41 protein-coding genes (1 of these 41 running past the window's edge) are annotated in these 57,671 nt (G+C 33.9%); 32 read left to right on the top strand and 9 right to left on the bottom strand.

Annotated elements, in window-relative coordinates:
* On the top strand, positions 1-188 hold the end of the coding sequence (glmM, locus tag ACVC43_RS01055; RefSeq protein ID WP_452222722.1) for a phosphoglucosamine mutase. Its footprint begins 1,201 nt before the window's first position; only the last 188 of its 1,389 coding nucleotides appear in the window; its start codon lies off the left edge, out of view; its stop codon occupies positions 186-188.
* Positions 189-215: 27 nt separating this feature from the next.
* Positions 216-1,715, top strand: a complete 1,500-nt coding sequence (locus ACVC43_RS01050; RefSeq protein ID WP_452222721.1) for an aminotransferase class V-fold PLP-dependent enzyme — start codon at positions 216-218, stop codon at positions 1,713-1,715.
* A gap of 8 nt (positions 1,716-1,723) precedes the next feature.
* On the opposite strand, the gene ACVC43_RS01045 is transcribed toward ACVC43_RS01050, so the two are convergent.
* The gene (locus tag ACVC43_RS01045; protein WP_452222720.1) at positions 1,724-2,614 is read right to left on the bottom strand and encodes a lysophospholipid acyltransferase family protein; all 891 of its coding nucleotides are present in this window, start codon (positions 2,612-2,614) and stop codon (positions 1,724-1,726) included.
* Between the two features lie 62 nt (positions 2,615-2,676).
* On the opposite strand from ACVC43_RS01045, the gene ACVC43_RS01040 reads away from it, so the two are divergent.
* The 26 genes from ACVC43_RS01040 to ACVC43_RS00915 all read left to right on the top strand — a co-directional run bounded on the left by ACVC43_RS01040 (position 2,677) and on the right by ACVC43_RS00915 (position 44,484).
* Positions 2,677-3,324, top strand: a complete 648-nt coding sequence (locus tag ACVC43_RS01040) for a rhomboid family intramembrane serine protease (protein WP_452222719.1) — start codon at positions 2,677-2,679, stop codon at positions 3,322-3,324.
* Positions 3,325-3,330: 6 nt separating this feature from the next.
* Positions 3,331-4,725, top strand: coding sequence for a tRNA uridine-5-carboxymethylaminomethyl(34) synthesis GTPase MnmE (mnmE, locus tag ACVC43_RS01035; protein WP_452222718.1), 1,395 nt, complete (start codon positions 3,331-3,333; stop codon positions 4,723-4,725).
* A 185-nt stretch (positions 4,726-4,910) separates the two neighbouring features.
* On the top strand, positions 4,911-6,005 hold the full coding sequence (locus ACVC43_RS01030) for a phage integrase SAM-like domain-containing protein (RefSeq protein ID WP_452222717.1): 1,095 nt from the start codon (positions 4,911-4,913) through the stop codon (positions 6,003-6,005).
* Entirely contained in the window at positions 6,002-7,018 is a 1,017-nt protein-coding gene (locus ACVC43_RS01025; RefSeq protein ID WP_452222716.1) for a DUF6617 family protein, read from the top strand. The genes ACVC43_RS01030 and ACVC43_RS01025 overlap by 4 nt, the downstream gene beginning before the upstream one ends.
* Before the next feature lie 183 nt (positions 7,019-7,201).
* Positions 7,202-7,549 carry a helix-turn-helix domain-containing protein gene (locus tag ACVC43_RS01020; protein ID WP_245935391.1) on the top strand — a complete coding sequence of 116 codons (348 nt, stop codon included), beginning with the start codon at positions 7,202-7,204 and terminating at the stop codon, positions 7,547-7,549.
* Complete coding sequence (locus ACVC43_RS01015; RefSeq protein ID WP_452222715.1) at positions 7,546-7,842, top strand: helix-turn-helix domain-containing protein; 297 nt, start codon at positions 7,546-7,548, stop codon at positions 7,840-7,842. The genes ACVC43_RS01020 and ACVC43_RS01015 overlap by 4 nt, the downstream gene beginning before the upstream one ends.
* Positions 7,843-7,987: 145 nt before the next feature.
* Entirely contained in the window at positions 7,988-8,749 is a 762-nt protein-coding gene (locus ACVC43_RS01010) for a BT4734/BF3469 family protein (RefSeq protein WP_452222714.1), read from the top strand.
* Positions 8,750-10,567 (top strand): DUF3987 domain-containing protein, encoded by a 1,818-nt coding sequence (locus ACVC43_RS01005; RefSeq protein WP_452222713.1) that lies wholly within the window; start codon positions 8,750-8,752, stop codon positions 10,565-10,567.
* Between the two features lie 166 nt (positions 10,568-10,733).
* Positions 10,734-11,039 carry a helix-turn-helix domain-containing protein gene (locus tag ACVC43_RS01000; protein WP_452222712.1) on the top strand — a complete coding sequence of 102 codons (306 nt, stop codon included), beginning with the start codon at positions 10,734-10,736 and terminating at the stop codon, positions 11,037-11,039.
* On the top strand, positions 11,036-13,876 hold the full coding sequence (locus ACVC43_RS00995) for an N-6 DNA methylase (protein WP_452222711.1): 2,841 nt from the start codon (positions 11,036-11,038) through the stop codon (positions 13,874-13,876). The genes ACVC43_RS01000 and ACVC43_RS00995 overlap by 4 nt, the downstream gene beginning before the upstream one ends.
* Entirely contained in the window at positions 13,876-15,135 is a 1,260-nt protein-coding gene (locus tag ACVC43_RS00990; RefSeq protein WP_452222710.1) for a restriction endonuclease subunit S, read from the top strand. The genes ACVC43_RS00995 and ACVC43_RS00990 overlap by 1 nt, the downstream gene beginning before the upstream one ends.
* A complete protein-coding gene (locus ACVC43_RS00985) occupies positions 15,132-18,317 on the top strand; it encodes a type I restriction endonuclease subunit R (protein WP_452222709.1) in 3,186 nt (1,061 codons plus the stop codon). The genes ACVC43_RS00990 and ACVC43_RS00985 overlap by 4 nt, the downstream gene beginning before the upstream one ends.
* Positions 18,317-18,991, top strand: coding sequence for a M48 family metallopeptidase (locus tag ACVC43_RS00980; protein WP_452222708.1), 675 nt, complete (start codon positions 18,317-18,319; stop codon positions 18,989-18,991). Before ACVC43_RS00985 ends, ACVC43_RS00980 begins: the two co-directional genes overlap by 1 nt.
* Before the next feature lie 41 nt (positions 18,992-19,032).
* Positions 19,033-21,132, top strand: coding sequence for a Piwi domain-containing protein (locus ACVC43_RS00975; protein WP_452222707.1), 2,100 nt, complete (start codon positions 19,033-19,035; stop codon positions 21,130-21,132).
* A 20-nt stretch (positions 21,133-21,152) separates the two neighbouring features.
* Complete coding sequence (locus ACVC43_RS00970; RefSeq protein WP_452222706.1) at positions 21,153-23,237, top strand: GmrSD restriction endonuclease domain-containing protein; 2,085 nt, start codon at positions 21,153-21,155, stop codon at positions 23,235-23,237.
* A 99-nt stretch (positions 23,238-23,336) separates the two neighbouring features.
* Positions 23,337-25,292 (top strand): AbiJ-related protein, encoded by a 1,956-nt coding sequence (locus ACVC43_RS00965; RefSeq protein WP_452222705.1) that lies wholly within the window; start codon positions 23,337-23,339, stop codon positions 25,290-25,292.
* Positions 25,279-26,127: an HNH endonuclease gene (locus ACVC43_RS00960; RefSeq protein ID WP_452222704.1), complete on the top strand. Its 849-nt coding sequence runs from the start codon at positions 25,279-25,281 to the stop codon at positions 26,125-26,127. The genes ACVC43_RS00965 and ACVC43_RS00960 overlap by 14 nt, the downstream gene beginning before the upstream one ends.
* Positions 26,128-27,670: 1,543 nt before the next feature.
* A complete protein-coding gene (locus ACVC43_RS00955; protein WP_452222703.1) occupies positions 27,671-28,105 on the top strand; it encodes a DUF6943 family protein in 435 nt (144 codons plus the stop codon).
* Positions 28,106-28,282: 177 nt separating this feature from the next.
* Positions 28,283-28,924 carry a DUF6266 family protein gene (locus ACVC43_RS00950; protein WP_452222702.1) on the top strand — a complete coding sequence of 214 codons (642 nt, stop codon included), beginning with the start codon at positions 28,283-28,285 and terminating at the stop codon, positions 28,922-28,924.
* Between the two features lie 273 nt (positions 28,925-29,197).
* The gene (locus tag ACVC43_RS00945) at positions 29,198-32,020 is read left to right on the top strand and encodes a triple tyrosine motif-containing protein (RefSeq protein WP_452222701.1); all 2,823 of its coding nucleotides are present in this window, start codon (positions 29,198-29,200) and stop codon (positions 32,018-32,020) included.
* Between the two features lie 239 nt (positions 32,021-32,259).
* A complete protein-coding gene (locus tag ACVC43_RS00940; protein ID WP_452222700.1) occupies positions 32,260-35,310 on the top strand; it encodes a SusC/RagA family TonB-linked outer membrane protein in 3,051 nt (1,016 codons plus the stop codon).
* Between the two features lie 3 nt (positions 35,311-35,313).
* The gene (locus ACVC43_RS00935; RefSeq protein WP_452222699.1) at positions 35,314-36,783 is read left to right on the top strand and encodes a RagB/SusD family nutrient uptake outer membrane protein; all 1,470 of its coding nucleotides are present in this window, start codon (positions 35,314-35,316) and stop codon (positions 36,781-36,783) included.
* 33 nt (positions 36,784-36,816) lie between these two features.
* Positions 36,817-38,805 (top strand): hypothetical protein, encoded by a 1,989-nt coding sequence (locus ACVC43_RS00930; protein ID WP_452222698.1) that lies wholly within the window; start codon positions 36,817-36,819, stop codon positions 38,803-38,805.
* 42 nt (positions 38,806-38,847) lie between these two features.
* Positions 38,848-40,482 carry a glycoside hydrolase family 16 protein gene (locus ACVC43_RS00925; RefSeq protein WP_452222697.1) on the top strand — a complete coding sequence of 545 codons (1,635 nt, stop codon included), beginning with the start codon at positions 38,848-38,850 and terminating at the stop codon, positions 40,480-40,482.
* A 1-nt stretch (position 40,483) separates the two neighbouring features.
* A complete protein-coding gene (bglX, locus tag ACVC43_RS00920; RefSeq protein WP_452222696.1) occupies positions 40,484-42,787 on the top strand; it encodes a beta-glucosidase BglX in 2,304 nt (767 codons plus the stop codon).
* A 281-nt stretch (positions 42,788-43,068) separates the two neighbouring features.
* The gene (locus tag ACVC43_RS00915; protein WP_452222695.1) at positions 43,069-44,484 is read left to right on the top strand and encodes a T9SS type A sorting domain-containing protein; all 1,416 of its coding nucleotides are present in this window, start codon (positions 43,069-43,071) and stop codon (positions 44,482-44,484) included.
* Positions 44,485-44,554: 70 nt separating this feature from the next.
* Here ACVC43_RS00915 and ACVC43_RS00910 read toward each other — a convergent pair whose 3' ends face one another.
* The gene (locus tag ACVC43_RS00910; protein ID WP_452222694.1) at positions 44,555-45,346 is read right to left on the bottom strand and encodes a hypothetical protein; all 792 of its coding nucleotides are present in this window, start codon (positions 45,344-45,346) and stop codon (positions 44,555-44,557) included.
* Between the two features lie 245 nt (positions 45,347-45,591).
* On the opposite strand from ACVC43_RS00910, the gene ACVC43_RS00905 reads away from it, so the two are divergent.
* The 4 genes from ACVC43_RS00905 (at position 45,592) to ACVC43_RS00890 (ending at position 50,716) form a co-directional block, all read left to right on the top strand.
* Positions 45,592-48,057: an ATP-dependent Clp protease ATP-binding subunit gene (locus ACVC43_RS00905; RefSeq protein WP_452222693.1), complete on the top strand. Its 2,466-nt coding sequence runs from the start codon at positions 45,592-45,594 to the stop codon at positions 48,055-48,057.
* 63 nt (positions 48,058-48,120) lie between these two features.
* Positions 48,121-48,570 (top strand): hypothetical protein, encoded by a 450-nt coding sequence (locus ACVC43_RS00900; RefSeq protein ID WP_452222692.1) that lies wholly within the window; start codon positions 48,121-48,123, stop codon positions 48,568-48,570.
* 2 nt (positions 48,571-48,572) lie between these two features.
* Entirely contained in the window at positions 48,573-49,931 is a 1,359-nt protein-coding gene (locus ACVC43_RS00895) for a DUF5458 family protein (protein ID WP_452222691.1), read from the top strand.
* Between the two features lie 131 nt (positions 49,932-50,062).
* On the top strand, positions 50,063-50,716 hold the full coding sequence (locus ACVC43_RS00890; protein ID WP_452222690.1) for an outer membrane beta-barrel protein: 654 nt from the start codon (positions 50,063-50,065) through the stop codon (positions 50,714-50,716).
* 64 nt (positions 50,717-50,780) lie between these two features.
* Here ACVC43_RS00890 and ACVC43_RS00885 read toward each other — a convergent pair whose 3' ends face one another.
* The 7 genes from ACVC43_RS00885 to ACVC43_RS00855 form a co-directional block, all read right to left on the bottom strand.
* Positions 50,781-51,320 carry a hypothetical protein gene (locus ACVC43_RS00885; protein WP_452222689.1) on the bottom strand — a complete coding sequence of 180 codons (540 nt, stop codon included), beginning with the start codon at positions 51,318-51,320 and terminating at the stop codon, positions 50,781-50,783.
* Positions 51,301-52,083 (bottom strand): hypothetical protein, encoded by a 783-nt coding sequence (locus ACVC43_RS00880; RefSeq protein ID WP_452222688.1) that lies wholly within the window; start codon positions 52,081-52,083, stop codon positions 51,301-51,303. Before ACVC43_RS00880 ends, ACVC43_RS00885 begins: the two co-directional genes overlap by 20 nt.
* 26 nt (positions 52,084-52,109) lie before the next feature.
* Entirely contained in the window at positions 52,110-52,799 is a 690-nt protein-coding gene (locus ACVC43_RS00875) for a hypothetical protein (protein ID WP_452222687.1), read from the bottom strand.
* 5 nt (positions 52,800-52,804) lie between these two features.
* Positions 52,805-55,534, bottom strand: a complete 2,730-nt coding sequence (locus ACVC43_RS00870; RefSeq protein WP_452222686.1) for an OmpA family protein — start codon at positions 55,532-55,534, stop codon at positions 52,805-52,807.
* Between the two features lie 9 nt (positions 55,535-55,543).
* Entirely contained in the window at positions 55,544-56,032 is a 489-nt protein-coding gene (locus ACVC43_RS00865) for a DUF4280 domain-containing protein (RefSeq protein WP_452222685.1), read from the bottom strand.
* A 9-nt stretch (positions 56,033-56,041) separates the two neighbouring features.
* Complete coding sequence (locus ACVC43_RS00860; protein ID WP_452222684.1) at positions 56,042-57,007, bottom strand: hypothetical protein; 966 nt, start codon at positions 57,005-57,007, stop codon at positions 56,042-56,044.
* Between the two features lie 18 nt (positions 57,008-57,025).
* Positions 57,026-57,671: phage baseplate assembly protein V (locus ACVC43_RS00855; RefSeq protein WP_452222683.1), on the bottom strand; the 646-nt coding region annotated here is incomplete at its 5' end.

Raw genomic sequence — 57,671 nt, 5'->3', positions numbered from 1 at the left:
AGTATGAAAACGAAAACATTAATACGGTAGATGGTGTTAAAATAGACTTTGCAGATAATTGGGTACACTTAAGAAAAAGTAATACAGAACCAATTATTAGAATATATACCGAAGCTAAATCCCAACAAATTGCAGACGATTTAGCCGATAAAATCATCTCAGAAATTAAACAAATAGCTAATATTTAGTACTTTAGCAGTATAATATAAATATTCATGATTACAACAAAAGCACCAAGAGCAAGACATTCTGAACTTGAAAAATACTTTTCACAGTTTAGAAAACATATTGTGGGAATAGATCAAGAATTCGAATCGCCTTATGGTACTCAAAAGATGGTGTATACAGATTGGACAGCTTCTGGAAGGTTATACAGACCAATTGAGGAAAAACTTCTTAATCAATTTGGCCCTTTTGTAGCTAATACACATACCGAAACTACGGTTTCTGGTACAGCAATGACCAATGCATACCATAAAGCGAGAAACATAATAAAAGGCCATGTTAACTCGAATGCCGATGATGTTTTAATTGTTGCAGGAAATGGTATGACAAGTGTTGTAAATAAGTTTCAGCGAATTTTAGGCTTAAAAGTGCCAGAGAATTTGCGTAAATACACCAAAATTCCAAACGAAATACGTCCTGTTGTTTTTGTTACTCACATGGAACACCATTCTAACCATACTTCCTGGTTAGAAACTATGGCAAAAGTAGAAGTTATTCCAGCAGGTGATGATGGCTTATTTAGTATAGAAAACTTAGAAATTCTTTTAGAACAGTATAAAGACTGTACGCTAAAAATAGCTTCGGTTATAGGTGGTAGCAATGTTACTGGCATACAAACACCGCATCATGAAATAGCAAAAGTCATGCACAAACATGGAGGTGTTTGCTTTGTAGATTTTGCGTGTTCAGCTCCTTATGTAGAGATTAATATGCACCCAGAAAATGAAGAAGAGGCATTAGATGCCATCTTTTTCTCACCACATAAATTTTTGGGAGGACCAGGCACTTCGGGTGTTTTAGTTTTTAATAAAAAACTATATAAAAATATGATTCCAGACTGTCCAGGTGGAGGTACTGTGTCTTGGACAAACCCTTGGGGAGAACATAAATACATTGACAATATTGAAGACAGAGAAGATGGTGGCACACCTGGATTTTTACAAACAATAAAAACGGCTTTATCTATTAAGTTAAAAGACCAAATGGGAGTAAAGAACATATTAGATCGTGAGCATGAGTTGTTACATCAAGTGTTTTCTAATTTGGATGGTGTTGATAATATTAAAATTTTGGCTGGTGACCAGAAAGAGCGATTAGGTGTGGTCTCTTTTTATATAGAAGATTTACATTTTAATTTAGGAGTAAAAATATTAAACGATCGTTTTGGTATTCAAACGCGAGGTGGTTGTAGTTGTGCAGGTACTTATGGGCATTATTTGCTACATGTAGATCAAGAACAGTCCAATAGTTTAGTAAACGAAATATCTTTAGGAGATTTAATACGCAAACCAGGTTGGATTCGTATGTCTGTTCACCCAACGACAACTTGCGATGAGATTGATTATGTTTGTAAAAGCTTGATTGCTTTAGCAGAAAACCATGAGGAGTGGGCAAAAGATTATCAATACAATAAAGCAAATAACGAATTTATTCATAAGACTTTCGTCCCTACTCAAGAGTTAAGAGTAGATGGATGGTTTGAGATGTAATAGTCTTGTTAAAGAAATTCTGCAGGAACTTTATCGCGATGTTTCCATCGCTTATGAGTCCATAAATAATATTCCGGTTGTTCTTTTATTTGTGCCTCTACAAAGGTTTTAAATTGGTCTGTAATTTTGTAGTCAGGAAATTCATTTGGATGCACTGCAATGGTTCTAAATGTGGTTTCATAAAACCCTCGTTTTACTTTTCTAACATCGAAAAAAACCACTGCCATTTCCAAGTCTTTGGCCAACATTTCGGCACCAGTGTAAAAGGGAACTTTAACACCCATAAAATCATTCCAATGCCTGGCCTTTTCTGGTTTAGGAGACTGGTCTGCAACAAAACCAGTAATGCTTAATTCACCACTTGCTTTTACCTCTTTTAGCGTATCTATAGTTTCCTTAGTAGTTATTAAGTGGCTGTTATAACGTGCACGAATACGTTTTATTAATCTGTCGAAATATTTGTTATTTAATCTTTTATAAACGCCAAAACCTTTATGGCTTATATACGTTTGAAGTATAAAAATCCACTCCCAACTGGCATAATGTCCGCAAAGAATAATAACGTCTCGCTGTTGTTGCTCAAGTTTTTTAATAACTTCAACGTTAGTAAATGAATAGCGTTTTTTCATATCGGCTTCAGAAATTGTCATAGATTTCATGGATTCTACAACCATATCGCATAGATGATGGTAGAATTTTTTGGTGATGGTGTTTATTTCTTCCGAAGATTTTTCGGGAAACACCAATCTTAAGTTGTCTTGAACAACCTGCTTTCTGTATCCAAATATTTGATATATGAAGACATAAAGGAAATCTGAAAACGCATATAATAATCTAAATGGTAAAATGGAAATAAGCCAGAAAAACGGATAAATTACTATGTAAGCTAAAAATTGCATGAATTAGTTTTAGATTTGCAACCACAAATATATACTATATTTAAAATAAATAATTAAACTAAATGGATATTAATATAATCACGATTATAATAATTGGAGCCAATGTAATAGCTTCTTTAAAAGGTTTTAACGACTTTTCATTTTTCGAGAAATACAAGTTTAGTATTGGTGCAATAAGCAGAGGAGAGAAAATAAGAATGATAAGTTCTGGTTTCTTGCATGTTAACATGCAACATTTGTTTTTTAATATGTTTTCATTGTACTTTTTTGCACCAGTAGTAGTAAATATGCTTGGCGAATTAAGTTTTATCATTATCTATTTAGGAAGCTTACTTTTAGGAAATGTATTATCTTATTATTTTCATAAAAACGAATATCATTACACAGCTGTAGGTGCCAGTGGCGCTGTAATGGGCATTATATACTCTTCTATACTGTTACAGCCAGGCATGAGTTTATATCTGTTTTTTATTCCTATACCAATACCTTCGTATGTTTTTGGTGTTGGGTATTTATTGTATTCTATTTATGGAATGAGAGCAAAGGCAGATAATATTGGTCACGATGCACATTTTGGTGGCGCTATAGGTGGTTATGTATTAACATTAATATTGGCAACTTACCTTTTTGAAACTAATCTTAAAATGATACTTTTATTAGCAATACCTATAGTGTTGTTATTTGTTTTAAAGAAATTAGGTAAAATATAAAACGAGATGAATTACAACAACGATACTATAGTAGCACTTGCAACAGCCTCTGGTGCAGGAGCTGTAGCTATAATTAGATTATCTGGTGAAGAAGCTATTACCATTGCAGATGGTTGTTTCAAATCTGTTAAAAACAATAAAAAACTTAGTAACCAAAGCACACACACCATTCATTTAGGTAATATAATGGATGGCGAGCGCACTATTGACGAAGTTTTAGTTTCTGTATTTAAAAACCCAAACTCCTATACAGGAGAAAATGTTGTAGAAATTTCTTGTCATGGTTCAATTTATATTCAGCAGGAAATTATTCAGTTACTTTTAAGAAAAGGTGCGAGAATGGCAAACGCTGGCGAATTTACCTTACGCGCTTTTTTAAATTCCAAGTTAGATTTAAGTCAGGCAGAGGCAGTTGCAGACTTAATAGCGAGTGACAACGAAGCTTCACACCAAATAGCAATGCAGCAAATGCGTGGTGGGTTTTCAAGTGAAATAGCCAAGCTTCGTGAGGAATTAATGAATTTCGCCAGTTTAATTGAGTTAGAATTAGACTTTGCCGAGGAAGATGTAGAGTTTGCCGATAGAACACAATTTAAAGAGCTCATAAACCGTATAATTTTTGTTTTAAAACGTTTAATAGATTCCTTTGCAGTAGGAAATGTAATAAAAAATGGAATTCCTGTAGCAATAGTAGGGGAACCTAATGTTGGTAAATCTACTTTACTCAATGCGCTTTTAAATGAAGAACGCGCGATAGTTAGCGACATTGCAGGAACCACACGCGATACAATTGAAGACGAATTAGTAATAGAAGGTATTGGATTTCGTTTTATAGATACTGCTGGCATTCGTGATACTAAGGATGTGGTAGAAAGTATTGGCATTAAAAAAACCTTTGAGAAAATGGAGCAGGCACAAGTTGTTGTATTGCTTTTCTCTGCTAAAGAATTTAGAACTGAAAGTAAAAGATTAAAGGTCGAAATAGAAAAAATTAAAAATCGTTTTCCACTTAAACCTTTACTTATTATTGCAAATAAAGTTGATACTTTAAGAGATTCTGATTTAAATCACCTAATCGCTGAATTTGAAAATATCCTTTTACTTTCCGCCAAAACTGGAGTTGGAGTAGAAGAATTAAAAGAAAAGTTAATCAGTTTTGTAAATACAGGCGCGCTAAGAAATAATGAAACAATTGTTACCAATACACGCCATTACGATTCTTTACTAAAGGCTTTTGAAGAAATTAATAAAGTTAAAGCAGGATTGGAAACTGGAATTTCTGGAGACTTTTTGGCTATAGATGTACGCCAAGCCTTATTTCATTTTGGAGAAATAACAGGAGAAATAACCAGTGACGATTTACTTGGAAATATATTCTCTTCATTTTGTATTGGAAAGTAATTACACTTCTTTTTGTTAGCTAAACCCTTCTTTTATTGGTGTTTACAGGCTTTTACTTTCTCTTTCTTGTTGCTAATTTGCCTTTATTTTCTTATATTTGGTTTCTAATTTGTTGTTATAGAAACAAGTTTTGTTGCTAACAACAAGTTTGCTGTTACAGTAACAACCGCAAAACTTTTTGAGATATGAAGGTTACATTAAGAAAACGAAATCAGGGAGGTAAGACCAGTTTATACTTGGATTACTACCATAAAGGGAAACGTAAAACAGAGTATCTAAAACTCTACTTAGACCCTAATGCCAAAACTAAAGACGATAAGGTAGTCAATAAAAAAACACTTCAATTAGCTGAGACAATCAGAGCACAGCGACAAATTGAAATCCAAAACGGTGTTTATGGCTTTCGTGATAATGAAAAACTAAAGGCCAGCTTTACTAATTATATAGAACTCCTTACTGAAAAGAGGAAAGACAGTAAAGGAAATTATGGTAATTGGGATAGTATGCTGAAACATCTGAAAACCTATATTCCTATGGACATCACTTTTGCGGAAGTAGATAGAAAATTTGTCCAGGGTTTCAAAGACCATCTTGATAAAGGTGTTAAAACAAAGAGTAACCAGAGTCTTTCTCAAAACTCAAAGTATTCATATTTCAACAAACTCAGAGCTGCATTGAAACAAGCGGTAAAGGATGGAATTATTCCTACTAATCCAGCTGAAGGTGTAGATGGTTTTAAACAAGGAGAACCTCAGCGAGAGTTTCTAACTCTTGAAGAATTACAAGCTGCGGTAAAAGAGGAATGTGAAATACCACAAATTAAAACAGCATTCATTTTTTCTTGTCTTACTGGATTGCGTTGGTCTGATATAAATAAGTTGCTTTGGTCAGAGGTACAGCATTCAAATGATATGGGGTATTACATCCGTTTCAGACAGAAGAAAACCAAAGGAGCTGAAACCCTCCCTATTTCAGAACAAGCTTATGGCTTACTCGGTGAACCTCAGGATAAAGACGAAAGAGTATTCAAAGGTTTAAAGTATTCCGCTTGGCACAACTTGAAGTTGCAACAATGGATGATGAGAGCAGGAATATCCAAAACAATAACCTTCCACTGTGCAAGACATACCTACGCAACTTTACAGCTTTCAGCAGGAACAGATATTTATACAGTTTCAAAATTGCTCGGTCATAGAGAATTGAAAACCACTCAGATTTACGCTAAAGTAATAGACCAACAAAAGAGAGAAGCTGCAAACCGAATTAAATTGGATTTATGAGCAAGCAAAACAACACCTTAGATAGAATCCTTGATTATGAATTAAGACCTTGGCTTCCTCAAAATAGTTTGGATGATGTATTTGCTTCAAAATTTCGCAGCTTAAAAGAGTACACTCCAAAACAACCGTTGCAATTTGAAGTTGACTTTTATAGACCATTTGACCATAAAACGAAATACTATTCAAGGCTTATTCTAAATACTGTTAAATCTGACTTTGATACTCTGTACCAAACCATTGATGAAGATAGAAACGAGAACTTAATCCGTTACTATCTTAATGACACACTCAATAAGCGATTAAAAACACGCTTGAAAGACCTTGGAGAACTTCTAAAGGAAAAGGATTATGCACTTGTGTACATTAACCCAAAAAACACCTCAAATCAATTAGACCAGGCACATAAAGCCAATACCTATATAATGCAGTTACTCAAACTTGCTTATATGCAATTGTACTTGGAAATTCAGGAAGCTTTCAAAGATTGGATAGATGATGATTTGATTGTGGAGGACTTCTATACTCAACTATTAAACGAGCCAATTCCCGAAAAACTACCTATCAGAAAACTACAAGTTATTGAAGTTGCTCCAGAACCAGTCAAGAAACCTAAGCCAAAGCAAACATCCAAACCCATTCCGTTCAATTCTTTCACTTACAAACAGTACAACACAAATCCCGATAAACTTGGCGATTTATGGGATAGCCTAAAGCTCAACAAATTCATAAGTGTTGATACACCTTTAGCCACTTTCAAGAAAGTGTTTTCAGGTTCTGAAATAAATATGCCTATTACTTGGACTGGTAATATCAGTGAGCTTTTTTACTTCGTAAAACGCATTCACAAAGATTTACAACTTATTGAAGATTTAAAGCAAAAGCAATGGCAAGTAACCTGCATTTGTTTTGTAGATGAAAACGGAGAATTGTTTGACCGTTCAAAATTTAGGTCATTAAAAAGACCAAACCTCACAGGTGATAAAATAGATAGTGCCGTAAACCTATTAAAATAGGTTACTCTGCACTTTACACTTCCTATTCTTTTTCAGTTTTTATTTAGCCCTTGTTCTAAACCGACAAGGGTTTTTTCTTTTGTTTTCCCACTCTGCACTCTGCACTCTACACTGCACCTTGTTTCTGCACCCCAAAACAGCCTTGAAGTCATTCTACTTTAGCACTGTATTCGGGAATCGAATATGACTTTTGGCCAGAAGTCTTTTACAAATTTTCAAACCCATAATAAGATGGAAGAGATTTTAAAAAGACTTGAAATTATCGAGAAACACGTATTAGACCAAAATCTAATACTAAAGAATGTACTCAACTTCAATGAAGCTTGTAAGTACTTGGAATTATCGCAATCACACTTGTATAAACTCACAAGTGCGGGAAGCATTCCACATTACAAACCTAACGGTAAGAAACTTTATTTCAACCGTGAGGAATTAGACCAATGGCTATTGCGTAACCGCAACGCCACTAATGATGAAATCGAGCAGCAAGCAGCTGATTATCTAATTAGAAAAGGGAGGGTAAAGTTATGATTGAGATAGTAGACTTAATCCTGAACCTCTCTCAGGAAGTAAAGACGATAAAAGCATACTTGCAGCAAATCCACCAATCACGGTTAGAGAGTTTTACCGAAGAGTGGATTGATGGACAGGATGTAATGCAAACGCTTCACATCAGTAAACGTACCCTGCAATCTCTACGAGATAGCGGTACGTTACCGTACAGCCGAATTAACGGCAAGTTTTATTACAAGCTTTCAGATTTAGAAAGCCTGATGGAAAAGAATTATTCACACAAAAAATCATCAGGTAATGGAAATAAATAAGGAAGCCATATTGAGCAAAACACATTACGGCCTAAATATTTATGCCTTTGTGTTACGACAATACTATCCGGGCGAAACAGTTCTTTCCCTTTCGGGAAGGGACTGTAAACCCACTAAAAACCCATTCAATGAAGATAAACCTACATTGACGGTTAAGGTAGTAGATAATTGTGCGGTGCATACTGATAATGAAGAAGCTATTACAGACGGGAATGTATTTGATTTTGCAGCACTACATTTTAAGCTTTCTGGTCAGGAATTACTGGATAAGCTAAATGAAGAATTGCATTTGCGTATTGGTCAAAACAATGGTTTTTACAATCAGGAGGAAGTGATATTTACAAAACCTGAACCCGAAATTATAAAACCTAAACCACCAGTATTCAGCTATTACAAAAAGCCTGTTACCAATGTAGCACCTACAAAAGAGATAACCTTGATAGAGGTTTACAACCTCATCCAAGGTAATGAATTTGCTACGTGTACAAGTACACTACGCAACATTCAAGATGTTAAGGAAGCCCGAAAATACAAGGCGTTCAATTTCGATTATGTCACCTTTTCAGGTGCATTTTCAAAACGAAATGATAAACACCTCAAAAAGCATTCAGGACTTCTAACCATTGACTTTGACCACATCAGTAATATTTCCACACTCAAGGAAGAACTAATCAAAGATGAATACTTTGAAACTGAGCTTCTTTTTACATCACCTTCTGGTGATGGATTAAAATGGATTATTCCTATTGAGTTAACCAAGGTCAAGCATCAAGACTATTTCAAGGCGGTTGCCAATTACATCCAACACACATACAGCTTGGAGGTAGATGGTTCAGGTAAAGACATTTCAAGAGCTTGTTTTTTACCTCACGACCCCAATGTATTTATCAATCCAAAATATTTATAGATGATGGAAAAGAAAACGTTTAATCCGTTGGAGTGGATGGAAAACCCAAACCAACAGCAGCAACATACAGAACAAAATTATCAACCAGCTACAGACAACAATTCAGAAGTTGAAAAAGTCATTCAGAATATAGAAGCTAATCATATTGATATTGCCCCCAATTACAACGATTGGATAAATATCGGTTTCGCTTTTGCTGATGAATTTGGAGAGTCTGGAAGAGGTTTATTTCAAAGAGTTAGTCAGTACTATTCGGGTTACAATGCTAAAGAATGCGACAAACAATTTGACAATTGCCTAAAGTCTAAAGGTCAAGGTGTATCGCTTAAAACCTTTTTCTTCCTTGCCAAACAAGCGGGAGTTTCTATTGTAACACAAACCAATGAACAGTATAAAGCTACCAATAGCAATTACAAATCATCAAAAGCTCCTCCTGTTCAAGAACACCAGGAAGAAGAACCGATTAAGGAGGTTATGCCAACATTTCCTAAATCCTTATATCCTGAGCTTCCTGAATACCTGCAAGAAGTGATTGCTGTAGCTATGTCAGATGAAGAAAGAGATATATTGCTCTTAGGTTCATTGGTGTCTATTAGTGCCTGTTTCCCGAAGCTGTTTGGTATTTATGACGGTAAGAAAGTGTTTAGTAACCTCTTTCTATTTATCACAGCTCAAGCATCCGCAGGAAAAGGACGTTTGGTGCATTGTCGTCAATTAGTAAATCCTATTCACAAGGAATTACGTGAGGAAGCCAAATTGCACAAACAACACTTTGAATTGGAAATGGCGGAATACAACGCTAATAAAGGTAAAGTTGAAGGTGTAGAAAAACCAGCTCGACCACCTGAAAAAATGCTCTTTATTCCTGCAAACAATAGTTCAACAGGTGCATATCAATTGTTGGGTGATAGTGATGGCAAAGGATTAATTTTTGAAACCGAAGGAGACACTTTAGCACACGCCTTTAAAAGCGATTACGGAAATTATAGTGATGGTTTCAGAAAAGCATTCCACCACGAAACTATTTCCTATTACCGCAGAACAGACCGTGAATTTGTAGATATTGAAAGCCCTTGTCTTTCCACAGTTCTTTCGGGTACGCCAAAACAAGTTTCGGCTTTAATACCAAGTGCAGAAAACGGCTTATTCAGCCGCTTTATTTTCTATTTTATGAATGTTAAGCCTGTTTGGAAAAACGTATTTGCAAGCACTACAGACAACGGACTGGATGATTACTTTGAGAACTTAGGGAACCAGTTCTACGAACTGTATAAGTTACTCAAAAGCAACGGAGAATTTCAATTCTATTTAACAGCAGACCAACAGGAGCAATTCAATCAGTTCTTTAGTAAAATACAAGGAAAATACCTCAATCTTCAAGGGTTGGACTATATGGCTACCATTAGAAGGTTAGGTTTAATTGCGTTCCGTTTCTGTATGCTTTTTTCAGCATTAAGAATTTTAGAAACTGGTGATACATCTAACAAACTCATTTGTGAAGAAAGAGATTTTCAAGCTTCTTTGGCTATGATTAAAGTATTGGTAAAACATTCAAGCAAAGTCTTTGGTGAACTTCCACAAGAAGAAACCAAACCAAGTCGAATGAATCGTAAAGAGAAATTCCTCCACGCTCTACCAAAAAACTTCAACCGTCAGAAGTATTTGGAAGTAGCCAAAAAACTTAACATTCCTGCAAAGACAGCAGAAGGCTATATCACAAGTTTTAAAAAGGCTAATCTTATTCACCGTGAGCAACAAGACAATTATATAAATGTCTCAATTGAGGAAAATGAGGATATTAAGGAAGCTAAGGATTAACTATCCTTGGTTTCCTCTATTTCCTTAAAGTCCTTAAAATGTAGGCTATGGCCATCAGTTAATTATCTGTTTAAAAAATGTCTACCCTTTTACGGTTTTCCTTCCTTTTATTTCCTTTTTTCTTCTTATATTGGACAAAATTTGACAAGTCAAAATATAAAAGGTCGTGAAATTAGGCAATCGTATTAAAGAGCTTAGGGAAAGTCAGGGATTACTCCAAAGACAACTCTCAGCACAGTTAGAAATTGACACACCTATGTTTAGCAAGATTGAACGTGGAGAGCGTAGAGCGAAACGCGAACAGGTGCTAAAAATAGCAGAGCTACTCAAGGCTGATGTAAAAGAATTATTGGCTTTGTGGTTGGGTGACCAAATTATGGAGATAGTTACAGATGAAGACCAGGCTATGCAAGCCTTAAAAATGGCAGAGCAACAAATTGAATATCGTAAAAAGAATAACAGCACTAAATGAAAACAGACAAAATAAAATTATCAAAGTTAGAAGGCTTCTTAATGAAAGCAGCCGATATATTAAGAGGTAAAATGGATGCCTCAGAATACAAAGAGTTCATTTTTGGTATGCTGTTCCTTAAAAGAATGTCTGATGTATTCGACCAAAAAAGAGAGCATTTAAGAAAGAACGATTACAAACATTTGGATGCAGATACATTAAATGAAATTCTGGAAGATAAAGTCACCTTTGGAGATACCTTCTTTGTGCCACCAAGAGCAAGATGGAATGAGAAATTCATTGATGAAAATGGAGTACAACAACCCGAAATAAAACATCTTCAACATAATATAGGGCAAATGCTGAATAAAGCATTAGATGCCATTGAAGAATCAAATCCTGATACCCTTTCAGGGATTTTTAAAGGTCGTATCAACTTTAATAAAGAAGTGGATGGTAAGCAGATTGTAAAAAATGCCGACCTAAAAAAAATGATTGACCACTTCAATGAGTTCCCGAAACTGGTTAATGAAAATTTCGAGTTCCCTGATTTATTGGGTGCAGCTTATGAATACTTACTAAAACACTTTGCTGACGAAAGTGGTAAAAAAGGTGGTCAGTTCTATACGCCTAACCAAGTCGTTCGTTTATTGGTGCAATTGATGAAGCCTGAATCTGGTATGTCAATTTATGACCCAACAGCAGGTTCGGGAGGTATGCTCATTCAATCACATCAATACATTGAAGAGCAAGGGCAAAATGCAGATGATTTAGAACTATTTGGTCAAGAAAATGACCCTACTGTAGTTGCTATCTGTAAAATGAACATTATCCTACATAATATTACTAAATACAACATTGAATACGGAGATACATTAGATGAACCTTTAAATGAAAAAGATGGTCAAATTATACAGTTTGACAGAGTAATTGCTAATCCTCCGTTCTCTCAAAACTACAACAAGGCTACAATGCAATACCAATCACGGTTTAGCTATGGTTTTGCTCCTGAAACAGGCAAGAAAGGCGATTTAATGTTTGTACAACATATGCTTGCCAGTTGTAAAAAGACAGGTAAAGTAGTAGTGGTTATGCCTCACGGAGTACTATTTAGAGGTGGTAAAGAAAAGGAGATTCGTGAGAATATGCTAAAAGCAGATGTTTTGGAAGGTATCATCAGTTTACCTCCTCAACTTTTTTATGGTACAGGTATTCCTGCCTGTATTATGGTTTTTAATAAGAACAAACCCGATACGTTAAAGAATAAAGTATTTATTGTAAATGCCGATAAAGATTATGCAGAGGGTAAAAAACAAAATACATTAAGACCCGAAGACGTAGAGAAGATTGACTATGTATTCACCAATAAGATTGAAGAAGCCAATTACTCAAAATTGGTTGATTTAGATACCATTGAAAGCAACGACTACACACTTAATATTAGAAGGTATGTAGATAATACACCTCCACCTGAACCCGAAGATGTCAAAGCTCATTTAATTGGTGGTGTTCCTACAAGTGAAATTGAAAAAGTACAGCATTCTTTAGCTCCTAAATTTGAATTTGATAGCTATCAATTATTCCAAGATAAAAACGAAATCTACAAAGATTTTAACTTGGATAATAAGGCTACTATAAAAACAACCGTTGAGGATGATAACAAGGTAATTGAAACACTGACCGAATTAGGGATTCACTTAGCAGATTGGTGGCAACTGGCCAAAGAAGATTTTTCTACCCTTGCTCCTAATGGCAATGGCTCAAAAGCTAATTTACCAAGCGTAAGAGCGGAACTATTAACCAGCATCAAAGAAAAGTTTGTGCCTGTTGGTGTATTAGATAAATTTCAAGTAGCAGGTGTATTTGTAAACTGGTGGGATAATATTAAGTACGACCTAAAAACTATTATGCAAAATGGTTGGGATGCAGGTCTGATTCCTGATGAATACCTGATTGAAGAATTTTTCAAAACTGAGAAAGCTGAAATAGAGCAAATTGAAATTGAACAAGCAGACTTTGAATCCCAATTAGAAGAAGCGGTTGAAGAAGCCTTAAACTTAGTAGAGTTTGAACCAGACGAAGAAGAAGGTGAAGTAAAACAAACACCAACATTAGCCAAAAGTGAGTTGAAATCACAAATTGATTATTTCTTGACGGAGAAAAACAAACCTGAGGAAGCCAAACCCTTTCAAGAACAAGATGCTAAAATTAAAGACCTTGAAAAATCTATTAAAGACTGTAAAGCCTTGCACAAGGAAAAACAGGCAGAGTTGGAATTGAAGATTGAGTTAAAACGTTACGGTAGTGAGGAAGTAAAAGCGGAAAGCAATGCCCTTTTATTCGCTGCAAAAAAAGAATTGAAAAACTTAGATGCTGATATTGATGGTTTAATCAAAGATTTCAAGGCGGATTTAAAAGATACTTCTGATTATGCCAACATCAAAAAATCAGTTACAGCTTACGAAAAAGAACTAAAGAAGTCTAAGGACAAACCCGAGATATTGCAGGTAGTTTTAGAGGTGAAAAAACAATTCAGAGAAATCACTAAAGCCTACAATGCACGTATTAAAGACAGCGGTATTTTAGAAGCAAAATTGGATAGTTTAGATACGCTTTTAGAAGAAATTGGCGGAATGATTACCACAGAAGAAAGCCAAAAACTGATTCTTAAAAAGCATTTTGATATTATCAATGACCAACTGCAACGCTACCTAAATGCTGAAAAAAGAGCATTGGTAAATGCCTTTGAAAACCTATTTGATAAATACTTCACATCATCGCAAGCCATTGAGCAAAAAAGAGAAAGCACTATGGCAGAACTCAACGATTTTCTAACCCAATTAAACTATCTCGCCTAATGGAAGAAAATCAAGTACATCAAATACATATACCACAAGGATGGTTTGAAGATATTGTTCTTGAACTATGCCATATTGGAAGAGGTCGGGTAATAAGTCAAAAAGAGATAACTGAAAATATTGGTGAATATCCAGTTTATTCTTCACAAACTCAGAATAACGGTGAAATGGGCAGAATAGACACTTTCGATTTTGAGGGTGATTACATTACTTGGACAACTGATGGAGCAAATGCAGGTACAGTATTTTATAGAACAGGTAGATTTAACTGTACCAACGTATGTGGTACATTACAGGAAAAAGATAAAAATATAGATTTAAAATTTCTTGCCTATAAACTGTCAACTGTTGCAAAAAAGCACGTATCGTATATTGGAAATCCCAAGCTAATGAATGGCACAATGTCGAAGGTTAGCTTAGTAATCCCTAAATCCAAACTTGAACAAACCCAAATAGCCGCGATTCTTTCCAAAGTAGATGAAGCCATTACTCAAACTGAGAAACTCATTGCTAAATATAACCGCATTAAAACAGGTTTAATGCAAGATTTGCTTACCAAAGGTATAGACGAAAACGGCAATATTCGAAGTGAAGAAACTCACGAATTTAAAAACAGTCCATTGGGTAGGATTCCGAATGAGTGGGAATGTGAAAAATTAGAAAGATATGGTTCATTTTCAAAGGGTTCGACAATTTCCAAATCCTTATTATCTGATAATGGCGTTAATTGCATTTTGTACGGTGAATTATATACAAAATATGATATATATGCCACAGAAATATTTTCAAAAGTTCCATTTGAATTTGTTAGAGAAAAACAGCCATTAAAATATGGAGATATTTTATTTGCAGGCTCTGGAGAGACACACGAAGACATAGGGAAATGTATAACATTTATTGGTCACAAACCAACATACGCAGGTGGTGATATTGTTATTTTCAGAAGTAAACACTTCAATCCTATTTTTTTATCAATGCTATTAAATTCATTTAAACTAAATATTCAAAAATCCGCATTGGGTCAAGGTAGTTCTGTAATTCATATCTACCCTAATCATTTAAAAATGTTGGATGTTATTTTTCCCGATAAAGTCGAACAAGACAGAATTGCAGAAATAATATTGAAGAATGAAATGTATATAAATGATTTAGAAACAAACCTTTCCAAACTCTATTCTCTCAAAACAGGCTTAATGCAAGACTTATTAAGCGGTAAGGTAAGAGTAAACCACCTCATTAAAGAAACAGCAAACTTATGATACTAAGCAACGACAATAAATACAGAGGCAATTTAGGTTCTACCTTAAAGTTGGATGAATACAGCCACGTAGAAAAGCCTTTTTTAGAACAATTGGCAGGTTTAGGTTGGGATGTATTGGAATTACAAATGCAACAACAGCCTGAGCAAAGCTTTAGAACGTCCTTTTCAGAAGTGGTTTTAAAACCTAAACTAAGGGAAGCATTGGTTAAAATAAATCCTTTCCTTACAGATGCTCAGGTGGATGAGTTAGAGCGTAAAATAACTACATTTCAAAAGAATAGCCTGTTAGAAAACAACCAACAAGTATTGCATTACTTACTGGAAAACACCACAGTTTCTAAAAACGAACAAACTGGAGAGTTAAGCCCAACAGTACGTTTTATTGATTTTGAAAATTTAGAGAACAATAGCTTTACGGCTATTTCTCAATTTAAGGTAGTGGTAACAGGTACAGACCATCATATCATTCCTGATATGGTTTTGTTTGTAAATGGTTTGCCTTTAGTGGTCGTTGAAGCCAAATCATCCAAAGTAAAAGAACCTATCCCTGAAGCCATAGACCAATTGATGCGGTATTCCGAACAAAGAGGTGATACAGGAGAAGGAAACAAAGAACTGTTCTTTTACAATCAGTTTTTAGTAACTACTTGTCGTACAGAAGCTAAATTCGGAACCATAACTACTAAAATAGAAAAGCACTTTTACAGGTGGACAGACCCTTATCCGAAAACTTTAAACGATTTAGTACACGGCAAATCGTCACCTAACGACCAACAACGCTTAGTTGCAGGTATGTTAGACCCTCGCAACTTATTAGATATTGTTAGGGTATTCACAGCTTTCAAAACAGATGATAAAGGCAGAAAAATAAAAGTAGTTGGTAGATACCAGCAATTCAGAGCGGTTAAAATAGCAACCCAAAGATTAATTGAAGGTAAAAACCCAATAGAAAGAGGTGGTATAATTTGGCATACACAAGGTTCGGGTAAATCGCTAACTATGATGTTTATGGTTCGTGAAATGAAGCTAAGACCTGAATTAATGTCTTGGAAAATCATATTTGTAACGGATAGAACCCAATTAGAAGAACAATTATCTGATACAGGTCAAAGTATTGGATTTACCATTAAGTCAGCCAATTTTATCAACCCTAAGAATCCTGCCAATGGTCAAAGTTTAAAAGAGTTATTAAGCAATGATAATTCTGATTTAGTAATGGCTATGATTCATAAGTTTCAAGAAAATGGAGATTTAACTGGATTAGAGATATTTCCTGAATTGAATAAAAGTAGCAACATCTTAGTAATGACAGATGAAGCTCACAGGTCGCAATATTCGCTTTTGGCTGCCAATTTAGACCGTGCAATGCCAAATGCTACTTCAATAGGTTTTACCGGTACACCTACAAGTAAAACAGAAAAAAAATACAAGGACTACATTGATAAGTACACAATGCGTCAAGCGATAGATGATGGTGTTACTTTAGAAATTGTATATGAAGGGTTTACCCACAATGCTGAGGTGGAAGACCAAAAAGGGATGGATGATAAGTTTGCTGATGTTTTTAGTGATTATCAACTCACTGAACGTTTACAAATCCTCGGGTTTGGTTCTCGTGATGCGTATTTAGATAATATGAATACCATTAAGGAGAAAGCTAAAAGTATGGTCAATCATTATGTTGAGCACATATTCTCTGGTGGTTTCAAGGCTCAAATTGTTGCCAATTCTCGTATTGCAGCAGTACGTTACAAAGCAGCTATTGATGAAGCATTAAAAAATAAGATTGCTGAATTGTTAGTCGACAATCCTATGTTGGTTAATATGGAAATATTGCAAACTTTAGAAACCGCAGTTGTCATATCGGGCAGCCATAATGATGAATTAGAAATCAAAGCATTTACTAATGGTGATTACCATAAAAAGAGCATAAAACGCTTCAAATTACCTTTTGGGTCAACAGACGAAGAAGATAAAAATGTAAACGGCAATGTAGGTATTGTAATCGTAAATAATATGTTGCTTACTGGTTTTGATGCACCTATTGAGCAGGTAATGTATTTAGATAGAGTTATTGTAGCACACAACTTACTTCAAAGTATTGCCAGGGTTAATCGTGTTGGTCCAGAAGGTAAAGACAAAGGTTTCGTAGTAGATTATGTAGGTGTAGGCCACCATTTGAAAAGAGCTTTAGATACCTATGCTGAAAAAGAATTACAGGAGATTATAGATTGTATTTCAGATGATGATGCAGAGTTAAACGAATTAATAAAAGCTCATAAAGACATTTGGAATTTCCTCAAAGTATATGATTTAGAAGACCTATCAGATTCAGACGCCTTTTTTGATGTGTTCTATGATGAAGATATTCGCTTTGAATATATTAAGCTGTACAATAAACTTACAAGTTGTTTCAACAATGTATTGCCACGTAAGGAAGCTTTAGAGTTCTTTAATGATTGGAAAGCATTTACAGAAATTAATGCTTTAGCAAATAAACACTTTAGAGATGGTAGGTTTAGTATGAAAGGCATACCCCCTAAACTAAGAAGCATAGCAGATGAATATCTAATTTCAAAAGGCATTGAGCAACAAGTCGCTCCAATATCAATTATTGCTGATGATTTCTTTGATAAGGTAAAAACAAAGAAAAGAACAAAAACTAAGGCAGCAGAAGTAGAACACGCTATACGTCATTTCATAGATTTAAACATAGATGAAGACCCTGAATTATTCGCATCCTTTGCCAAGGCTTTAGAAGAAATACTAAAAAATTTCAAAGGTAACTGGAAACTAATCTATGAAGAATTAGAAAAGTTAAGAGAGAAAATCAGAAACAGAGAAAAGGAAGAAACCTATGGATTAGACCGTAAAAAGCAAATGCCATTCTTCCGTATTTTCAAAGCTGAATTATTTCATAATAGAGATTTATCAGAAGATGAAATTGCTCGAAATGTAAACCTAACACAACACATCTTTAATCTTGTAGCTAATGAAATAAGATTAACTGGTTTTTGGGATAGTACACCAGCTCAGTTAAAACTAAAGGCTGAATTACAAAAAATGCTTTTATCTCCTGAGTTCAAAGATTTACCAAATATCATTACTAAAAGAAATGAAATCATTTCAAGAATAATGGAATTAGCCAAAACCAATCATTTTAAAATCATAAACGACTAATGATTCTTGAGTACCAAATAAAATATTCTAATCGTAAAACCCTCAACATTTCTGTTGAGAGGGATAGAAGTATTATTGTTCGTGCTCCACATTACCTAACCGCAGAAAAGATTGATAAAGTGGTTCAATCAAAAAGACAATGGATTAAGGAAAAACTAAACCATACACAGAAATACCCTATTCTTTCAGAAAGCAAAGAGTTTGTATCAGGTGAAACCTTAATGTATTTGGGTAAAAACTATCAATTATTAGTTACTGATGAAGAAATTGAAGGTATTGAATTTGACAGAAGATTTAAAATATCAAAGTCCAACCAACCGAAGGCGAATGAACTATTCAAGAAATGGTATCTAAGTCAGGCGTTAAAGAAGATAGAGCCTTTAGCTACAAAATATGCTAAGAGCTTGGGTGTTGAGTATAATCAATTTAAAACCTCTGAAATGAAATACAGATGGGGTTCTTGTACACCTGCCAATAATATCATATTCAATTGGAGAATTATTAAAGCTCCAATGTATGTATTAGAGTATTTAGTAGCACACGAATTAGTGCATCTTATAGAAGATAACCATACTCCACGTTTTTGGAATATCCTTTCAATTCAAGTACCTAATTACGAAAAAGCAAAAAATTGGCTAAAGAAAAATGGACAATTATTAGAAGTAGATTTTTAGAAAAAATAGAATTATGAACCGATAAAAACAAATGAGCAATAATGCAAAATCACTGTTTCAACATACTAACATTTAATCACCCACAGGAAGAACTTACATTTTACTATACCAATGTAGAAAATGAAACACTTACAAGGGTGTATCATAGTTTAGTTCCTGATGAGGTTATTGAGGAGTTTGGGGAACAAGAGCATTATTACACATCTTACACCAAAGAAATAGAGGGTTTTTATCCAGTTACAAAAGCGGTTAACCCAAGCTACGAAACAAAGGAAGATGAAAACGGAGAAGAACGCTCTTTTAGAGTTCATAATTCAGGTTTATCAGTATCTCTTTTAAAACGATACTATAATTCACAAATTCACGAGTACTTCACAGGTAAAGGCTTTTTGGTTAAACCTAATTTTATAAGTGATACAGAAATTTGGCTACAAAGTAAGAAGTACGATAAAACTGGTCAATTTAATCTATTCGACCGCTATTCGCTTAAGGTACAATTCAAGACGGTAACAAAACAATTGGAATTACTCGTAACCTTTGAGGGTACTTCAAAAGTCTATAAACAATCAGTTGAAGAATTACAAGAATCCGTTTCCCCAATGGCTTTTAATTGGGTAATATTTGAAAATGGTCTATATAAATTTGATGAATTGCCAAGTGCAGGTAAAAGAGCTTACGACCAAGTATTTCCTGTTTGGAACTTCGATATTCGGGATGCTTTAGGGGAAACAACGGAAGCACCTGATAAATCCAACAAGTACATAAAGTTTAAAACTGCAATTGATTTCTTTTATAAGACCTATCTAAATACTGAAGAGTTTAAACAGCTCATTCCAATTACCTCAAATGGGTTTATTCCTGTTGAAGAAATTAGATTAGGTAGAGTAAAAAGCAATAGCAACCAGTTATTGTTTGGTGATGGTAAAACGCATATTGTTCCTATGAGTGGTATGAAAGACTATGGACCATTTGATTTTAGTGATACTTCAAACATTCATTTTTTCTTTATATACCATAAGCAAGATGTGGAGGTTGCTAAGAAAATGGACAGGTATTTTAGAGGTACAGAAAGAGGTTTTGGTGGTTTGTCAAAGTTTATACATACGCCTTACCATACAGAAAAAGGGTTCAGTATCTGTTTTGAAGATTTAGATAATCCTTGGTCTGAAATTTACACTAAGATTACCGAAAAGCATTTTGAACCTGATATTCAATACATAGCTATTTACATCAGTCCGTTTTCCAAAAACTCACCTGATAAATCAAGGCGTAAGATTTATTACAGACTCAAAGAGTTGCTACTTAAAAAAGGAATTTCCTCTCAGGTAATAGATGCAGAAAAAGTAATGAGTAACGATAAATATTACTTTAGTCTACCCAATATTGCCATAGCCATTTTAGCCAAATTAAACGGTATTCCTTGGCGTTTGGACAATACAGTTAAGAAAGAATTAGTAGTTGGTGTAGGAGCATTTAAAAACCCTGATTTTGATGTTCAATACATAGGAAGTGCATTCAGTTTTTCTAATAATGGAAGATTTAACCGTTTTGAATGTTTCCAACAAGACCAAACGAGAGAATTGGCGGGTTCCATCATTAAGTCAGTTAAGGATTATGCAGCTCTAAATCCTGATATAAAACGCTTGGTAATTCATTTTTACAAGACAATGAGCCAAGACGAATTACAACCCATCGAAGATGGATTAAAACGATTAGGATTAGGAATACCTGTATTCATAGTTTCCATCAATAAAACGGAATCATCAGATATAGTAGCATTTGATTTAGGTTGGAAAGATTTAATGCCACTAAGCGGTACATACATCAATATTGGTTACAACAAATTCCTGTTGTTCAACAATACCCGATACAGCAACAATCAGTTTAATTTCTATGATGGTTTCCCATTCCCGATTAAACTTAAAATCTACTGTACTCAAAAGGAATTGGTAGATGATTATAAAACAGTAAGAGAACTTATAGACCAGGTATATCAATTCAGTAGAATGTATTGGAAATCTGTACGCCAACAGAATTTACCAGTTACTATAAAATACCCTGAAATGGTTGCAGAAATGCTCCCACACTTTGACGGTAACGAAATACCCGAATTTGGAAAAGATAATCTTTGGTTTTTATAAGGATAAAGAATTAAAAATATATGGAAGCAACACAAGCACAATTATTAAGCTTATTAGACGGCAAGAAGCAGTTTACAATACCAATTTACCAGAGAACCTATTCTTGGCAAATTAAGCAATGTCAGCAATTGTTTGAGGATATTCTAAGAGTAGGTAATGACGCTACAGAGCTTTCACATTTCATAGGTTCTATAGTTTATTTTAAACCAGGTAACTCTCCAATTACCAGTGTTCCCGAATTACTTGTAATTGACGGCCAACAAAGACTTACTACAGTTTCCTTAATGCTTCTTGCTCTTATTCATTATTTAAAGGAACACGAAGATGTTACATTGGAAGATGAGACTTGGGAAGAAATACAAGAAACCTATTTAGTAAACAAACATAGAAAGGATGACTCTAAGTTTAAGTTGCTTCTAACTCGTAAAGACAAATCTACTTTTACCAAACTTATTGATGAAATAGAAATTGACGGAGATTATTCTAAAAAGGTATTAGATAACTATAATTTTTTCAAAGGGAAATATCACTCTGAGAATGTTCAAGCCATTTACCACGGTATTAAGAAGTTGATTATAGTTGATGTAATTCTTGAAAGAGACAAAGACAATCCACAGTTAATATTTGAGAGTTTGAACTCTACAGGGTTAGACTTATCACAAGCCGATTTGATACGAAATTACATATTAATGGGTCAGCCTTTAGAACTTCAAGATGTACTCTATGAAAAATATTGGTATCCAATGGAACAAAGCTTTGGTGAAAATATTGGTGCTCTCGCTTGGTTTATCCGTGATTATCTCACAATGAAGGAAGCTTCCATTCCTAAAATAAATCTTGTGTATGAGACTTACAAAAGGTTTCTCAATTCTAAAAACGGCTTTAAAACCGTTGAAGATGCCATAAAGAGTTTACACAGATATTCAAAATTCTATGTACGAATAGCACTATTAAAGGAACAAGACACCGAAATAGCTAAGAAATTAAAAGAGATAACAAAACTTAAAATTGACACCTCATATCCTTTCTTATTGGCTGTATATGGTGATTTTGAAGAAGAGCAAATAAACAAAGATGAGTTTATTGAAATCATATCCTTGGTTTCTAATTATGTATTCAGAAGAGCAATTTGTGGTATTCCAACAAACAGTCTTAATAAAACCTTTGCAACCCTTTACAAGCGAATTAAAAGAGAAACCTATTTGGAATCAGTTAAAGCTGCATTCTTGTTAATGGATGGTTATAGACGTTTCCCTTCAGATGCTGAATTTACAAAGGAATTACAAGTTAAAGACGTTTACAATTTTAGGTCAAGAAACTACTTGTTAGAATCTCTTGAAAACTGGAAACGTAAAGAATTGGTTAATGCTGAAAACTATACAATAGAACACATTTTACCTCAAAATCAGAATGTATCTCCACAATGGAAACAAGAACTTGGTGAGAATTGGGAAACAGTAAAAGACAAATATTTACATTCATTAGGTAATCTTTCGTTAACCGGATATAATTCAGAATTATCAGATAGACCATTTGCTGATAAGAAATCAATAGAAGGTGGTTTTGATACAAGTCCTTTGTTTTTAAATTCCTCAGTAAGAGAAGCTACAACTTGGAATGAAGATGCTATACTCAAAAGAGCTTCCAAATTAGCTGAAAGAGCCTGTACAGTATGGCAAAAGCCTAATTTATCTAATGATAGATTAGAGTTATACAAAGAGCCTGAAACCACTAAAGAACAAGCGGTTTATAACATTGAACATTATGACCACTTACAAGGTGATATGTTGGAATTGTACAAGAATCTTGAAAAACGAGTTTTAAATTTAGATGCTTCGGTAAGAGTAGAATTTAAAAAGCTATACATAGCATTTAAAGCACAAACAAATTTCGTTGATGTTGTTCCTCAAAAGAAAAGATTACGTCTTTCATTGAACACTGAATTTGACCGTATTAAAGACCCGAAAGGTATTTGTAAAGATGTATCAGGTTTGGGTAGATGGGGTAATGGAGATGTTGAAGTAGGTTTAGAGAATCTTAATGATTTAGATTACATAATGGAATTGATTGAACAAGCATTTGAAGAACAAGTAGAGGCTGTATAGTAATCACTTTACTTCTTAATTACGCAACGGAGACTATAAAGTAAACTATTATTTTAAATATAACTATAAGCTTGGTTTGTATGGAAACCAAACGGCAATATGAATAAACTCTCAAAAAAAATAAGGTTAGATATACTCAGAATGCTTTTATCAGAGCAGGATTTATTTGGAGAACCTCAAGAAGCTGTTAGTATCATTGATTTTTTAGATGAAATGTTTGATTTGAAATCTCTTCCATCAGAAGATGATAGATTCTCAAATGCTTATGAAGATGCTTTTCAGCATTTAGTCAATAATTACGATTGGGAGTATGAATATGTTCTAACAGATAGGTTTAACATTATTGATGACCCTGATGTATTTATTACCTTTTTAAATAAGATTATCCATCCAAATATTAGGAAAAAAGAAGATGATATTACGAGATACTATCTATTAATAAACCCTTATTTAGAAAAAGAAAATTTAAACTATTCACTTGAATCATATAATGATGAAGGTTTATCAGTCTATGAAGTTAAAGAAGTTAATAGCACAAGCAATGTACCTTCTACAATAATTGAAAACAAAATACCTTTTTATGTAGATAATAACCCTACTGGTTATTATGATTATAAAAATTCTCATAAAACTCCTCTCTCTTTTCCTTGTTTCGTTCTTGTTAATAATAGCGGCTGGAATGACTTTAGTAATAGGTCTTCGTATTATTTGTATTTCTATTCAAGCATTTCTGAATGTAAGAATATTGGTCCTGTAAAAATTATTCATCAAGAAGTAGATAATACGCCAGATATACTGAATGAAAGTTTCACCGTGTTAAATGAAAATTTTTGTTCACTTGGTCAGGATTATGAATATTATGAAAAATTAAAATCATTATTTGAAAAGACATACAATAGTATTTTTTGGGCGTTAAAAGACATTGCCATATATCCTGATATTTTAGAGGAGTTTGAAAACCACTACTATTTCAGAAATTCATTAATAAGGAATGATGAGCAAGAACAGCTATTACGTGAGGTAAAGTATCGTCTTTATGATTATAACCTAAAAAATCTTTACAGTTTCCAATATTCTTTTAAACCAAAGTTTGCTGATGAAGCAGTAGATGTTCATTTTGATTTTGATGCAAATAGAACTGTCCCAAGTAGGATTTTTGCTTTAATAGGTAAGAATGGTACAGGTAAAACCCAATTAATAACTTCTTTACCTATAGATATTTCTAAAAAAAAGGATGAAGTTTTTACTCCCAAAACACCTTTGTTTAGTAAAGTAATTGCAGTTTCTTATAGTGCATTTGATTCATTTGACGTACCAAAAAAAACAGCCGATTTTAATTATGTCTATTGTGGCCTCAAAGATTCAAAGGGTGAGCTTTATAGTGAAAAGGGTTTAAAACTTAGATTTCATAGCTCTTGGAAAAAGATTGCTACTAATAAAAGGTTTGATAAATGGCTTAATTTACTTCCTTTCTTTTTAGACCGTGAATTAATCAATGAGTTAATAGTTGGAGATGAAGATTCATTTGAAGAAAAAGTTGATATAAAAGGTTTTAATAGTGTTAGCAAAAAGCTTAGTTCAGGTCAAAGTATTCTCTTGTATATAATTACGGAGATTGTAGCAAATATTCGTTACGCTTCATTAGTTATTTATGATGAACCAGAGACCCATCTACATCCAAATGCTATATCTCAATTAATAAATGCAATATATAGTCTCACTAATGAATTTCAATCTTACTGCATCTTAGCAACACATTCTCCACTAATAGTTCGAGAACTCCTATCGCATAATGTTTATATAATGGAAAGAGAAGAAGCTGTTTTAAGTGTTAGAAAGCCATTTTCCGAAACGTTTGGTGAAAATTTGACGGTAATTACTGAAGATATTTTTGGTAATAATAGCATTCCAAATCAATACAAAAGGATATTAAATCGCTTAGTTGAATCAGGTAAATCTTATGATGAAATATTATCATTAATTGCATCTGACAATATTCCTTTGAGCCTTAATACAAGAATCTATTTAAAAAGTATTATTGATGAGAAATCTTAACGTTTATAGTGGAGACACATCAGATTTCTTAGATGAAGTTATTGGCTCAAAAAGAAACTCCAGCAAAGACCCAAATTACAAACAAAGAGTTAATATACTCGCTCCTGACATTAAGATTCTATTTGGTGATTATGAAACCGCTCATAATACGAATAATCACGTCAGTTTAACTCCAAACGGTTATGTAAACCAAGAAAAAACGGATTTGCTTAAATTGTATTCTTCTGGTAATTCAAGATTAATAAAATTAAAAAATAGTATTACAACTGTTTTAGATAACAGAGCTATGAATACTTGTCAGTATTGCACTACTGCACCAGTTGGTTCTTTAGACCATATTGTTCCTAAAGATGAATTTCCTGAGTTTTCAGTTAACCCAAAGAATTTATTGCCTGCGTGTACAACTTGTAACAGCCATAAAAATGAAAACTGGAAAGAGAATAACAAAACTATTTTCTTAAATCTTTATACGGACATTTTACCAAGTGAGCAGTATCTGTTTGTGGACTTGCTTATTACTGTAGATAACATTCAACCATCTTTTGAATTACGTAATGTTAATAATATAAATCCTGATTTTTTTGAATTATTAGAGAATCACTATTCACGTTTAAATTTACCTCAAAGATTTAAAAAAGAGAGCCATAAAGTCATTTCTGAGTTGACTAACTTAATTGCTGCAAGTAGTCATCTTCTTGATGAAAATCAAATAAAACAACTTGTTTTGACCAAAATAAATGAAGATAAAACCGTATTTGGTAATAATTATTATAAATCAATCTTAGAAGAAGCTTTAATAAACAATCAACAATATTTAGATAGTATATTGGGCTAATAATAGATAAAAGCATTTGGATATTCCCCAACGCACAGCCATTTGCTTCCAGTAGGTTCTTTTCGTTCGCTCGTGCCTCTCTTACTTCAATCACCCACTTCCTGCAACGTACAGCAAGAGAAGTCCTTCATTCATTTCCGTTGCACTTCAATTCATTCAGTCCTGCACTTGCTTTTCCCAACGCACATCCAAACGCAGGTAAAGCGGTGTTCCGCCTTCGTTCGTCAGCAAATAAAATCGCCAAGCCATTACAGCACATTTTTTGGAATACTTCAATTTTTAAAGGTCAAAAAAAGAGCTGCAATGCCCTTCGGGTACTTCGCTAAAGCTACGCAGCTTGTCACTTTTATTGCGTTCCTCTGTCAGTTGTCACGGTAGTTCCTTTGTCTTTTTTGCCACTTCCTTCCGTTCCTCCAGTCAGTCGCAAAAAATCCAACCACTACCCATAATTTTGCTCGCCTGCGGGTCGCTACGGGCTGCGGCTTACTGCTGTTTGATTTGCCTCCGCTATCGCTATGGCTATTAAAGCGGTAAGCCTTGTGTAAGTTCCGTTTCACTCCGCCTTTTTGTGTAAAGAAAAATTACAAAAAGGCTACGTTCCACTACACACATAGCTACAAACCACCCTTATCAGGGCTTCTGTTGGTAGCACCCTTGCTCCACTCGCAGGCGGCTCGCGTTGCTTGTCCAAAGTCCGCAATCCGTTCGTACCTCACTACTTGCAGCCATTGTCCAGCCGATTAGCTCAAGGCTGTTTTTACCTGCGTTTACGCACGATTTGACTAACGATACACATTCCAGTTAATAATTGAACTTAGGTTCTTTTAGAAATCCGACTTTTGATTTTATACTTCAATTAAAACAGTTTAAAAGAGTCAGTCTAATTCTCAATCCGATTATAGAGTAATAAAAAACTCAAACATAGAGCAAAGGTACAGGTGTGCGGATGCGAGAGCCACAAGGGTTCGCTTCGCCTGTTGGATAAAAAAATCTCCACCTTATAGGTAGTATTTTTTTTCCACAGCCCTTGCACCAATCGCACCGTTCCTGTGATACGGCACTATGTTTAATTTAATTTATTTCATTATGTATAAGTCACTCTTTTCAGTCCGTTGTGGTAGCCGTTGGTTGTTAGCGGGTATTCGTTCATCAGGTCGTCCTTTCTTTATAGGCGTAGTTCATTGTGGTGTTACAGATTACACCATTCGCCTATTTTGGTTAGAGTTATCATTATCAGAGCTTCCTTTTTAGGGGGCTCTTTTTTTTTCTCCTTGGAAGTGTATAATAAGTCAATAAATAATAGAGAAAAGCAAATATAGGCGGGTACGCTCTATGCCAACGCTCAAAGGGATTTTCAAGGTCAAGCCCTACGGGTTTTGATAAAAATCTCCACCCTTTGGGTAGTATTTTTTCCAAAAACCTTGACAACCCTTCCATACCCGCCTGAATCAGAGCTTTCTCTTTTATTTTTTTTCCTTTTTTCTTTTCTCTTTTAAAAATGAATGTGCGAAGCGAAGCGAGCAAATATTTAATGGCTCACTGTATGAAAACGTTTCGCATCAAAACCCACCGATTAAACCAGAATTATTCCGAACCTCATTTCTTTATATTGAATAAAGGATTGAATAGCGGAAAACCGCTGAATGAACCTTGTCCGAATTGCTTTGTCTGCATCACGACCAATGAAACCGATAAGGATTTTATGTATTGGCTTTGCTTCGGATTATGGAAATCTAAATCATTCCATTACTATCTAAAAGGTTCTGTAATTCCATTTATTACGATTGGAGATATTAAAAAGCACCTTCGAGATAGTGAAAATATTGCAAGTAAACATCCGCAGTTATTTCACCAGTCAATTCACCACCTAAAACTCTTAGAAATTAATGAGGAAAAACTCAAGCTTTCATTAAAAATTATTGATACCGCCAAAAAGGCAATCTTCTATAAGTTGATGAATAAAACAGGTGCGATTTGAACGCTGCATCTGTCATAAAATCAATTTCTTATAGGCAAAAAAGAGCAAAGAAAAGCAACAACAACCCTGACTAAACTAATGCATAGTTATTGAAGTATATTAGTTGAAAAGGGACAAAGCCGAGTCAAGTCCGTGCCAAGTCCGAACATTTGTTGAACCCCAAAAAATATAGAAAAGATGGGAAAAATTAATCAAGGTATTCTCGGTGGTGTCTCAGGACAGGTTGGGAATGTAATCGGTGGAACTTGGAAGGGCATTGATTACCTAAGAATTAAACCTTCCAGTGTAGCGAACCCAAGAACCGAAGGACAAGTTGACCAACGCTCAAAGTTTTCAACGGTACTTCGCTTCCTGCAACCAATGACAGACTTCTTGCGAGTTGGTTTCAAGTTGTATGCGAACAAGATGACACAGTTTAACGCTGCAATGTCTTATAACTTGAACAATGCAATTACAGGAGCTTATCCAAGTTTTGCTATTGACTACGCAAACTCTTTGGTAACTCGTGGAAATCTTACAGGTGCAGTTGGTGGAGCGGCTACTTCTCTAAGTGCTGCAACAGTAGATGTAACCTGGACAGATAACTCTGGAAGTGGAAGTGCAATGCCTACTGATAAAGCATTAATCTTGCTTTTCAATGCTACAAGAGGAGAAAGTGTATTTACCACAGCTGGACCAGTAAGGACAGCCGGAACAGAAAGCATTTCTGTGCCTTCTGAATACACAGGTGAAGATGTAGAGGTATTCTTAGCGTTTATCTCAGAAGATGGTTCTAAAGTAGCGAATAGCTCTTATTTAGGTTCTGTAACAGTTGCTTAATAGCGATTGACGTTTTCTTGAAAAACCGTCCTCATTTGGGGGCGGTTTTTTTATCTTTACACCTCTAAATTTTCCTATCTTTAGTCCTTAATTAGCTATAATTCAACACTTTTTGTTGCTTATTTGTATCTATTAATAGTTAATTATCTGATAATCAGTATCACATTACATTTTGTATTGGGAAGTAATAGGCTATACAACTCGGTTGATGTGTCTTCAATTTATCTCAACTAATAACCATACAAAATTGTATATTGCATTACAATTATTGTTATGGAGCATAATCTTTTCAAGTATATAAAACTCATTCTATTATTAGGCTTTACGCTAATTACCACGCAATTTAATGCCCAAGAATTACCTCCAATAAATACTTTTACACCACAACAATACAATGGTGAAAATCAAAACTGGGCTATTTCCCAAGCCCAAGACCAAACGATTTTTGTAGCCAATAAAGTAGGGCTTATAGAGTATAATGGTGCTAAATGGACACGCTACAATTCACCAAATGAAACAACTTTAAGAGCTGTAAAGGTGGTTGGTGAAAAAATTTACACAGGTGCTTACATGGAGTTTGGCTTTTGGACAAGGAATGCTTTTGGTGTTTTAGAATATACATCGTTATCTGCTAACAGTAATATCCCATTAATAGAAGATGAGCAGTTTTGGCAAATAATAAATGTAGACAACTGGATATTATTTCGATCCTTAAATAGAATATACATTTACGACACACAGGAAAACACCTATAAATTAATAGAAACAGATGCTGCCATTACCAAGCTTTATAAAGTGAATGATAGCATTTATTTCCAAGACATTAATTATGGTATTTATAGTATCGTTAATGGAAAGAAAACACTATTCCTTGATAATGCTATAGTAAAAGGAAATGTAGTTGTTAATATGTATAATTATAGAAATACCATATTAATTCAGACAGAAAATAATGGTTTCTACCAATATGAGAATAATAAATTGAAACCATGGACCAATGTTATAAATAGTAAGCTATCTAACTTTAGCGTATATAGCAGTATTAGGCTTAGGGATGGTGGTTTTGCGTTTGGAACCATTTCTCATGGTTTAATTGTGTTAAATGAGGAGTTTGAACTGGTATACGAACTAAATCAAAATCTTGGACTAAGTAATAACACAATACTTTCTATTTTTGAAGATAGTCATAGCAATATATGGTTGGGCTTAGATAACGGTATTAATTGTGTTAATAGCAAATCGCCTATTAAAATTTTTAATGATACAGAAGGTGATTTAGGTTCTGTATATACTTCCATTATTTATGAGGGGAATTTATATTTAGGAACAAATCAGGGATTGTTTTATAGAAATATGGATTTAGATCATAAAAAATTCACTTTTATAGAAGGGACGAAAGGTCAGGTTTGGTTTCTTAGTGATATCGATGATCAATTGTTTTGTGGTCATAATACAGGTACCTTTATAATAACTAATAATCGGGCAAATAAAATCGTAGATATTCAAGGAGCCTGGTCTGTAAAAACCATTCCAAACCATCCAGACCTTCTGTTACAGGGTAATTACAACGGACTGAATATTTTAGAAAAACAGCAAGGACAATGGGTATTTAGAAATAAAATTGAAGGGTTTGATATTTCTTCAAGATTTTTCGAAATGGTAGATGATAATACCATATTAATTAGCCATGAGTATAAAGGTGTCTATAAGGTAACAGTCGACAGTGATTATTTAACGGCAAAAAATATTGAAATTGATGCCATTGATAATGGGTTGAATTCGAGCTTGTTAAAGTATAATAACAAGGTGTATTATGTGTATAAAGAAGGTGCTTTTGTATACGATGTAAGTGCCAAATCCTTCAAAAAAGATGCCGTCTTAAGTCAGTATTTTAACCCCGTAAATTATTCATCAGGTAAGTTAATCTACGACGATGTTACACATACGCTTTGGGGTTTCAACAGTAAAGAAATTATTTATGTTAAAGCAGGAAAATTATCCAGCAAACCCGAAATAAAAAAAATAACCTTACCAAACAGCCTAAGGAATGGAGTAACTAGTTATGAGAATATCATTCATATAAAAGATAGCCAATATCTTTTTGGGACGTCCTCAGGTTATTTAATAATAGATATAAGCAAATTTAATAATACGACTAACAACGTTTTTATTAATTCAGTTAATAAAAGTGAATTAAATGGAAACGCAACTTTGCTACCATTAGATAGTCAAGCAGACTTAAAAGCAAAAGAAAACAATATAGCTTTTTCTTACAGTGTTACTCAATTCGACAAGCTAAAAGTTGTTGAATATCAGCATCAATTACTTGGAATCTATGATGAATGGAGCTCATGGTCTACAACACCAACAGTACGTTATAAGAATTTACCCTCAGGAAACTATACGTTTAACGTAAGAGCGAGAGTAAGTGAAAACCAATCTCAAAACACGGCAAGTTATCAATTTTATATTGGTAAACCTTGGTACATAACAAATACCGCCACCGCAATCTATCTAATAAGTTTTATCTTACTTATAATATTTTTACTGAGATTATATAATAGGTACCACATCAAACAAAGAAATAAATTATTAGTTAAAGCAGAAAGAGATTTAGCACTTAAAGACCTAGAAAATAAGCAACAGCAAATGCATTTCGATAACCTTAAACTGCAACAAGATATTGATGGAAAAAGTAGAGAATTAGCCATCTCTACAATGAGTTTAATAAGAAAAAACGAATTGTTAAATGGTATTAAAAAAGAGCTTAATGACATTAAGTCTAACAACGATATTAAACAGGTTGTTCAGATAATTGATAAAAACATAAACAATACAGACGACTGGAAGTTTTTTCAAGAAGCTTTTAATAATGCAGATAAGGATTTTTTACAAAAGCTAAAAGCAGAACACAGCAAATTAACACCAAACGATTTAAAGTTATGCGCTTACTTGCGGTTAAATCTATCTTCTAAAGAAATTGCACCATTACTAAACATTTCACCACGTAGTGTCGAAGTAAAGCGATATCGTTTAAGAAAAAAAATGAATTTACCGCACGAGACGAGTTTGGCTAACTACATCATAGAGTTGTAATAGTATTACAAACAGTAATTTTTCCCATACATTACCACAACATTTTTAGATTTCTTAAAATTTTCTTAAAATCGATAGTCTTCTTTTATTGTCTCAAACATCACACTATAACTGTATCTCTAATGCTGATTTAGCAATTTACACCTGTTTTAATTAGATTGTATATTATTTGTAGCGGTTGTTATTAACAAATCATCAATGTTTTGACTTAATTTTGAGAATACAATAAAACTAATTCGATGAAAATAAAATTTTCCTTACTTTTTACTTTCTGCATAAGCGTTTTTTCTTATGCCCAAACAATAAGTGTATCAGGTACTGTTACAGACATTGCAGATGGACAGCCTATTCCTGGTGTAAACATCATAGTTAAAAATACTAATAATGGTGTTTCTACAGATTTCGATGGAAAATATGTTTTAGATAACGTCCCAGAAAATGCAACAATTCAATTTAGCTACGTTGGTTACATATCTAAGGAGCAAGCAGTGAATGGACAATCCTTAATTGATGTAGCTCTCGAAGGCGATGTTGGCAAATTAGATGAAGTGGTATTAATAGGATACGGTTCCCAAAAGAGAAAAGAAGTTACTGGAGCTGTATCAACCATTTCCAGCGAAACAATAGAAGCTTTAAAACCAACACGTATTGAACAAGCTTTGCAAGGACAGGTTGCTGGTGTAAATGTCACTTCTCAATCTGGAGCACCAGGAAGTACATCAGATATTAGAATACGGGGTATTTCTACCAATGGAGATAATAAACCATTAATTTTACTCGATGGTAATGTAATAGAAGATTTAAGTGTAATTAATCCTGGAGATATTGAAAGCTATACTGTTTTAAAAGATGCTACAGCAGGCATCTATGGTGTAAGAGCTGCAAATGGTGTTATTTTAATTACTACTAAAACAGGTAAAAAAAACAGACCACTTACGTTTAATTACGACGCTTATGCTGGTTTTCAAAAAACCACACGTAAAATTCCATTATTAAATGCAACAGAATATGCGTTAATTAAAAATGAAGCAGCCGTTGCTGCTGGAAACGATTTACCATTTCCAAATACCTTTGATTTAAACAAAGGAACAGATTGGCAAGACGAAGTTTTTGAAACCGCTCCAATATTTAATAATTCAATTACTGCAAGTGGAGGCACAGAAAAATCAACCTATTCTTTTGGAGCATCGTTATTAACCCAAGATGGTATAATTGGAGGCAGCAAAGCAAATTTCACCAGATATACTTCTCGTATTAATTACGGATTAGAAATTTTAGAAAACTTAAATTTTAAGGCGAATTTAATTTATACAGGCACAACAAGAAAAACCTTACCAGAAAGTGGTTTAGGATCAGTATTATTTAATGCTTTAAATTTTGCACCAACTGATGCACCGAGAGATGAAAATGGCGAATTTACATCATCTGCAGGGTATCCAATTGAAGTTGTAAACCCATTAAAACAAATTGATAACACATTTAATAGAACTGAAGTCGATAAAATAAGTGGAGTATTTGGTTTGAATTATAAATTTTTAAAAGGTTTTAGTGCTGAAGCGAATTACCAATGGAATTATTCCGAAGTAAGAAGTAGAGGTCTTAATCCACTTGTAGAATATGGTAATGGCTCTGTTTTCGATAATACCGATAATGTACAGTTTACCGAAGGAATAAATTTTTTCAGAGATTATACGTTTGATGCTTTTATTAATTATGAAACATCCTTTAATGATAATACACATAATATACAAGCGACGCTTGGAACCTCAATCTTTAAAACTACAGGAGATTTTTACTTAACTGTGGGTAATGGTTTGCCAGAAAACACCGCTTTTAGTGATGCAGACATTAATGATGCTGAAACTATTACAGATCCTTACGCTCAAATTAGTAACCGCTTTTTCGACTCGAGATTACTTTCTTACTTTACAAGAATACAATATAATTACAAAGGAAAGTATTTATTTTCCGGAGTTGTAAGACGTGATGGTTCCACAGCGTTTGGTCCGCTAAATAAATTTGGAATATTTCCATCGGCATCAATAGGTTGGGTAGCTTCAGACGAGTCTTTTTTAGAAAACAGTAATGTTATAGATTTTTTAAAGTTCAGAAGCTCTTATGGAATTCTTGGTAATGATAGAATACCAGCTTTTGCTTTCGAATCTTTATTAGATGGAGAAGGCGTTTATGTTTTTGATGATGTTTTACAGTTTGGAAATGCTGTTGGAAGAATTTCTAATCCCGAGATTCAATGGGAAGAGCAAAAAGCATTCGATATTGGTTTCGAAACAAGATTACTAAATAATAAAATAGATATCACTGTAGATTATTTTAGCCGTAGAACAGAAGATTTATTATTACCAGTAGAGAGTTCTTTAATTTTAGGTAGTTCTGCACCAGGATCAAGTAATCCAATAGTTAATGCTGGAACTGTTGAAAATAAGGGTGTTGAGTTTCAAATAAGTTATAAAGATAATTTATCAGATAATTTTAAGTTTAATGTAAGTTATAATTTTGCTACATTAAAGAACGAGGTATTACAGGTAAATAACAGCATAGGTTATGAGGTTGGCGGAAGTTTTGGCATTGGCCAGGCAAACCCACCGTCAAGAATGCAAGTTGGTCAACCAATAGGTGTGTTTTATGGATTACAGACTGATGGTATTTTTCAAAACCAAGCCGAAGTAGATGCACATCCATCACAGTTAGCATTAGGGGCTAATGCTCAGGCAGGAGATTTACGTTTTGTCGATGTCAATGGCGATGGTGAAATAAACTTTGACGATAGAACGTTTATTGGAGATCCAATTCCAGATGTTACCATGGGATTAAATTTAACGTTCGATTATAAGAACTTTGATTTCCAGACGTATTTCTTCGCTTCTATAGGAAATGATATCGTTAGAAATTATGATAGAAACAGTGCTAAAACTAATTTAACTACTTATATTTTAGACAGATGGACAGGTCCAGGCACTACCAACAGTAATCCAAGAGTTACAGAAGGTGCTACTTCTAACACAGCATTTTCAGATTATTTCGTAGAAGATGGCTCATTTGTAAGAGCACAAAACATGCAGTTAGGTTATACTTTTAATCGTGACAAATTGCAAAATATTGGTTTAGAAAATTTTAGACTATACGTATCTGTAAGTAATGCCTTTACATTAACAAAGTATAGAGGATTCGATCCAACTACTTCAAATGGAGCACCAATAGGTAGTGGTATTGATAACGGATTTTATCCAAACCCAAGAACATTTTTATTAGGAACTAACGTAAAATTTTAAATAATGAAAACGAATATAAAATACATACTATTGCTTTTAATTTCAGTAGTTACTGTTATTTCTTGTAGTGACGATTTTGTAGATGTAGAATCTCAAAATGAAAGTTCAGAAAACTATTTTAATTCTGAAGAAGATTATCAAAATGCTCTAATTGGTGCTTACGATTTATTACAATCTACCTACCTTAATGTAATGTTAGGCGAAATCGCATCAGATAATACTTTAGCTGGAGGAGAAAGCGCCACAGATGTTCCGGGAATTCAGCAAATTGATGACATGATTCATACACCAAGTAATGCACAGTTACGTTCAATTTGGGGCTGGATGTTCGCAGGTGTTAATCGTGCTAATTACATTTTAGAATTTCAGGATAAAACAGATTTTTCAGGTAAAGAAAACGTATTGGCTCAGGCACGTTTTTTAAGAGCATATTACTATTTCGAACTGGTAAAATGGTTTGGTGATGTGCCTTTAATAGTAGATGAACGTTTTCTTTTTGGAGATCAGTTTGAAGTCGATAGAACACCAAAGGAGCAAGTATATGCACAAATGGAAATCGACTTAATATACGCTATAGATAATTTACCTTATGTACAATCGCAAACAGGTCGTATAACAAAAGGATCTGCTCAAGCACTTTTAGGTAAAATATATCTCTATCAAAATAAATTTGGAGCATCAGCAATTGTGTTAGAAGATTTAATAAATTTTGGTCCGCACGATTTAATTTCAGACTATACCACACTTTTCGAAAATGATAATGAAAACACCGTAGAATCTGTGTTCGAAGTACAATATACAGACCTTGAAGGTGCAGGATTCGAATGTTTGCAGTGTAGTGAAGGAAATGTAGCCGTTGGTTTTAACGGTATTCGTAATTATAATGGACCAATGTTCGATTCTGGATTTAGTTTTAATGTACCAACTCAGGAAGTAGTAGATGAATTTGAAGACGATGACCCAAGAATAGATACTGCTATTTTAGATATAGATGCATGGGCAGCATCAACAGGAGCAACCTTTGGAACAGGTTATGAACATACAGGCTATTTTAACAGAAAATATATTGCACGTCAGGGAGACTCTAACATTGGTGATCAAAATTTAACAAACCCTAATAATTACAGAGCCATACGTTATGCAGATGTATTACTAATGGCTGCCGAAGCGCTTAATAGAGGTTCAATTGCAGATGACAGAGCTCAAAACTATTTGAACGAAGTAAGACAACGTGCGTTTGGCGATATGGATCATAACGTAACCGTAACAGGTGCTGCATTAACAGATGCTATTTATCACGAGCGTCGTGTAGAATTAGTTGGAGAGGGACATCGTTTTTTCGATTTGGTGAGAACAGGTCGTGCAGCCTCAGAAATAGATGGCTTTGTAGCAGGTAAACACGAATTGTTTCCTATTCCTCAAATTGAGATAGAATTAACAGGTAATCGCTGGTCTCAAAATCCAGGATATTAAAAAATTAATATGAAAATAAAAATGAAAAATAAGATGAAAAATTTTAAGTACATTATTAGCTTATTCGTTGCCATTACAGCCATTATTGGTTGTTCAACCGACGACGATTTACCAGATGTTAGCGTGTTACCAGCGCCATCGAATGTGGCAGCCGTAATTACTATTGCGCAAGATAATTCTGGTCTTGTAACCATTACACCAACTGGCGAAAATGTGGCTAGCTTTAGAGTAAACTATGGCGATGGTTCAGGGTTAGATTCAGGACTATTAAACCCAGGAGAAAGCACTCAAAACACATATACAGAAGGCACTTACGAAGTTGTAATTGCAGCCACTGGTATAAATGGTAAAACAACCGCTGTAGCGCAAACTATAGTTGTTGCATTTCAAGCACCACAAAATTTAGTGGTTACTATAGAGAATGATAGCGCAGTCTCTAAGCAAGTTAATGTTACTGCTACAGCAGACTTTGCTATGTCTTACGAGGTAGATTTTGGAGATCCGGCAGGAACAGTTTTATCTTCAAATATTGGCGAAACCACCTCTTTTATATATGACGATGCAGGCACTTACACCATAACAGTAACTGCTTTTAGTGGTTCAGTAGATACATTATCTTATTCTGAAGATTTTGAAGTAACCGAAATCTTAGCTCCAGTTGCAGCAGCACCTACACCTCCTAATAGAGATGATGCCGATGTGGTTTCAATTTTTAGTGATGCTTATAATGATGTTACTTTAGATGAATTGCCAACAACATGGTCTGCCACAACTTTTGAAGCAACTACAGTAGATGGTGATAATGTGTGGAAACTATCAGATTTAGATTTCTTAGGTATGGTAACTAATTATGTTGATGGCGTAGATTTAAGCAACATGGAGAAAATGCATATCGATTATTGGGTACCCTCAGGAGCAACAAACGAATTACTTGTTAAAATTGTAAATACCGTTGATGGAGGAGAAGCAGAGCAGTCTTTAGGAACTACTGTTGCAGGATCTTGGCAAAGTATAGAACTTGATATGACAGGTTTCGACAATGGAAACTTAGCTAATAAAAATAATATAACACAGCTATTAATAGATTCAGATGGTGTTTCGGCTTTTGTTTATATAGACAATTTTTATTTCTATAGAGATGCTAATACAGGTTCTACATTTGATGACGGATTATTAACTAATGGAGATTTCGAAAATGGAGCTAATCCATGGATAGTTGGTGTAGACGATAACAGTCCTGCTCCAGTAGTAACCAATGGCGGTAATACTTATTACTCTGTAGATGTCACTTCAGCAGGAGATGCATTTGCTGTAAACGTAAGCCAGAAACTTGAAATTTTTCAAGACGAAACCTATACACTTACTTTCGATGCATGGTCAGATGTTAACAGATCAATCATAGCAGGTATAGGTTTAAGTTCAGGCTCTTTTGCCAATACAAGCCAATCGGTAGATATAACACCAACAGTAACTACTTATACTTTAACATTGACTGCCACAGGTTTTGGTGCAACAGATGCTCGCGTACTCTTCGATTTAGGTGCAGAGATAGGAATGGTAAATATCGATAATGTTTCGTTATTTGTAGCCTCTTCAAATTTATTAACTAATGGAGATTTTGAAAATGGAGCTAATCCATGGATAGTTGGCGTAGACGATAATAGTCCTGCTCCAGTAGTAACAAATGGAGGAAACACTTATTATTCTGTAGATGTCACTTCAGCAGGAGACGCATTTGCTGTAAACGTGAGTCAGAAACTTGAAATTATTCAAGACGAAACGTACACGCTAACTTTCGATGCGTGGTCCGATGTTAACAGATCAATCATTGCAGGTATAGGTCTAAGTTCAGGCTCTTTTGCCAATACAAGCGAAAATGTAAGTATAACTCCAACAGTTTCGACTTATACACTAACCTTAACTGCAACAGGATTTGGTGCTACAGATGCTCGAGTACTTTTCGATTTAGGTGCAGAAATAGGAATGGTTAATATAGATAACGTATCGCTGTCTATTAATTAAGATTGAACCTTTATTTAAAGACAATCTAAAAAAATATATGCTATGAAAATGAAATTAAAATTAATAATACCTCTGTTTAGTTTAGTGTTTTTTGTCCTTGCATGTCAAGATGAAGACCAAACCTTTGGAGAAATTAATGCACCCACTAATATTACGGTTACAACTAATATCATAGGGCAGGATGCTGCTAATCCAAATGGAGATGGTAGCGGTGTTGTAACGTTTACAGCCACTGCGGATAATGCTTTAAGTTACAAATACAGTTTTAGTGGTGTAGAACAAAACGCACCTTCTGGAGTTACAACCTATACCTTTGCAAATTTAGGTGTAAACACGTATGTAGTAACAGTTGTTGCTTATGGCGTTGGTGGTGTGTCTACTACCACAACAATAGAAGTAGACGTTTTAGCAACTTATTCGCCGCCTGCAGCCTTATTAGAAACATTAGTAGGAGATGGCTCAAAAACATGGAGAATTAAATCTGAACAGCAAGGGCATTTTGGTCTTGGACCAGTAGGAGGAGATGTTCCAGCTCAATGGTACGGAGCAGGACCAGGAGAAAAATCAGATACAGGAATGTACGATGATCGTTATATCTTTAATGCTGATGGTACATTCACTCATATTGTAAACAGTACAAACGATGATCCAACAGTTGATCCTACGGGAACGGTGTTTGGTCGTGTAAATTTAATAGACGAGTTAGGTCCTCATACCGAAACACCAAATGGAGCAGATATAGAAAATTATCCTTACCAAGATTATTCTGAAAATTGGGTAATTACTGCGCCTGGCGGAGTAGAAACAATTAATTTGTCCGGTTTAGGTTTTATAGGATATTATACTGGTGGTGACCATAAATACGACATTTTTAGTCGTGATGTTCCTAATGAGTTAGTTTTAAGAACAACAGATGGTAATGGTGAATTCGATTGGTGGTTTATTATTACATCTCTCGAAGAAGGAGAAACGGAAGGCTTTCAAACCATTTATAACAATATAGTATGGCAAGATGAATTTGATGTTGATGGCGCACCAGATCCTCTAAAGTGGACATACGATTTAGGTACTGGCGATAATGGTTGGGGAAACAACGAAGCACAATCTTACACAAATAATGCAGACAATGTAATTGTGGATGATGGGATGCTTAAAATAACTGCAAAAAAAGTAGGATCAGATTACACTTCAGCACGTTTAAAATCTGAAGACTTATACGAATTTACTTATGGAAGAATAGAGGCACGCGCTAAATTACCATCCGCTCAAGGCACCTGGCCAGCAATTTGGATGTTAGGAGAAGACTATGCAACTAATACATGGCCTGGATGCGGTGAAATGGATATTATGGAGCATGTTGGTAATGATTTGAATGCTATTCACGGAACATTACACTATCCAGGTATGTTTGGTGCAAATGGTGATGGAAGTACTATTAATGTAGATACTGCAACATCAGAGTTCCACGATTATACTTTAGAATGGACTCCAGATGTTATAAAGATTGTTGTAGATGGTGAAGTTTTTCACTCTGTAATTAATTCTGCATCATTGCCTTTTAACAGCGATTTCTTTTTAATATTAAATGTAGCAATGGGAGGAACCTTTGGTGGAGATATTGACCCTGCATTTACACAAGACACTATGGAAATTGATTATATAAGAGTTTACCAATAACATGAAAAAAACAGCAATCCTATTATACCTTAGTTTCTTTGTTGCAATTTTATCCTGTAATCAAGAGACAGAAAAAGTCTTTGCTTTAAATTCAGCAACAACGAATTCGGGCTATACCGATATTGATAATAAGGTAAACGAATTATTATCTAAAATGACCTTAGAAGAAAAAATAGGTCAAATGAATCAATACAACGGTTTTTGGGATTTAACAGGGCCAGCTCCAAAAGCAGGAGATGCAGCTAAAAAATACGAGCATCTGCGTAAAGGGTATGTAGGTTCTATGCTTAATGTTAGAGGTGTGGAAGATGTAAGAAAGGTGCAAAAAGTTGCAGTTGAAGAATCCAGACTTGGCATTCCACTTATAATAGGTTTTGATGTTATTCATGGTTACAAAACGTTAAGTCCAATACCATTAGCAGAATCTGCGAGTTGGGATTTACAAGCTATAAAAAAATCGGCAGAAATGGCAGCTTTAGAAGCATCTGCAGCAGGTATCAACTGGACATTTGCTCCAATGGTTGATGTGTCGAGAGATGCACGATGGGGACGCGTAATGGAAGGTGCTGGAGAAGATACCTATTTAAACTCTAAAATTGCAGCAGCCAGAGTAAAAGGATTTCAAGGCGAAAATTTAGCTAATAATAATACAATTGCAGCATGCGCAAAGCATTTCGCTGCTTATGGTTTTGCCGAAGCAGGTCGAGATTATAACACAGCAGATATTGGTACATCAACACTGTTTAATGTTGTTTTACCTCCATTTAAAGCAGCAAAAGATGCAGGAGTAAAAACATTTATGAATTCCTTTAATGAGCTTAATGGTGTACCAGCAACTGGAGATAAATACCTTCAACGCGACATATTAAAAGGAAAATGGGACTTTAAAGGTTTTGTGGTTTCAGATTGGGGATCAATAACAGAAATGATTGCACATGGCCATGCCAAAGATGGAACTCATGCGGCTGAAATGGCAGCTAATGCAGGATCAGATATGGACATGGAGTCTTATTTATATGTTAATGAGTTAGCAAAATTAGTTAGAGACGGAAAAGTAGAACAATCCGTTATAGATGATGCAGCAAGACGCATTTTAAAAGTAAAATTTGAATTAGGATTGTTTGACGATCCTTATAAATATTTGGACGATGCACGTGAAAAAGAAATTACTGGTAGTAAAATACTCCACGATGCAGCCTTAGATATGGCTAAAAAATCCATTGTCTTACTTAAAAACGAAGGTAGTATTCTTCCGCTTAAAAAAGAAGGTTTAAATATAGCGGTAATAGGTGCTTTAGCCTCAGATAAAACAAGTCCGTTAGGAAGTTGGCGTATTGCTGCCGAGGATAGCACAGCTATTTCGGTTTTGGAAGGTTTAAAAAAATATTCAGGAAATACCATTACTTATGCCAAGGGAGCAGATGTGGTTGTGGATAACCCTAATTTTATTACAGAAGTAAAGATAAATTCAACAGATAAATCAGAATTTGGTAAAGCAGTTTCTATAGCTAAAACAGCCGATGTAGTTATAATGGTACTCGGAGAACACGGTTTTCAAAGTGGAGAAGGAAGAAGTCGAACAGATTTAGGATTGCCTGGCGTTCAGCAGGAATTATTAGAAACTATTTATAAAGCCAATAAAAATGTAGTATTGGTTTTAAACAATGGAAGACCGCTTGCTATAAAATGGGCAGACGCCAATGTTCCTGCAATAGTTGAAGCATGGCAACTAGGAACACAAAGTGGAAATGCCATTGCACAAGTCCTTTATGGCGATTATAATCCAAGCGGAAAATTGCCTATGAGTTTTCCAAGAAGTATTGGTCAAGTACCAATTTATTACAATTATAAAAATACAGGAAGACCAAGTTTACCAGGTGCAGATGTGGTATTCTGGTCTCATTATCAAGATGAAAAAAATGATCCGTTATACGTTTTTGGTCACGGTTTAAGCTACACAACATTTAGTTATAAAAATTTAAAAGTAAATAATTCTTTTAAGGACTCTAAAGAAATTACAGTTTCAGTAACGTTAACCAATACAGGAAAAACTGAAGGAAAAGAGGTTGTTCAATTGTATTTACGAGACATGTATGCAAGTATTACTAGACCAGTAAAAGAATTGAAAGGATTTGAAATAGTCGCGCTAAATCCTGGCGAATCACGAAACATTACGTTTACCCTTACGGAGAATGAGCTAGGATTTTTTAATAATACTGGACAATTTATAGTTGAACCAGGCGATTTTAAAGTTTTTGTAGGTACAAGTTCTAAAGCGAATCTTGAAGCTAAATTTACACTGTAACAGAATAATATAATGTAATTTTTCCGTAGCCAGACTAAAAACAAGAATAAGGGCTACTATTTCTCATATTTATTTCCCTCTTTGGTGTTCAACATCCAGAGCCAGAAGTAGTTTATAATATTACCGTAGGAGTTAAAATTGGTAGCATAAAAGTTGCCGGACTCTTATTTAATAGTGAATACTATTAACATTGATTAAGGAATAGTCTTTAATCTAATCTTGTAAAAAAGTAAATCCAATTATCGGCTATAACTACTTTTTTATACTAATCTATAAAAATTATGAAAAACTTTACCTTATTAATTATCTTACTTTCTTTGAATTTAGGATTTTCCCAACAACAGATTTATAACTTAGGTTTTGAGTCTGGAGATCCAGATGGAGACATAAATGCTTGGACAACGTTCGATCCTCCTGCTCCAGCATTTGAAATCGTTACAAATCCCGATCCAGATGGTGTTAATCCATCAGCAACCACTCAAGTCTTAAAACTTAATATGGTTGGAGCAGCACCATGTTATGCAGGTGCTGTTAATTTTCATGGTACTTTAGGGACTTGGGAGTTAGATGCAGCAGTACCAAGTAATTTATCTCTAAGTATGGATGTAAACAGGAGCAGTACCAATGGAGTAGTAGGTATAAAATTCGCAAATGCTACAAACGGCACCGTATTCGAAATTACCGATGCCCAAGGTCAAGTTTCGGCTGCAGATACATGGGAAACACTAACCTGGGATATTTCTGGCTTCAATGTGGGAGATAATGTAAACATTGACCAAATGGTCGTTTTTATAGACTTTACTTGTGGAGGACCTGATACAACAGAAGACGTACAATTGTTAGTCGACAATATTACATGGGGTGCCAATAAACTATCTGAACCAACCGAGCCATTTGATGGAACAATTAATTTTGATGCTAATGCCGCATGGGGAGGATTTATGAATGTTTTTGAGTTGCCCGAAAATGGAGGAGCCTACCAGTTTGGAAGTGGTTGGGCAGTTCCAGATTTAAAAACTGTTATTAATACAGGTAACTCTACAATGACTTTGCAGCCCAATTTTAACACCTATGCAGATAATTCTACGGATGCTTTTTGGGTGAATCAGACTACTTTAGAGGGTAATAAAGATATGGAGGCAAGCACTGTAATTGGAGACAATTCTTTAGTAGGCCAAACCTTTACTTTTACTGGTAATGTATCGTCGAATACTCTTGATGTTGCCTACAACGCATACGCTTTTATTAGAATATTTGATGGTGGCTTTACGCTTTTAGAAGAAATAACAGCACCGCTAACTGCAGGATCAAATTACAACGTTACATACAATAACTCGCAACCTGGAGCAGTAAATATACAATATGGTTTTACAGTTAGAGGCCGTAATGCTAATCCAGCAAACGAGGCTGCGTTAGGTAATATAATCATTCAACCAGCATCATTGGGAGTAACAGAATTTAATATTTTAGATACTGTAAAAGTATATCCAAATCCAACCTCAAATTCATGGCAAATGACGTCTCATGAAGAAATCTTAGATATTGAAATTTTCGATATTTTGGGTAAGCAGGTAACGAAAATGCAACCCAACGTTAACAATTTCACGGTTGATGCCTCTTATTTCGAGACAGGAATGTACTTGGCTAAATTAAGTACCGCATCAGGAAACAAAACCTTTAAACTTATTAAACAATAAGTTAACTTTAATATAGTAATATAAAAAGTGCGTCTGATAGAGACGCACTTTTTTATTTTAAAGAGCTGTGCTATAATTTTTTTACAAGCGCAGTCACATTGCCATCTTTAGTGTCAATTTTAAAAACTTGACCTTCATCGTTATTTGTTTTAAAGCTTTTTAAGCTGTTTAAATCGAGTGTGTCTGGCGAGTAAGTGGTATTATCTGTTAACAAAAAAGTTCTCAATTTAGGATTGGTATTTACAATTTGATAAAACTTCCCATTAGTTGTCGCAGTTTCTTTTAATTGTATAAAGTCAACAGTTATTAACTTATACTCACCATTAGTAAGAATTTGTCTAATCAAGCAGTTGTGAGATGTCGGTTCTTTAGTTAAGATATTGGTAATGTTTTCAGGAATTTTATTTTTTGTTTGAGAAGGTTCAGTAGGGTTGTTGTTAGCAATGGTTTCTTGAATAACTTCTTTATGTTCATTGTCTTCTGTTTTAAGAACAGGACTTGCATTAGTTTGAGTAATTACGGTCTCTTCTGTAACCTCTGGAACGTCTTTTTTTTCATTTAGCATCACCAATCTAACTGCCTTTTCACAAGGCCAATTTTTTGGTAGAATTAGCTGGTTTGTTTTGCTATCTAAAGCTAAAATAGCATTAGCAGTTTCAAAAACCCCTTTTTTGGTGACTACGCCTGTAATGTAATTATTTTCACCCCATTTCATGAGGTAGGAATTATCATTAACTTTTCTAATTGTATAAATAGTGGCAGAGCCATCATTACATTGCCATTGGCCTTCAAAGCCACTTAAATCTTCTTTGCAAGAAACCATGGATAATACTACTAACCCTAAAATAACTATTCTATACATATTCATTCTTTGTTTTCTTATTTAATCAATCTAAATTTAAGAGTTTATTTTAAGTAAAACCAATTATAAAAGTGTTTTCTGTTTTACAGAAACTAAAAAAATTGTTCAAATTATTCACAGTTCTCACTTAAAATTACTCTTTATAGATAAAACCTTACACTTATTCGTATTTATATTAGCTATTAGTAATTATTATATACTTTTATTCTAAAGCAAACAAACGCTCAAAACTGCCAGCTTCCCAAATGGAATACAATTTTAATACAACTCTAAATCAAGTCATTCACATCGCACAATCTATAGCAAAAGAGTATTCTCACAAAGAATATTCTTCAGCTCATTTATTAAAAGCATTATTGCATCGCGATATTGGGATGCTAAAATATATTGAAAGCATTGGGAAAGATGCTTATTATATAGAAGAATGGGCAGAGGTAAGGTTAGAATCTTTTCCAAAGACTAACAAAATACCAGAAAGTCCTGGACATGACGCCTCGGTAGAAGCTGTTTTTAATGAAGCTGAAAGTGTAAAGCTTAAGTTAGGCGTGGACGACATAAATGTTTATTGTGTATTGGCAGCCTTAGCAACACCTGGCGTTGGTTTTTCATTCGAACAACTTAAAACATTTCCGTTACAGGCAGACGATGTTATAAACAACAAAGGCAAAAAAGTTTCAAAAACGGTCAATTCAGGTACTGTAGGCAATTCGAAGTCTTCAAATGCTGAAGTTAACGGAACAATAAAATACACTATAGATAAAAGTGAATTAGCCAACAATGCACTATTAGAGCTTATTTCTGGTAGAGATGCCGAAATTAAAATGATTACCGAAATTTTAGGAAGGCGTTCTAAGCCAAACGTCATTATTTTGGGTGATCCAGGTGTAGGTAAAACGGTTATGCTTAATGGATTAACCTATGCTACGGCAAGCGATAACATTCCGGAACATTTAAAAGGGGCAAAAGTATTTGAGCTAGATTTTATAAGTCTGGTTTCTGGAGCAGGATATAAAGGAGAGATAGAAGACAGATTAAAAAAGCTACTCGAAGATATAAAAGCGCATGATAAGGCAATTCTGTTAATAGATGAACTAAATACAATTACAGATAAGAGTAATGGCAACCAAGGCTTGGTTAATATTTTAAAGTCTGAATTGGTAAAAGGGGAACTCACCATTATTGCAACAGCAACAAACGATGCATTTAGAAAACATATTGAGGTAGATGAAGGATTAGCCAGACAATTTGAAACCATAAATCTGGAAGAACCTTCACCAACGGAAGCACTTAGGATGATTGAAAACACAATCTCCTATTACACAAACCACCATAACCTTGATATTAATAACGAAACCATAGCAGAGGCTATTAGATTAGCACAACGTTATAATAAAGAACGTAGCTTGCCGGATTCAGCAATAGATTTAATAGACAGGACAATGTCTGCAGCAAAGTTTATGATTGAGACGTCTGTAGCAGAGATAGAAGTATTAAAAGAAAGAGTAGCAGCTTTAAAAGAAGAAAAGCGACCAAAAGAAGAAGCTCTTAGCGAAATTAACTGGATGTATACACAAATGAAAGATAAGTTAAGCTATCTTTTGTTTACCGAGCTTGAAGAAGAAAATAAATTAGAACAGATAACAACACCAGCAAAAGGTTATAAAGAATTAAATTCTATTTTAGAAAAGCTGTTAAAAGTCGCTTCAAAAGAGAAAACGGCTGTTAATAAAAATGATATTGCCTTAACCATTGCAAATAAAACAGGTATTCCAACAGGAAAATTACAGGCAGACGAAAAGGATCGCTTGTTAAATATGGAAGATCAACTAAAAAAACGGGTTATTGGTCAGGATCATGCCGTGAGAGTAATAACAGAAGCTGTTTTAGAATCGCGATCAGGATTAAGCAAACCAGGTTTGCCAATAGGTTCATTCTTTTTCTCTGGTCCAACCGGAACAGGAAAAACAGAATTAGCTAAGGCACTTGCAGAGTTTTTATTTCAAACCGAAACCTCAATTATTCGATTTGATATGTCGGAGTTTAAGGAAGAACATTCTGCTGCACTCTTATATGGAGCACCACCAGGTTATGTAGGTTATGAAGAAGGTGGTTTATTGGTGAATAAAATTAGACAAAAACCATATTCTATTGTGTTATTCGATGAAATTGAAAAAGCACACCCATCGGTTTTCGATATCTTTCTACAAATTCTTGACGAAGGTAAACTGCACGATCGATTAGGTAAAGAAGGCGATTTCTCTAATGCAGTTATTTTATTTACCTCAAATATTGGTAGTGACCATATCGTTGAATCTTTTAACCAAGGCGTAGTACCAAAGTCTAATGATTTGTTAGAAATGATGGGAAGGCATTTTAGACCAGAGTTTTTAGGAAGGTTAACAGAAATTGTTCCTTTCTCTCCAATAATGGAAGATTTTATAACAAAAATTTTTAAAATTCAGCTAAAAGATTTATACAAGGCCTTAGACAAACAAGATATGACTCTTACTTTAAGCGATAAGGCTACGACACATCTTGCAAAAAAAGGATTTACACCAAAATATGGGGCTAGACCATTAAGAGGTGTTATACGAACAGATTTAAGATCACCACTTTCTAAAAAAATAATTTCAGGCGAATTAACCAAAGGAGCAAAAATTAAAGTAGATATCGATAAAAAGGGTGAATTGACTTGGGATATATCAAAATAAATAATTCATTATAAAAAAAATAGTTTTATATTTAACACTAATATTAATCAAAATTGCACTAAAATGAGTGATACATACGGAATAGGAGGTAATGAAGTTAAAACTGATGCAGCTGAAGCTATTCAGGACATTCCTCAAAATAGAACCCTTCTTGTCGAGAAATTAACGCAAGACCAACCAATAAAACCAGAAATAGTTAAAGGTTTAAAAACTATAGACGATGTTTTTGAGCATTATAAACCAAATGTTGAGGTTGAATTTGAAAACGCAGAAGGTGTAGGCAAAAAAGAGACGCTTAATTTTAAAGGATTAGGAGATTATGGAGCTATAGGTATTACCAAGCAAAGTAAATTTTTAAAGGAATTAAGTGTTGAAAAAGATCAATATGTAAAAATTGCAAAGCAATTAAAAACGAATAAAATACTACGATCTGCTTTAGAAGATCCAGAGGCTAAACAAGCACTAATGGATTCTATAAGAGCATTATTAACCGAAATTGAAGCAAATAAATAGATATGGCTACATCTCAAAACAAAACACAAGCATTTAAACCTGTTGAAAATCCCTCAGAGTTTTTAAAAGACAATAGCGAAAAGTTAGCAAAATACGGTGGATTTGATTTAATGGAGGCTTGTGTGGAAGGCGTTCAAAATATGAACCCTGAAAGAAAGGCAAGAAAAAAGATTTTTTTAACCGAAAATGCTAAAAAAGACGAACGCGAAACTTTAAAAAAGGTCTTAGAAATGTGGTCTTCTATAATGTCTGAATCTGATAATATATCAGAAATGGTAGAAGAATCTCAAAAACGTTCTCAAGAGGCAGATGTATCTTTAAAAAAGAATTTAGGTAAAGCCGTTAATGCAACACGAGATTTAGAAAGATCATACCGATCCATGGCGCTTTTCTTTAAAAATACAGAGGCCGATAAGCTTAAAAATATATCTATTGTAAACGCAGAATTAGAACAGGTTAAAGATTTAGATAACACCCGTTTTATAGATGCAATTTCTGAAGAATTAAACGCATCTTACGATCGTTTAGATTTAAGAGAAAATTACGGACTACTGGTTATTCCAGGTTATTTAGGGTCTAATAAAGTAGTGGAGAAGTGGGCTAAGATAGCACACGATAATAAAGTAATGTTAGTTACAGATTTTGAGCATTTAGATGAGCCAGATGATGTTATGGAAATGTTTGAATCTGCAAACCTAACTGGAGGAGATAAATACCGCTCTAATGTTATCATGTCTTGTAACTGGTTAGTAGGAAGAGGAAAACACGATGAGGTAGGTGAAGAGGACGATTTATTCGTGCCACCAGCAGGGGCTTTAGCAGGTAAAATATATAATACCTTAATGTCTCAAGTTACTGCAGGTAAGAAATTTGGTGGTATTAACGAAATTGATGGTGTACGTTTCGATCTTAAAAAGAGCGAAATAGCACAATTAGAAAAACTTGGGTTAGTACCAATGGTAAATGAATATGGAAAAGTTATGGCATTCTCTGCAAAGACTTTATTTAATGGAGACAATTTAGGGCTTCAAACCTATTCTGTTGTAAGAGTATTCGATTATGTAACAAAAGTATTGATGGATTTTTTAAACCGTCGTGCCTTCGAAAACTTTAACGCTAAAACAAGAAAAGAATTAATGGGACAAATTGTTAAGTTTTTAGACAATATTACTGGTCCAGATAAATTAATAGAAGATTTCTCTATAAAGCGTTTTGAGCAAGATCATAACCAAAAAGATCGTATTTACTTAGATGTGCATATGAAACCTTATTTTCCAGCAAAGAATTTTATGATTAAAATGGATGGACAAAAAGGTGACGATGGCAATGAGTGGGATGCAGAATACGAGCAACAAAAATAATCCAATAATTATAACATAAAAAAAACCGAAGTTTTCGCTTCGGGTTTTTTTTATGTTTAAAAAAAAGTTTTTTTAATATAACATATCATTTTAAATATTCTTAATTAAACCAACAAACAACAGTATTAAACATGAACAAAAAATTAGTATTTCTCGCATTATTTCTAACTTTTTCTGGACTTTACGCACAAGAAACAGAAGTTGAAAACTCAGATTTTTACCTTTTAAGAGGAGAAATTTTAGTTGAAGGCATGTTAGGTTATAGTAGTGAAGACGATGAAAGAAGAGCAGTAAAAACATCATCTTTTACCATTAACCCTAAAGCAGGGTATTTAATAGCAGACGATTTAGCCATTGGTTTAGATTTATCTTATCAAGAAGCAACCGAAGAACCGGAAGAAGCAGAAGCCACCGAGGAAACAACACTTGCAGCTGGTTTATTTGTAAGATACTATTTCTTAGAGTTAGGGAAGCGATTTAAAGTTTACGGAGAAATAGGAGGTGGTTATTTAAGCACAGAATTTGGTATAAAAGAAAACACTCAAGAAGCTACAGGATTTCAGGCTGGAATAGACATAGGAATTAACTATTTTGTTAAAGAAAACATTGCCATTTCTTTTGTGGCTTCAGATATAGCTAATTACCAATCTTTAACATACGATGAGGTCATGTTAAGTGAAGAGTTAACAATTGAAGAAAAAACAGTGAGCTCACTTAATGCAGATTTAAATGTGTTTAACAATTTCTTCCAATCTGCAAGATTTGGGGTTATGTTTAAGTTTTAATAAAATAAGTAACCTATTTAAAAGTCCAAGAATTAATTTTCTTGGACTTTTATATTTCTATAAATTAGTTTGTTCTCATCTTTTTATCTAAAGCTATAAATTTTTGTGTAATATACCCAACAGATAGATGTCCCATATTAGTATCTGTCTCAGAAAATGCATCAATAAGGAAATGATTTTCTTTATCTTCAAAAAATAGTTTTTTTTGGCTATTAGTTATTTTTGATTGCGCTGCATTGTAATTACCTAAGTATTTTACAAACATATTTATAATATGTTCTATGCGGTCATTATTTTCCTCAAGTTTAATTTCTAAAGAAATTAATTCATTATTAACTAAAATTACTTCAATAGATTCAACAGGAACATCAAATAAAGTATACCGCTCTTTATCTTGAGTATCATGATATTTAGCTGTGAATTCAATACCTCTTTTACTTAACATGCTACTATTAAGTTTATGCTTGAGGATAGTATTGGCATTCTTGTTAATTATTAAAGCGTCTAACGCTATTTTAGACGTTTTACTTTGACTTAATATTTGAGAAGTAGACAAAATTAAAAACAGGAAAATACTAATGGTTTTATATAATCTCGAATGCATTGTTCTTTTTGTTAAAATAAAATTCTATATCAAGCATAATCTTTTCCTGTTCTTCTTCGTTACCAAAAGAAAGTGCAGGATGACCATTAAGTGTTTTTAAAGCTGCTTTTTTTCCATATGCAGAGAAAACTACAACAGAATCCTCCTCAAACATCATTACGTTATAACCCGTTTTAAAATCGTTAATTAATTTTTGTATTCTGGTATTAGCTTTTTTATTTGATAAATACATGGCTGTTGCCATGTTGTATTCTCTGTCTGCCATTTTTTGCGAAAACAAATCATAATTTTCCTCACTAATTATTTTACCCAGATTAAGATAGGTGTTTCTCAACTTTACTTCTAAATCATCAACATCTTTTAAATTCTCACCATCTTTCCAATAGTCTCTTAATTGGTAAGGTATTTTTGCTTCGAAAACGGTTGAGCTTGTTAGAATAGATGTCTTTTTCTCTTTATCAATTTTGGGAGACATATTTCCTCTAAAATCACTAATAAAAACAAAGACATCATTGTACACATCGTATAATTCTATTGTATAATTTAATTGTGCTTTAGAGGATAGTTCTAATTCACCAGATTTTGGTAAGATCTTAGCACTAACTTTTTGCTCTCCACTTTTAGATATAGCAAAATTAATTGGAATTCTAGTTGACGCCTGCCCATCAAGTTCTAATGTAATTACTGGTACATCGTTAACACGTATTTCAAACAAACAAGCTGCTGCATCGAAATTAATCATGTAGTATGGCTCTTTTATCATTTTTGCAATTCTAAAAAATTAATTATTTATTTTGTATATGTGTTATAAACGTTTTCAGGATCGTGCTCTGTTTCATCAATAATAAATTGTTGGTAAGTATAATTAGGATTACCTCTTTTCTTACGCTCAATTATAAAGTCTTCCCAATAGGTAATGCCAGGTAGTGCAGGATAATTTTCTGCAATTGGCATTACATTAAGGTTTGAATCCATTCCGTAATGCTGTTTTGTATAAGAAATGTGGTATAAAAGACCGTTTTTAATATCTTCCCATATGAATTCTGAAGGATAACTATCTTGTTTATTTTTTTCGTCACTAAATCCTGTATAATTAGGTTCACCTAATTTTTCTCTCAACACTTCAATTAGTTTGTTACTTTGTTCTGTGACCAAGGTTTCTAATTGATATCTATTGATAATACTATCTTTTTTATTAAAATAAAAGGTTACTTTATTTTCATAACTAGCATCTGGGTTTTCTCCTGAGAAATTAACGTTATTAAATATTAAAATTTTATCAGAACCTGTAGAGGTGTATTTATATTCACCTTCTGATACTCCAGCATTATAAGTAGCTGTTTTTATTTCTGATGAAATTAAATCTGAAATTTTATCTTCATTTAACTTGACTTTTGTTAAATCGAAATTTGATTGCGATTTACATGCTAGTAACATAATATTAGACATTATTAATAATATTATTCTATTTATTTGCATTATTTTTATTTTTTCTCTATTAAATTAATTGTAGCATCTAATCCTGTAATTTGTTCTATTTGTTTAATGATATCAAATTCTCTTACAAGATTTTTATATTCTCTACGATGATCCGCAAGATTTTTATTATAATTTCCACTAAACCATCCTGCTCGAATTGTCATTCCTACTTCTGCTTTTACTTCAATTTTAGCATGTAAGCCATCAAACTGCAATTTGGGTCTATAGGTTAGTTTTTCGTTTTGATATTTAATTTCATGTCCAAATGTAACAGAGCCTTTACCTTCTATATGCGCCTTACCAGTAGCATAAAACTCTGCTACAACTATTACAGCTTGTGCTTTAATAAATAATCCAGCTTCTAATTTTAATTCTATTTTTGCTTCTGCGTCTAGTTGCACTTTTCTATTTGGGTCTGTGCTATCTGAAGCAGTGTTGTAAGTTAGGCTTAAATCTGGAATTTCAATTGTACCAGTTAATACTAAGTTTACATACATTTCGAGCTTAATATTTTCACCTTCGCCTATCCAATATCTTATGCCTTGTAATATTGGTGCCGCTGGACCAGTAGCGCCAATGGCCAAACCTAATAAATCTAAAGTTATTTCTAAGCCAATTAATGGCTGAGCTTTAAAATAAAGTTTAATTTCAGTGCCTAGTTCTTTTATCGCTTGATTATTTTTATAACCTCTTGCTAACTGCCATTCTGCACCTAAAGATAAGTTTGGAGGTTTTATTACAAAAGATAATGGCAATGTACTACCAACTTTTGTTTTTGCTATAGTTCCTTTTGTACCATTAGTAACATATTTAGAAGCATCTTTTAATTGAGCAAAAACTTTATAAAGTGTTTTAATTTTTTTGTCAAACTTGGCAGTAAGCTTCTCTTCTTCTGAATAAGTGTCTTCTCCAGTTTTGTTCCATTTAGCTTGAATTACGGCTCCAAAATCAATATCTGTATATTCCCATCTTCTTTCGGCACCAGTCTTACCTGCTCTAACATTAAGATTTTTTTCTCCATCAAAACCAAAGTTTTCAGGCTTTACGCTTTTATCATATGGTATGTTTTGCCATTTTACACTTAAATCATTACTTAAATTTAAGAACACGTAAAACTCCCATTTGATATCTGGATAAACTTTTACTTTTACTGTTGCTACATTATTATTGTAATAATATCTGCAACTATTTATATAAAATGAAAACGTGTTTGTTGTACTTTTATGAGGTAATATATAATCTACCGGAATAAACCTTGCTTTAGACAAACTTGAATAGACCTCATGTTCAAATTTAGAAGTGCCATCATATTCAAAAGGACCGTTATTACCTTTAGAGGTAAGTTCTAATACTTGTACGTTGGTGGTATGCTCATCAACACTTCCTTTTCTTAAACATTTATCTGTTTGGTAAGGATCTACAGTAAAGCTTATTTTTTTCTTTTCCGTCTCATCTGGTGCAATGGTTTGAAAAACAATACTTTCTGCATCATCACCAGAGATTTTAAATCTAACGGTTAATCGTCTGTTTCGTTCATGTTCTTCGTCTGTTAAGTCCTCACCTTCAATTAAAAGTCTTCTTTTACCATAGCCATTGGCCACGATTTTACTTCTTGAAACGCCTTTTGAAACCAAATATTCAACTGCAGATAACGCTCTTCGTTTAGACAAGTCGTCGTTGTATGCATTATTTCCCCTAATATCGCAATGTGCGCCAATTTCTGCAGGTACATAGGGATTATTTAGCAATAAATTAGATACACCGTTTAAAACCGGTTTGGCATCTGCTCTAATTTCATCTTTATCAAAATCAAAATGAATCGTTTCAGAAAAATGAAACTCTCCATTCCCTCTGTCCTTTTCTAATATCTTACCCTCATCGAATAGCGTAATGTTGACTTTATCATCGGTAACCGTAATTTTTTTGAAATGACAGAGTTCAAATCGCTCAACAGTTACTTCATTTTCTCCTACAGTTAATGGTTTTGCGCTTTCATGGTTTTCTACTTCACGTCTTGTAATCTTGTCCTCGATGGTAAGAAATCTAGCGTGAATATCATCATTATTATCGTCTAATATTCTATCACTTTTACCCGCAAGACTTATTTTTACATAAAATTCTTCTCCACTGTTATTTGCTGTTAGGCCTGTAAATTCTCTCCAAGAATATGTGTTATTTATTTCTACATTAACTTCACCTTGGATGCATTCTACACCTTTGAGAGTAGTAGCTTTCTCATTAGAAAATACAGATCGTCTATTATAAACGTCAATATCTAATTTTGCACCATTTAATCCTTCGGTTTGTACGTTAAGCCAAACGGTATCACCATATTTAATTTTTTCACCCCTGATATCAGCTCCTCCATTGGTTTTACTCCATGCAGTGCTAATAATCTTCTCGGGTGCTTTTCCCCAAAACTCAAGTTGTTGCGGGTAACTATTTGTAGGTTCATTTAAAAATGCTTCAATAACAAATCTCTTTGGCCCGCAAAATTTAGCTAACATAGAGATGGTTCTTTTATCACCAATAATCCCATCTTGGTCTTTACTTGCATATAAACCAAAAGATTTTGGTTTTAATACCCATTTTGCGAAGCCTTTCATCGCCTCAGGAGTTTCGGGATAATATTTTACTATAAGCTCATAAGCAAATTCGGGAGTTAGAAAAAAGCTTCCCCATGAGTGTTCTTTTCCTTGTCTTACAACTACTATTTTTTCTATTCCTATTGGCATATCAACGTATTATGTAAGTATAACTTCTTTAATATTAGGATCTTCTTCGAGGTTATGAGCATCTACCATTGGGTTAATTTGTTGTTGTACCTCTTGATTAGATTCTTGGGCACTACTCGAACTTCCAGCCATAGATTGCCCATGTTTTAATACACTAATGCATGGGCTTCCAGAAATTGGGCAAGTTGCTTTGCTGTCTTCTAATATTATTTTACCTCCATTACTAAATTCTACATTTTCGTAAAATTTATCCCATTTGGTAACAACTATTTGACAGGGCTTATAACTACTACCTGTAGGCTGTAATTTGCATTGTCCAAACGTGTTTTTTTCGAAAGTTGCTCCACCTAATTCCATTGTGGTAGCTATTAGTTTATCTGCACCATATGGATCGTTTGCATAATATTTTTGATGTGATAGTACTTTTAGTTTATCTGGGAAATCACCAAATTCACATTTGCATAAGGCTCCTTGTATGACTGCATATTTTTGACTCATTCTTAAACTTTACTTTCTAAATAATTTAGACCATAGTCCTATTTTTCTTTCCTTTTTGTTGTCTTCTTGGTTATCTTCAACGACGAATGCATTGCTTTCGTTTAATTCTTTTAATAAAAACAGCTTTACTAATATTTTTTTTGGAATTGAAAATTCGGTCTCAAACTTTGCTTCAATAGCTTCTATAATACCTGTTTTTCCATCAAACAGGTAAATAAGATTGCAGGTTCCAGGTAGAGGTTCTTCTTCTTCATTTAAATTTTTGTAATGCGGATGATCTAATTTCTGTTCTAAATCTAATGCACACCTTTCATCATCTATGTTACCATTTATATCTAATCTTATATCTTTAGTGTCTTCGTTTAATTGAATTTTACTTTTAACTTTATATTTTACTGGTTTAGCATTCCCAAGTATTGGATAGCTTAACTTCTCATCTATATATAAATCTTGCGAATAGAATTTATAAAAGGAGTTAAAATAGAGATTTATAAACCAATCTTTACTAATTTTTTTTAATAATATGTCTTTAGATAGAAGTGATTTTTCTGTTGCTTTTATATATTTCTCTGTTAGACCACTTTTATAATCTTCTCTTAAATTTACTTTAGTTTGCTCCCATCTACTTAAAATAGCATCAAAATTTAATATTTCAATTAGTTTACCGTTTCTCTTCGTTTTTAGATGCAAAGGGTAGAGGCATTTACTGGTTTCTAAAGCTAATTTGTCTATAAAATCATTTTGTATAACGTCATTAACAAAAATCTTATTTTCTCTGTCTACCACAAAAATTTTACCACCACTTTCTAAGTTGTCTTTAATAGATATATCTAATTTATACCTAATTTCATTTTGAGATTTACCATCATTAAAAAGTACTGAGCAGCCATATTTACCACTTAATTTTTTGGTGTTGAATTTTAAATGATAATTATCAAAAGCTATTGTGTTTGTACTTTTAATTTTGTCTTCCATTTATTAGAAATAAAACTCTTAAAATAGTTTCACCTTCTCCTTGCTTTGTACATCTACTGTTTTGCCTGATGTAAGAGTTAGGTTTTCTTTGTTGCTACTTACCGTTATTTCATCTGCTACGTTCGTTTGAGACTTAGCATCGGTAGATAATTTATCTTCTACTACTTTTGTGCTGTTTTTTGTCATAACATTATAATTTTCTGCTATACTTTTATTAAAGTCTTTGCCTGCAGACATGTCTATGGTCTCTTTAGCTTTAATTTTAATATTATTGGCACTTAGAGTCATTGTTTCAGCTGCTGTAATTTCAATATTGTTATTGGCAGTAACTTGAATATTATTTGATACCGTATCAATAAATATAACATTACTATTTTTATCTTTTATAGTAATACTTTCTCCTGCCGCAGTGTCATTAAACTCAATTATATGACCGCTTCTTGTTTTAATAGCTTTTATATTATTAGCATCGCTTTGAAACGCTCCAGCTTTACCGCCACCATTGTACAAACTTCCCATCATGTAAGGATGTTCTGCATTACCACCTTCGAAGCCCACTAAAATTTCTTCATCGATTTCTGGCACAAAATGAAAGCCTTTGTCGCCACCAGCATGAGGTGTTACTATACGTATCCAAGGTGTTATTTCTCCTAATTCTTTTTGC

The organism is Lacinutrix chionoecetis, from assembly GCF_053604665.1.
Note: the sequence above shows the minus strand (reverse complement) of the source record. Positions and strands in the feature narration are given on the sequence as shown.

Bases quoted from the DNA above. Each gene is read 5' to 3' on its own strand.
- ACVC43_RS01050 (WP_452222721.1), top strand. From the start codon at position 216: ATGATTACAACAAAAGCACCAAGAGCAAGACATTCTGAACTTGAAAAA.
- ACVC43_RS01045 (WP_452222720.1), bottom strand. From the start codon at position 2,614: ATGCAATTTTTAGCTTACATAGTAATTTATCCGTTTTTCTGGCTTATT.
- ACVC43_RS01040 (WP_452222719.1), top strand. From the start codon at position 2,677: ATGGATATTAATATAATCACGATTATAATAATTGGAGCCAATGTAATA.
- mnmE (WP_452222718.1), top strand. From the start codon at position 3,331: ATGAATTACAACAACGATACTATAGTAGCACTTGCAACAGCCTCTGGT.
- ACVC43_RS01030 (WP_452222717.1), top strand. From the start codon at position 4,911: ATGAAGGTTACATTAAGAAAACGAAATCAGGGAGGTAAGACCAGTTTA.
- ACVC43_RS01025 (WP_452222716.1), top strand. From the start codon at position 6,002: ATGAGCAAGCAAAACAACACCTTAGATAGAATCCTTGATTATGAATTA.
- ACVC43_RS01020 (WP_245935391.1), top strand. From the start codon at position 7,202: ATGACTTTTGGCCAGAAGTCTTTTACAAATTTTCAAACCCATAATAAG.
- ACVC43_RS01015 (WP_452222715.1), top strand. From the start codon at position 7,546: ATGATTGAGATAGTAGACTTAATCCTGAACCTCTCTCAGGAAGTAAAG.
- ACVC43_RS01005 (WP_452222713.1), top strand. From the start codon at position 8,750: ATGATGGAAAAGAAAACGTTTAATCCGTTGGAGTGGATGGAAAACCCA.
- ACVC43_RS00995 (WP_452222711.1), top strand. From the start codon at position 11,036: ATGAAAACAGACAAAATAAAATTATCAAAGTTAGAAGGCTTCTTAATG.
- ACVC43_RS00990 (WP_452222710.1), top strand. From the start codon at position 13,876: ATGGAAGAAAATCAAGTACATCAAATACATATACCACAAGGATGGTTT.
- ACVC43_RS00985 (WP_452222709.1), top strand. From the start codon at position 15,132: ATGATACTAAGCAACGACAATAAATACAGAGGCAATTTAGGTTCTACC.
- ACVC43_RS00980 (WP_452222708.1), top strand. From the start codon at position 18,317: ATGATTCTTGAGTACCAAATAAAATATTCTAATCGTAAAACCCTCAAC.
- ACVC43_RS00975 (WP_452222707.1), top strand. From the start codon at position 19,033: ATGCAAAATCACTGTTTCAACATACTAACATTTAATCACCCACAGGAA.
- ACVC43_RS00970 (WP_452222706.1), top strand. From the start codon at position 21,153: ATGGAAGCAACACAAGCACAATTATTAAGCTTATTAGACGGCAAGAAG.
- ACVC43_RS00965 (WP_452222705.1), top strand. From the start codon at position 23,337: ATGAATAAACTCTCAAAAAAAATAAGGTTAGATATACTCAGAATGCTT.
- ACVC43_RS00960 (WP_452222704.1), top strand. From the start codon at position 25,279: ATGAGAAATCTTAACGTTTATAGTGGAGACACATCAGATTTCTTAGAT.
- ACVC43_RS00955 (WP_452222703.1), top strand. From the start codon at position 27,671: ATGAAAACGTTTCGCATCAAAACCCACCGATTAAACCAGAATTATTCC.
- ACVC43_RS00950 (WP_452222702.1), top strand. From the start codon at position 28,283: ATGGGAAAAATTAATCAAGGTATTCTCGGTGGTGTCTCAGGACAGGTT.
- ACVC43_RS00945 (WP_452222701.1), top strand. From the start codon at position 29,198: ATGGAGCATAATCTTTTCAAGTATATAAAACTCATTCTATTATTAGGC.
- ACVC43_RS00940 (WP_452222700.1), top strand. From the start codon at position 32,260: ATGAAAATAAAATTTTCCTTACTTTTTACTTTCTGCATAAGCGTTTTT.
- ACVC43_RS00935 (WP_452222699.1), top strand. From the start codon at position 35,314: ATGAAAACGAATATAAAATACATACTATTGCTTTTAATTTCAGTAGTT.
- ACVC43_RS00930 (WP_452222698.1), top strand. From the start codon at position 36,817: ATGAAAAATTTTAAGTACATTATTAGCTTATTCGTTGCCATTACAGCC.
- ACVC43_RS00925 (WP_452222697.1), top strand. From the start codon at position 38,848: ATGAAAATGAAATTAAAATTAATAATACCTCTGTTTAGTTTAGTGTTT.
- bglX (WP_452222696.1), top strand. From the start codon at position 40,484: ATGAAAAAAACAGCAATCCTATTATACCTTAGTTTCTTTGTTGCAATT.
- ACVC43_RS00915 (WP_452222695.1), top strand. From the start codon at position 43,069: ATGAAAAACTTTACCTTATTAATTATCTTACTTTCTTTGAATTTAGGA.
- ACVC43_RS00910 (WP_452222694.1), bottom strand. From the start codon at position 45,346: ATGTATAGAATAGTTATTTTAGGGTTAGTAGTATTATCCATGGTTTCT.
- ACVC43_RS00905 (WP_452222693.1), top strand. From the start codon at position 45,592: ATGGAATACAATTTTAATACAACTCTAAATCAAGTCATTCACATCGCA.
- ACVC43_RS00900 (WP_452222692.1), top strand. From the start codon at position 48,121: ATGAGTGATACATACGGAATAGGAGGTAATGAAGTTAAAACTGATGCA.
- ACVC43_RS00895 (WP_452222691.1), top strand. From the start codon at position 48,573: ATGGCTACATCTCAAAACAAAACACAAGCATTTAAACCTGTTGAAAAT.
- ACVC43_RS00890 (WP_452222690.1), top strand. From the start codon at position 50,063: ATGAACAAAAAATTAGTATTTCTCGCATTATTTCTAACTTTTTCTGGA.
- ACVC43_RS00885 (WP_452222689.1), bottom strand. From the start codon at position 51,320: ATGCATTCGAGATTATATAAAACCATTAGTATTTTCCTGTTTTTAATT.
- ACVC43_RS00880 (WP_452222688.1), bottom strand. From the start codon at position 52,083: ATGATAAAAGAGCCATACTACATGATTAATTTCGATGCAGCAGCTTGT.
- ACVC43_RS00875 (WP_452222687.1), bottom strand. From the start codon at position 52,799: ATGCAAATAAATAGAATAATATTATTAATAATGTCTAATATTATGTTA.
- ACVC43_RS00870 (WP_452222686.1), bottom strand. From the start codon at position 55,534: ATGCCAATAGGAATAGAAAAAATAGTAGTTGTAAGACAAGGAAAAGAA.
- ACVC43_RS00865 (WP_452222685.1), bottom strand. From the start codon at position 56,032: ATGAGTCAAAAATATGCAGTCATACAAGGAGCCTTATGCAAATGTGAA.
- ACVC43_RS00860 (WP_452222684.1), bottom strand. From the start codon at position 57,007: ATGGAAGACAAAATTAAAAGTACAAACACAATAGCTTTTGATAATTAT.